The sequence below is a fragment of the Shewanella mytili genome (genome assembly GCF_046765975.1).
Taxonomy (GTDB): Bacteria; Pseudomonadota; Gammaproteobacteria; order Enterobacterales; family Shewanellaceae; genus Shewanella; species Shewanella mytili.
Map to the genome: position 1 here is coordinate 1 of NZ_JBKOUD010000012.1, position 57671 is coordinate 57671.

General features: G+C 51.2%; 54 protein-coding genes and 1 tRNA gene (1 of these 55 running past the window's edge). 27 read left to right on the forward strand and 28 right to left on the reverse strand.

Annotated elements, in window-relative coordinates:
• Window positions 1–299: 299 nt before the first annotated feature.
• The gene (locus ACIDEJ_RS11890; RefSeq protein ID WP_411988285.1) at window positions 300–719 is read right to left on the reverse strand and encodes a hypothetical protein; all 420 of its coding nucleotides are present in this window, start codon (window positions 717–719) and stop codon (window positions 300–302) included.
• A 376-nt stretch (window positions 720–1095) separates the two neighbouring features.
• Between ACIDEJ_RS11890 and ACIDEJ_RS11895 the strand changes: the two genes are divergently transcribed.
• Window positions 1096–3792 (forward strand): bifunctional acetate--CoA ligase family protein/GNAT family N-acetyltransferase, encoded by a 2697-nt coding sequence (locus tag ACIDEJ_RS11895; RefSeq protein WP_411988286.1) that lies wholly within the window; start codon window positions 1096–1098, stop codon window positions 3790–3792.
• Window positions 3793–3840: 48 nt separating this feature from the next.
• Here the strand turns inward: ACIDEJ_RS11895 and ACIDEJ_RS11900 are convergent, their stop codons facing one another.
• The 3 genes from ACIDEJ_RS11900 to dmeF form a co-directional block, all read right to left on the reverse strand.
• Window positions 3841–5478, reverse strand: coding sequence for a phosphoethanolamine transferase (locus ACIDEJ_RS11900; RefSeq protein WP_411988287.1), 1638 nt, complete (start codon window positions 5476–5478; stop codon window positions 3841–3843).
• 133 nt (window positions 5479–5611) lie between these two features.
• The gene (locus ACIDEJ_RS11905) at window positions 5612–6040 is read right to left on the reverse strand and encodes a MarR family winged helix-turn-helix transcriptional regulator (protein ID WP_411988288.1); all 429 of its coding nucleotides are present in this window, start codon (window positions 6038–6040) and stop codon (window positions 5612–5614) included.
• A 12-nt stretch (window positions 6041–6052) separates the two neighbouring features.
• Window positions 6053–7063 (reverse strand): CDF family Co(II)/Ni(II) efflux transporter DmeF, encoded by a 1011-nt coding sequence (dmeF, locus tag ACIDEJ_RS11910; protein WP_411988289.1) that lies wholly within the window; start codon window positions 7061–7063, stop codon window positions 6053–6055.
• Between the two features lie 195 nt (window positions 7064–7258).
• Between dmeF and ACIDEJ_RS11915 the strand changes: the two genes are divergently transcribed.
• Entirely contained in the window at window positions 7259–7957 is a 699-nt protein-coding gene (locus tag ACIDEJ_RS11915) for a tRNA/rRNA methyltransferase (protein ID WP_411988290.1), read from the forward strand.
• A gap of 70 nt (window positions 7958–8027) precedes the next feature.
• Here the strand turns inward: ACIDEJ_RS11915 and ACIDEJ_RS11920 are convergent, their stop codons facing one another.
• Window positions 8028–8810 carry a tRNA-uridine aminocarboxypropyltransferase gene (locus ACIDEJ_RS11920; protein WP_411988291.1) on the reverse strand — a complete coding sequence of 261 codons (783 nt, stop codon included), beginning with the start codon at window positions 8808–8810 and terminating at the stop codon, window positions 8028–8030.
• The gene (gene pssA / locus ACIDEJ_RS11925; protein WP_411988292.1) at window positions 8807–10114 is read right to left on the reverse strand and encodes a CDP-diacylglycerol--serine O-phosphatidyltransferase; all 1308 of its coding nucleotides are present in this window, start codon (window positions 10112–10114) and stop codon (window positions 8807–8809) included. The genes ACIDEJ_RS11920 and pssA overlap by 4 nt, the downstream gene beginning before the upstream one ends.
• A 318-nt stretch (window positions 10115–10432) precedes the next feature.
• Here pssA and ACIDEJ_RS11930 point away from each other — a divergent pair, with 318 nt between their 5' ends.
• Window positions 10433–10597, forward strand: coding sequence for a hypothetical protein (locus tag ACIDEJ_RS11930; RefSeq protein ID WP_411988293.1), 165 nt, complete (start codon window positions 10433–10435; stop codon window positions 10595–10597).
• Window positions 10587–12044: a D-alanyl-D-alanine carboxypeptidase/D-alanyl-D-alanine endopeptidase gene (dacB, locus tag ACIDEJ_RS11935; RefSeq protein ID WP_411988294.1), complete on the forward strand. Its 1458-nt coding sequence runs from the start codon at window positions 10587–10589 to the stop codon at window positions 12042–12044. Before ACIDEJ_RS11930 ends, dacB begins: the two co-directional genes overlap by 11 nt.
• A 111-nt stretch (window positions 12045–12155) precedes the next feature.
• Here the strand turns inward: dacB and ACIDEJ_RS11940 are convergent, their stop codons facing one another.
• From ACIDEJ_RS11940 to dapA, 5 genes are all read right to left on the reverse strand, one after another.
• Window positions 12156–13922 (reverse strand): acyl-CoA dehydrogenase, encoded by a 1767-nt coding sequence (locus ACIDEJ_RS11940; RefSeq protein WP_411988295.1) that lies wholly within the window; start codon window positions 13920–13922, stop codon window positions 12156–12158.
• 164 nt (window positions 13923–14086) lie between these two features.
• Window positions 14087–16288, reverse strand: a complete 2202-nt coding sequence (gene mdoH, locus ACIDEJ_RS11945; protein ID WP_411988296.1) for a glucans biosynthesis glucosyltransferase MdoH — start codon at window positions 16286–16288, stop codon at window positions 14087–14089.
• A gap of 20 nt (window positions 16289–16308) precedes the next feature.
• The gene (locus ACIDEJ_RS11950) at window positions 16309–17967 is read right to left on the reverse strand and encodes a glucan biosynthesis protein G (RefSeq protein WP_411988297.1); all 1659 of its coding nucleotides are present in this window, start codon (window positions 17965–17967) and stop codon (window positions 16309–16311) included.
• Window positions 17968–18428: 461 nt separating this feature from the next.
• The gene (bamC, locus tag ACIDEJ_RS11955; protein ID WP_411988298.1) at window positions 18429–19544 is read right to left on the reverse strand and encodes an outer membrane protein assembly factor BamC; all 1116 of its coding nucleotides are present in this window, start codon (window positions 19542–19544) and stop codon (window positions 18429–18431) included.
• 4 nt (window positions 19545–19548) lie between these two features.
• Window positions 19549–20433 (reverse strand): 4-hydroxy-tetrahydrodipicolinate synthase, encoded by an 885-nt coding sequence (gene dapA, locus ACIDEJ_RS11960; protein ID WP_411988299.1) that lies wholly within the window; start codon window positions 20431–20433, stop codon window positions 19549–19551.
• Between the two features lie 171 nt (window positions 20434–20604).
• Here dapA and ACIDEJ_RS11965 point away from each other — a divergent pair, with 171 nt between their 5' ends.
• Window positions 20605–21153 carry a glycine cleavage system transcriptional repressor gene (locus tag ACIDEJ_RS11965; RefSeq protein WP_411988300.1) on the forward strand — a complete coding sequence of 183 codons (549 nt, stop codon included), beginning with the start codon at window positions 20605–20607 and terminating at the stop codon, window positions 21151–21153.
• A 20-nt stretch (window positions 21154–21173) separates the two neighbouring features.
• Window positions 21174–21644, forward strand: coding sequence for a thioredoxin-dependent thiol peroxidase (gene bcp / locus ACIDEJ_RS11970; RefSeq protein ID WP_411988301.1), 471 nt, complete (start codon window positions 21174–21176; stop codon window positions 21642–21644).
• A 180-nt stretch (window positions 21645–21824) separates the two neighbouring features.
• On the opposite strand, the gene ACIDEJ_RS11975 is transcribed toward bcp, so the two are convergent.
• The gene (locus ACIDEJ_RS11975; RefSeq protein ID WP_411988302.1) at window positions 21825–22904 is read right to left on the reverse strand and encodes an AI-2E family transporter; all 1080 of its coding nucleotides are present in this window, start codon (window positions 22902–22904) and stop codon (window positions 21825–21827) included.
• A 311-nt stretch (window positions 22905–23215) separates the two neighbouring features.
• On the opposite strand from ACIDEJ_RS11975, the gene bepA reads away from it, so the two are divergent.
• The 3 genes from bepA to ACIDEJ_RS11990 all read left to right on the forward strand — a co-directional run bounded on the left by bepA (window position 23216) and on the right by ACIDEJ_RS11990 (window position 27244).
• Complete coding sequence (gene bepA / locus ACIDEJ_RS11980) at window positions 23216–24676, forward strand: beta-barrel assembly-enhancing protease (RefSeq protein WP_411988368.1); 1461 nt, start codon at window positions 23216–23218, stop codon at window positions 24674–24676.
• An 88-nt stretch (window positions 24677–24764) separates the two neighbouring features.
• On the forward strand, window positions 24765–25115 hold the full coding sequence (gene arsC, locus ACIDEJ_RS11985; RefSeq protein WP_411988303.1) for an arsenate reductase (glutaredoxin): 351 nt from the start codon (window positions 24765–24767) through the stop codon (window positions 25113–25115).
• Between the two features lie 206 nt (window positions 25116–25321).
• Complete coding sequence (locus ACIDEJ_RS11990; protein WP_411988304.1) at window positions 25322–27244, forward strand: PKD domain-containing protein; 1923 nt, start codon at window positions 25322–25324, stop codon at window positions 27242–27244.
• A gap of 192 nt (window positions 27245–27436) precedes the next feature.
• On the opposite strand, the gene hda is transcribed toward ACIDEJ_RS11990, so the two are convergent.
• On the reverse strand, window positions 27437–28147 hold the full coding sequence (hda, locus tag ACIDEJ_RS11995) for a DnaA inactivator Hda (RefSeq protein ID WP_411988305.1): 711 nt from the start codon (window positions 28145–28147) through the stop codon (window positions 27437–27439).
• A gap of 45 nt (window positions 28148–28192) precedes the next feature.
• Window positions 28193–29266 (reverse strand): DUF2066 domain-containing protein, encoded by a 1074-nt coding sequence (locus ACIDEJ_RS12000; RefSeq protein ID WP_411988306.1) that lies wholly within the window; start codon window positions 29264–29266, stop codon window positions 28193–28195.
• A gap of 231 nt (window positions 29267–29497) precedes the next feature.
• Between ACIDEJ_RS12000 and ACIDEJ_RS12005 the strand changes: the two genes are divergently transcribed.
• A complete protein-coding gene (locus tag ACIDEJ_RS12005) occupies window positions 29498–30724 on the forward strand; it encodes a uracil-xanthine permease family protein (RefSeq protein WP_411988307.1) in 1227 nt (408 codons plus the stop codon).
• A 61-nt stretch (window positions 30725–30785) separates the two neighbouring features.
• On the opposite strand, the gene ruvB is transcribed toward ACIDEJ_RS12005, so the two are convergent.
• The 5 genes from ruvB to aspS all read right to left on the reverse strand — a co-directional run bounded on the left by ruvB (window position 30786) and on the right by aspS (window position 35575).
• On the reverse strand, window positions 30786–31796 hold the full coding sequence (gene ruvB / locus ACIDEJ_RS12010; protein WP_411988308.1) for a Holliday junction branch migration DNA helicase RuvB: 1011 nt from the start codon (window positions 31794–31796) through the stop codon (window positions 30786–30788).
• A gap of 16 nt (window positions 31797–31812) precedes the next feature.
• Window positions 31813–32424 carry a Holliday junction branch migration protein RuvA gene (ruvA, locus tag ACIDEJ_RS12015; RefSeq protein ID WP_411988309.1) on the reverse strand — a complete coding sequence of 204 codons (612 nt, stop codon included), beginning with the start codon at window positions 32422–32424 and terminating at the stop codon, window positions 31813–31815.
• Window positions 32421–32942 (reverse strand): crossover junction endodeoxyribonuclease RuvC, encoded by a 522-nt coding sequence (ruvC, locus tag ACIDEJ_RS12020; protein WP_411988310.1) that lies wholly within the window; start codon window positions 32940–32942, stop codon window positions 32421–32423. The genes ruvA and ruvC overlap by 4 nt, the downstream gene beginning before the upstream one ends.
• Window positions 32943–32955: 13 nt before the next feature.
• Window positions 32956–33702: a YebC/PmpR family DNA-binding transcriptional regulator gene (locus ACIDEJ_RS12025; RefSeq protein ID WP_411988311.1), complete on the reverse strand. Its 747-nt coding sequence runs from the start codon at window positions 33700–33702 to the stop codon at window positions 32956–32958.
• A 94-nt stretch (window positions 33703–33796) separates the two neighbouring features.
• The gene (gene aspS, locus ACIDEJ_RS12030) at window positions 33797–35575 is read right to left on the reverse strand and encodes an aspartate--tRNA ligase (RefSeq protein ID WP_411988312.1); all 1779 of its coding nucleotides are present in this window, start codon (window positions 35573–35575) and stop codon (window positions 33797–33799) included.
• Between the two features lie 306 nt (window positions 35576–35881).
• Between aspS and cmoA the strand changes: the two genes are divergently transcribed.
• From cmoA to ACIDEJ_RS12050, 4 genes are all read left to right on the forward strand, one after another.
• Entirely contained in the window at window positions 35882–36613 is a 732-nt protein-coding gene (gene cmoA, locus ACIDEJ_RS12035) for a carboxy-S-adenosyl-L-methionine synthase CmoA (RefSeq protein WP_411988313.1), read from the forward strand.
• Entirely contained in the window at window positions 36610–37578 is a 969-nt protein-coding gene (cmoB, locus tag ACIDEJ_RS12040; protein ID WP_411988314.1) for a tRNA 5-methoxyuridine(34)/uridine 5-oxyacetic acid(34) synthase CmoB, read from the forward strand. Before cmoA ends, cmoB begins: the two co-directional genes overlap by 4 nt.
• 81 nt (window positions 37579–37659) lie before the next feature.
• On the forward strand, window positions 37660–39396 hold the full coding sequence (locus ACIDEJ_RS12045) for a M3 family metallopeptidase (RefSeq protein ID WP_411988315.1): 1737 nt from the start codon (window positions 37660–37662) through the stop codon (window positions 39394–39396).
• A 107-nt stretch (window positions 39397–39503) separates the two neighbouring features.
• Window positions 39504–40409: a LysR family transcriptional regulator gene (locus tag ACIDEJ_RS12050; protein WP_411988316.1), complete on the forward strand. Its 906-nt coding sequence runs from the start codon at window positions 39504–39506 to the stop codon at window positions 40407–40409.
• A gap of 88 nt (window positions 40410–40497) precedes the next feature.
• Here ACIDEJ_RS12050 and ACIDEJ_RS12055 read toward each other — a convergent pair whose 3' ends face one another.
• The gene (locus ACIDEJ_RS12055) at window positions 40498–40740 is read right to left on the reverse strand and encodes a chemotaxis protein (protein WP_411988317.1); all 243 of its coding nucleotides are present in this window, start codon (window positions 40738–40740) and stop codon (window positions 40498–40500) included.
• Window positions 40741–40975: 235 nt separating this feature from the next.
• Between ACIDEJ_RS12055 and trhA the strand changes: the two genes are divergently transcribed.
• From trhA to ACIDEJ_RS12070, 3 genes are all read left to right on the forward strand, one after another.
• Window positions 40976–41641 (forward strand): PAQR family membrane homeostasis protein TrhA, encoded by a 666-nt coding sequence (trhA, locus tag ACIDEJ_RS12060; RefSeq protein WP_411988318.1) that lies wholly within the window; start codon window positions 40976–40978, stop codon window positions 41639–41641.
• 95 nt (window positions 41642–41736) lie between these two features.
• The gene (locus ACIDEJ_RS12065) at window positions 41737–42099 is read left to right on the forward strand and encodes an MGMT family protein (protein WP_411988319.1); all 363 of its coding nucleotides are present in this window, start codon (window positions 41737–41739) and stop codon (window positions 42097–42099) included.
• A 24-nt stretch (window positions 42100–42123) separates the two neighbouring features.
• Window positions 42124–42858 carry a DUF3108 domain-containing protein gene (locus tag ACIDEJ_RS12070; RefSeq protein WP_411988320.1) on the forward strand — a complete coding sequence of 245 codons (735 nt, stop codon included), beginning with the start codon at window positions 42124–42126 and terminating at the stop codon, window positions 42856–42858.
• Here the strand turns inward: ACIDEJ_RS12070 and ACIDEJ_RS12075 are convergent.
• Complete coding sequence (locus ACIDEJ_RS12075) at window positions 42793–43602, reverse strand: class II glutamine amidotransferase (protein ID WP_411988321.1); 810 nt, start codon at window positions 43600–43602, stop codon at window positions 42793–42795. The genes ACIDEJ_RS12070 and ACIDEJ_RS12075 overlap by 66 nt on opposite strands.
• Before the next feature lie 227 nt (window positions 43603–43829).
• On the opposite strand from ACIDEJ_RS12075, the gene fadE reads away from it, so the two are divergent.
• Complete coding sequence (gene fadE / locus ACIDEJ_RS12080) at window positions 43830–46280, forward strand: acyl-CoA dehydrogenase FadE (protein WP_411988322.1); 2451 nt, start codon at window positions 43830–43832, stop codon at window positions 46278–46280.
• Window positions 46281–46391: 111 nt separating this feature from the next.
• On the opposite strand, the gene ACIDEJ_RS12085 is transcribed toward fadE, so the two are convergent.
• From ACIDEJ_RS12085 to ACIDEJ_RS12115, 7 genes are all read right to left on the reverse strand, one after another.
• A complete protein-coding gene (locus ACIDEJ_RS12085) occupies window positions 46392–48137 on the reverse strand; it encodes a lysophospholipid acyltransferase family protein (RefSeq protein WP_411988323.1) in 1746 nt (581 codons plus the stop codon).
• Window positions 48138–48140: 3 nt separating this feature from the next.
• Window positions 48141–48593, reverse strand: a complete 453-nt coding sequence (locus ACIDEJ_RS12090) for a hypothetical protein (protein ID WP_411988324.1) — start codon at window positions 48591–48593, stop codon at window positions 48141–48143.
• Between the two features lie 11 nt (window positions 48594–48604).
• Complete coding sequence (locus ACIDEJ_RS12095) at window positions 48605–49051, reverse strand: YHS domain-containing (seleno)protein (RefSeq protein ID WP_411988325.1); 447 nt, start codon at window positions 49049–49051, stop codon at window positions 48605–48607.
• 65 nt (window positions 49052–49116) lie between these two features.
• Window positions 49117–49668: a hypothetical protein gene (locus ACIDEJ_RS12100; RefSeq protein ID WP_411988326.1), complete on the reverse strand. Its 552-nt coding sequence runs from the start codon at window positions 49666–49668 to the stop codon at window positions 49117–49119.
• A 22-nt stretch (window positions 49669–49690) separates the two neighbouring features.
• Window positions 49691–50821, reverse strand: a complete 1131-nt coding sequence (locus tag ACIDEJ_RS12105; protein ID WP_411988327.1) for a D-alanine--D-alanine ligase — start codon at window positions 50819–50821, stop codon at window positions 49691–49693.
• The gene (locus ACIDEJ_RS12110) at window positions 50805–51356 is read right to left on the reverse strand and encodes a DedA family protein (protein ID WP_411988328.1); all 552 of its coding nucleotides are present in this window, start codon (window positions 51354–51356) and stop codon (window positions 50805–50807) included. Before ACIDEJ_RS12110 ends, ACIDEJ_RS12105 begins: the two co-directional genes overlap by 17 nt.
• A 539-nt stretch (window positions 51357–51895) precedes the next feature.
• Window positions 51896–51986, reverse strand: a tRNA-Ser gene (locus ACIDEJ_RS12115).
• 198 nt (window positions 51987–52184) lie between these two features.
• Between ACIDEJ_RS12115 and punR the strand changes: the two genes are divergently transcribed.
• The 9 genes from punR to ttcA form a co-directional block, all read left to right on the forward strand.
• Entirely contained in the window at window positions 52185–53087 is a 903-nt protein-coding gene (gene punR / locus ACIDEJ_RS12120; protein ID WP_411988329.1) for a DNA-binding transcriptional activator PunR, read from the forward strand.
• A 122-nt stretch (window positions 53088–53209) separates the two neighbouring features.
• Window positions 53210–53869 carry a Bax inhibitor-1/YccA family protein gene (locus ACIDEJ_RS12125; RefSeq protein WP_411988330.1) on the forward strand — a complete coding sequence of 220 codons (660 nt, stop codon included), beginning with the start codon at window positions 53210–53212 and terminating at the stop codon, window positions 53867–53869.
• Between the two features lie 62 nt (window positions 53870–53931).
• Window positions 53932–54321 carry a sulfurtransferase complex subunit TusD gene (tusD, locus tag ACIDEJ_RS12130; protein WP_411988331.1) on the forward strand — a complete coding sequence of 130 codons (390 nt, stop codon included), beginning with the start codon at window positions 53932–53934 and terminating at the stop codon, window positions 54319–54321.
• Window positions 54321–54677, forward strand: a complete 357-nt coding sequence (gene tusC, locus ACIDEJ_RS12135) for a sulfurtransferase complex subunit TusC (RefSeq protein ID WP_411988332.1) — start codon at window positions 54321–54323, stop codon at window positions 54675–54677. The genes tusD and tusC overlap by 1 nt, the downstream gene beginning before the upstream one ends.
• Complete coding sequence (gene tusB / locus ACIDEJ_RS12140; protein WP_411988333.1) at window positions 54674–54958, forward strand: sulfurtransferase complex subunit TusB; 285 nt, start codon at window positions 54674–54676, stop codon at window positions 54956–54958. Before tusC ends, tusB begins: the two co-directional genes overlap by 4 nt.
• Window positions 54952–55290, forward strand: a complete 339-nt coding sequence (locus tag ACIDEJ_RS12145; protein ID WP_411988334.1) for a TusE/DsrC/DsvC family sulfur relay protein — start codon at window positions 54952–54954, stop codon at window positions 55288–55290. The genes tusB and ACIDEJ_RS12145 overlap by 7 nt, the downstream gene beginning before the upstream one ends.
• A gap of 258 nt (window positions 55291–55548) precedes the next feature.
• Window positions 55549–56292, forward strand: a complete 744-nt coding sequence (gene etrA / locus ACIDEJ_RS12150) for an electron transport transcriptional regulator EtrA (protein ID WP_411988335.1) — start codon at window positions 55549–55551, stop codon at window positions 56290–56292.
• Between the two features lie 99 nt (window positions 56293–56391).
• Window positions 56392–57318 (forward strand): universal stress protein UspE, encoded by a 927-nt coding sequence (gene uspE, locus ACIDEJ_RS12155; RefSeq protein WP_411988336.1) that lies wholly within the window; start codon window positions 56392–56394, stop codon window positions 57316–57318.
• 70 nt (window positions 57319–57388) lie between these two features.
• On the forward strand, window positions 57389–57671 hold the beginning of the coding sequence (gene ttcA / locus ACIDEJ_RS12160; protein ID WP_411988337.1) for a tRNA 2-thiocytidine(32) synthetase TtcA. The gene runs 665 nt beyond the window's last position; the window shows 283 of its 948 coding nt (coding positions 1–283); the start codon lies at window positions 57389–57391; its stop codon lies beyond the right edge, outside the window.

Genomic DNA, 57671 nt, shown 5'->3' on the forward strand with positions numbered 1-57671 from the left:
CTGTTTCCAGTCTGAATTCAGGGCTGAAATTCGGGCCTTGTTTCTTTGTCATTTTGTCACCTAACTTTCTAATGCCGCCATCATAGCAGCTCTAATTAGATGGCCAAATTCAGTATGCCACTACAGTGTTTGATGATCGGATTGTTAGTATGCAGCATGAGAGTTACCTTTTGGTTTGTTTAATAAAGATTCGACACCTTTATCAAACTGGGTAACTCTCACTTTTTCAAGTAGATGTGTCAGATCTAGTCTGAACTAATACAACTTAGGCTTCCCCCTGCTGTTGCATCATTCTGATTTTATCGTCTGACAATGGTTTTTTTCGGCATCTTTACCGTGTTGACTTGGGCGTCAATCAGATTACCGTTGGCGGCGCGATACTCAGTGATATACACCACCAGAATGTTGTTTGCCGTTTCATAAGTGGCTGCAGTGGCACTCAACCCGGAATCCGAGGCCCAGCCAACATACCCGTCATTGGCATCAAACGGACGTTTTTTGGCACTTTTAGGCAAATCAATGGGCATGACTTTGGCGATGTCTCCATTGGCGTTTTTGGTGACCACGTGCCAGCCAGAGGCGAATTTGACGATTTCAGCGCATTCGCTCAGGCATTGATGGGTTTGCTTGTTAATGGCAAGTGTTGCCTCTGAGGTTGCAAAGGCTGAAGGGGCGAGTAGGAGCGAAACGATGGTTAATGGGGGAAATGTTAATTTCATAGTACGTTCCTTTAATTGTTTGAATTATGCTCAAATATCAATCTATGAACGATATCCAAATCTGTCAAGGTAAGCCCCTCCCCTCAATGGCGGGAGATCCCCACACAACACAAAACGCGTCAATAACAGATAAATTGATTGAATAACAAATGGTTATTTTTCTTTGGATGGATGAGCAAGATGCTAACTTCCATTATTTTATTCACCCTGCTCCCGTTTTATTTCCCCCGCCTATTCTCTGCCTGATTTATACTATGACCATACATTATTGCGCTAAGCCTTAGTTTTTCTGGTGATTTTGACCTTTGGTGTATTGTTGGAATGCAATCGCTATGAAATTATACGCTTGGACCCTTTAGATCACAGAGTTGACACTATGAGCCAGCGAAGTATCCGCCGTCTGTTTACCCCAAAATCCATTGCGGTTATTGGTGCCTCCAACAACCCCACCCGGGTGGGCTGCATCCTGATGAAAAATCTCCTTAGCAGCGCTTTTGACGGCCCCATCATGCCGGTGACACCCAATGCCACGTCGGTAATGGGGGTGTTGGCCTATCCCAATATTGAATCCTTGCCGGTAAAGCCCGATTTGGCCATCATTTGTACCAATGCCGAGCGGGTACCGGCACTTGCACAAACCCTGGCACAGTTTGGTTGTAAAACCGCCATTATCATCGCTTCTGGCATGAGCCAGTGTCCCATTGATGAAAACCAAACCCTGGCAGCAAAAGTAAAAGACAATGCAAAACGCTATGGCATGCGCATTCTGGGGCCCAACAGTTTGGGGATGATCCTGCCAAACCTTGGGCTTAACGCCAGCTTGGCTCACACCAATGCCCAACCTGGAAAAATCGCCTTTGTTTCCCAATCCGCAGCCGTGTGTACCACGGTGCTGGACTGGGCCAATAACAAGGGGATTGGCTTTTCTTCGTTTGTCTCGCTTGGCGATACCTGCGATATCGACTTTGCTGAGCTCCTTGATTACCTGGGCCGCGACACGCAAACCGCCGCCATCATGCTGTACATCGACTCCATTAATGACCGATTGCGTTTTTTGTCTGCCGCCAGAGCCGCCTCCCGCCATAAACCCATACTGGTGATAAAATCAGGGCGTAGCCAGGAAGGCAGTCATGCGGCCAAACATCATACCGGCGCCCTTTTTGGCAATGATGCGGTATATGAAGCCGCCTTCAGGCGGGCCGGCATGTTGCGGGTAACAGGCTTGGTGGAACTGTTTGCCGCGCTGGAAAGTCTGGCGCATCTCAACCCCCTGCATGGTGAGCGCTTGTGCATCCTCAGTAACGGCGGTGGCCCTGCAGTGTTATCGGTGGATGAGTTGATGCTCAATGGCGGCAAACTGGCCACGCTTTCAGAGGAAACCAAAAACAAACTGGCCGCGGTACTGCCGGGGACATGGTCGCAGCAAAATCCGGTGGACATCATTGGCGATGCCGACAGTAACCGTTATGCCAGAGCGCTGGATATCCTGATGGGCAGTGACGAATTGGACGCGGTGCTGGTGTTGCACTCGCCATCTGCCGTTGCCAACGGCGATACCATTGCCGATGCCATTATCCAGTGTGTCAGTCAGCATCCCCGCAAACACCGGGTGAACGTGCTCACCAACTGGAGCGGTGAAGACTCCGCCTATGAAGCCCGGCGGCGATTTTCCAAGGCCGGCCTTCCTACTTACCGCACCCCGGAGGGCGCGGTGCGTGCATTCATGCACATGGTGGAATTTCGCCGGAATCAAAAACTGTTGCAGCAAGTGCCTCAGTCCATTGTGAACACCTCCGATACGGCAACTGCCCGCCGCCTGCTGCAACAAGCATTGGAAAAAGGCCAAAAGTTACTGGAAACCCATGATGCCAGAGCCATATTCAATGCCTATGGCCTGAAAACCATTGATACCTGGTTTGCCAATACGGCAGATGAAGCCGTAAGCATTGCCGAGAAAGCGGGCTATCCCGTGGCATTGAAAATCCAGTCACCGGATATTTTGCATAAATCCGATGTGCACGGCGTCATGCTGAATCTGGCCAATGCCGAGGAGGTGCGACATGCCGCCGCCGCCATCTCCAGTCGGGTAAGAAGCGCCAATCCCGCCGCCAGGATTGAGGGCATGATAGTGCAAAAAATGGCGTTAACGGCAGGCACCCAGGAGCTGCGGGTAGCGGTACTCAATGACCCCATATTCGGCCCAGCCATCATGCTGGGCGAAGGCGGCTCGGAGTGGGAGCCCACAAGGGATGCGGCCGTGGCCCTGCCCCCCCTTAATATGGCGTTATCCCGTTACATGGTCATTCAGGCGCTGAAAACCGGCAAGATTCATGACCGCCACCTGCCAAACGGCATGGATATGGCGGCGTTATGCCGCATGCTGACCCAGATATCCAACCTGATTATTGATTGCCCGCAAATTGACAGCCTTGATTTAAACCCGGTACTGGCCTCCGGCGACAACATTACCCTGCTGGACATTAACCTGCGCCTGACCGATGACGTGAAGGATAATGCCGCCCGCCTGGCCATTTTGCCCTATCCCAAAGAGCTGGAAGAAAACACTACCTTGCGCAACGGTTTGCAGGTCATGTTGCGCCCCATATTGCCTGAAGATGAACCCAAGCATCTGGCCTTTGATAACTCGTTATCCGATGAAGACCGTTATAAGCGCTATTTTGGCATGCGCTCGCCCATGACCCATGAGGAAATGGCGGTACTGACCCAGATTGATTACGCCCGGGAAATGGCGTTTATTGCCACCATCAAGGACGAATCGGGAGATGATATTACCCTGGGCGCGATACGGGCATCCATTGACCCAGACAATACCGAAGCCGAGTTTGCCATGGCGGTGCGCAGCTCCCATCAAGGCATAGGAATTGGCAAGTTGTTGCTGGAAAAACTCATCCGCTATTTCCGCGATGCCGGCACCCAGGTATTAACCGGCTACACCATGTTTGAAAACCGCAACATGGCAAGCCTGGCCAAGAGTTTGGGATTTAGCGTGACCTTTGATATGGAAGAGCGGCTTATCCACATGCAGATGCAACTCAGCGCTCCCCAGGAATAACTTGGCTTGATACCGCTCCGGGGACATCCCCGAAGCGGTGTTGCACCGTTAACTACGACACTGGCGGAAAATGTCCTTTTGGGACTGGTAAACGCTGCTGTTGACATTAAACAGGCCCAGCAAGGTGTCAAACAGGTTATCTTGCGAATAGCCCCGGCGTAGCTGCAAGCCATCAAGGCAGTGGGACTGCAAGCCATTACTGGCGGCATAACTGTCAGACATCCAGGTCAGCCAAGGCACTGTGGTTTGTTCCGCCGGCGCAATACTGTAAGGGGTGCCGTGCAGATACAGCCCTTTTTCCCCTAAAGACTCACCATGATCAGACAGATACATCATGGCCGGGGCATAACGTTGCTGTTGTTGCAAACGTTTCACCACTTCCGACAGCACGTAATCGGTATATAAAATGGTGTTGTCGTAGGTGTTCACCAGCTCATCATGGCTGCAGTTCTGAATGTCACTGCGCGGGCAATCCGGCGTAAACTTGCGGTGCTGCTCCGGATAGCGCCGGTAATAGGTTGGGCCATGGCTGCCCACAATATGCAGCACAATCAGGCGGTCTTGCAGGGGTAAATCTTTTGCCGATAAAACCTCATCCAGCTTGTCCACCATTACCTGATCCTGGCAAAACTCACCATCACACAAGGCGCTATCCATATCCACATTAATGGTATAGCTTGGCACCCTGTCGCACACCCCTTTGCAGCCACTGTCATTTTCCACCCACAACACATTGACCCCGGCATGATGCAATACATCCACGGCAGTATCCTGGGCCTTGGCTCGGCGGCCATTGTAATTTTTCCTGTCCATGCGTGAGAACATGCAGGGTAAGGATACAGCCGTGGCAGTGCCGCAAGAGCGCACTTTATCAAAGGCTATCAATCCCAAATCTTTGGTATAGGCATTGGTTGGCCGTTGATAACCGTAATACTCATAGTTCATGGCCCTGGCGGTTTCCCCCACGACCAGCACCAGCAATTTGGGTTTTTCAGATGCGGCTGCAGCGGATTTCACCACGGTGGCATCAGTGCCCAACTGCTGATACGTGATGGGGGTTTGCAGATAATTCTGATAAACGTATTTGGATGCGGAGCCAATGAAATAAGTAGGCACAATGTAATGTTTAATCTGATCATTATTGCGTACAAACGAGGCGTAGTTTTGCATGAAGCCAAAAGCAATCAGCAGTACCACGGCCAGATTCGCCACCATGAAGATAACCTTGTGCAGCAGCTCTTTAGTCAGAGGCTGATAGACAATATCGGCCTTGTACAACAACCAGGCAGGCAATAACCCAGTGAGTAAAAAGTTGCCTATGGATGCCCAGTTCACATAGGTGAAGGCTTCGGCGCTGTTGGTCTGGAAGGTGTTTTCTATCATGCCGGTGTCAAACACCACGCCATATTTATAGGCGGCAAAGAACACGCTGGAAGACAATAAGATGAGCACAATGAAAAAGGGTTTCAGCAGATATTTAATGCTGAACACCGAAAACAGAAAACCCAGTGCCGCCACCATGAATACGGGAATGGTCGCCACAAAGAACGGATCAACATGTGATTGATTTTCAAGACCATGCTTAACAATGGAAAAAAAGGGAATATTAAAAACGGTCACAAAAAACAGTGCCAGAATAAACGTGACACGGTTTGTGGATAAAGATTTCAGCACACAAACTCCCATACTGAGGCAAGGTTAACCATTTCCGGTATCTGGAAAGCGGTAAATTTGATAAAAATATGAAAATTTTATAACAAAAATGACTTAAGATTTGCTTAAGTCATTATTCAGATATCGGCAGTGGATACGGTACCGTTTAAAATGTACCGTTGATGCGGGTTAAAAACCCTAACAGCTGTTCACGTTCACTGTCATCAAAATGTGCTGTCATCTCCCGGGTCAGTTGCAAGTGCAGTTCATCGTGCTCTGCAAACATCTGTTGCCCTTTTGGGGTTAACAATACCTCCACCGCGCGCCGATCATAACTGGATGGCTGGCGGATCACCAAACCGTTTTTCACCAGCCTATCGATTTGTACCGTTAATGTGCCGGTGGTGATCCCCAGTTTATCGGCCAGCGCTTTCATGCGCATGGCGCCATTGGCGCCAAGGATCTCTACCGTGTGGATTTGTGCCAGCGATACCCCCTGCCCGCGCACCACACTTTGCTCCCAGGATGACAGCCGTTCATAAAATTCAATGATGGCATGATTGATTTGCTGCGCTAACGGCAATTCATTACACATGTTCCGGCCGCCTTAATGGTGATGGTGGTGTTCGGACTGATGCTCATGGTAATGGGCACAACCATGGCAACTGTTACGCGGACAATGGGCCTTGTCACAGTCAGCGCAGCGATTGACCTCCACGGTCAGATGATCGATTTGCTCGAAATCCGACAACAGATCATGATAGTAATCCGTGTCCTTGGGGTTATGGCTTACCAGTGAGATCATCGCGGCGCAGTGATCGGCACTGACCTGCCAAACATGGACATCCGTCACTTTGTGATCGTTTTCAGCTTCAATGCGCGCCACCAATTGCTGTTTATAATCCGCCGCCACACTGGCATCGAGCAGTATGGGGCTGGTTTGCCGTATCAACCCCCAGGCCCAGCGGCCGATAATTACCGCGCCCACAATCCCCATCATGGGGTCAAGCCAACTGGCTCCCATGTATTTGCCGGCCAGCAATGCCCCGATGGCCAACAGGGATGTCAGGGCATCGGCCATCACATGAAAATAAGCCGCTTTAAGGTTATGGTCATCGTGGTGATGATCATGATGTTCATGGCCGTGATGATGCCCATGATGATCCTTGAGCAACAACATGCTGGCCAGGTTCACGGTCAGCCCGATAATCGCCACCAGAATGGCCTGATTGAAATGAATTTGCTCCGGGGACAAAAGCCGTACAATAGATTCAACAATCATCACCAGCGCCACAAGACCCAGCGCCACCGCACTGGTAAAGCCGCCAAGCACGCTCACCTTGCCGGTACCAAATGTAAATCTTTGGTTATGGGCATTTTTTCTGGCATATGAATAAGCAAACAGGGTCAACATGAATGCCGCAGCATGGGTGCCCATATGCCAGCCATCAGCCAGCAATGCCATGGAACCATAGAGGGTTCCGGCAATAATCTCAGCCAACATGGTAATGACGGTCAATGCCAGTACCCATTTGGTATTGCGTTCACCTTCGGTATTTTCTTTATTGAAATTATGAGGTTGTTGCCAACGAGCAATACTATGAAATTCTGCAGCCATGCGTTGTTACCTAAATCATTTGATAATCAAAATACTTGATGGACAAAATATCCATTTTCCTGACCATTATTGCAAGCGATTCTTGTTTGCAATTTTAAATTTACGGACTACAGCACACTTTAACCAAGGGCTTGGCAGATGTTGGCGAGATAAGAAAGCGTATAATCACTGAATTGATGTTTCTTGGAATTTGCTATGGATATCAGCTTTATTTTGGTTTCCCCCGCCCGTGCGGCCAATATCGGCGCAGCGGCAAGGGCCATAAAAACACAGGGATTTGAAGATCTTGTTGTTGTGAACTCCATCGCCCATCGGGAAGATGAAGCCGGCTGGGTTGCCTGCGGCGCAATGGATGTGCTGGAAAATATTCGGATGGCGCCATCACTGGAAGCCATTGCCGGGGAGTTTGATTTGTTGATTGCCACCACCGCCCGGGAACGGGGTAATCCCAGACAGTACCTGACGCCCACGGAGGTTGTGGAGAACCTGAAGGCGCAGCAGCAATCATTGCAAAAAATCGCCATTGTATTTGGTTGCGAAGCCAGTGGCCTGAGCAATGGTGATGTGGCCCGGTGCGACTTGCTCAGTTACATTCCGTTGGCACAAACCTATCCGTCACTTAATCTGGCCCAGGCCGTGATGGTATATGCCTATAGCCTGGGACAAGCCTTTAACATGACAGCCCCCATCAGGCCCGGCCCTGCCTCACTCCCGGCAGAAGCCTCCCAACTGCGGGCTTTGCTGGACAAATCAGACAGGCTTTTGCAAAAGCTGCAGGTGCAAGATGATCATAAACTTGGCCGCTGGTTACAAGAGACCTTCAGCCAATTTGATGACAGGGACGTGAAAATGGCGCACCAGCTGTTGAATGACATGATGAAAAAACTGCCCTAGGGGGAATGCTTGAGATGTATTCAGGCCAAAGCGGCCAAAATGTGCCACGGCCTGATGCATCGCAATGCCTTCATGACGCAGTCATTTGATTGAATTCAGCCAGCAAGGTTTGCATCCGCATCAAGCATTCCGGTGCCCGGGCACTGCGGCTCCACAAAGAGGCTTGCACAAAAACCTGGAACCACAACTGCAACGCTTGGGCATTTTCCCTTTCGCCCCAAGCATCAAGCACCAATGCCGCCACCTCGGCGGTGCCCAACTGAAACTCCCGTTGTCCCTTGCGCAGCTGATAACGTGCCAGGGTGTCTGGATGGAATGACAGCATGGGCAACGATTGCAAGTAAGGACTTTTGCGGAACATTTTCACCGCTTCACGCCAGCAGCCATCCAGCAGGATGAACAGCGGTTTTTTGCCGGTGGCATATTGCCGGGCCAATGGTGGCATGTCCGGCAATACTTCTATTACCTGCTGGGATGGCAAGGCATAGTCACCGGGAAACACCAAAAAGGGTTGATAGTCGGGATTTGCCAGTAATGCCAGCAACTGTGGGTCAGGGTTGGTGCGTGACCATAAAAACGCATGGGTATCCGGTATGAGGTCGGCAATCAGGCGGCCACTATTGCTGGGTTTCAGCACCTCGGTGTCATACATGACCAAGGCGAACGCCGTTGCCGAGGCAAGCCTGCGGCAACTTGGGCAGGTGCATACCTGCAGCGGTAACAAACAGCGGTCACAACGGCGCACCTTCATGCCTCTGGCGGCATAAGGACGCGTGGCAATGGATTTTCGATAGGCGTGCAACCTGTGTACCGCATGGAGCGGCAACGCCTGGGGGAGATTGTTTGTGGTCATAAAATCCGGCGCAAAAAGAAATCCGCTTTCAACCGCTGAATGCGCTTGAGGATTTTTTTAACGGGCGCAGGGTAATTCTGCAACGTCTCCAGCTGGCGATAATGGCTGATGAGCTGCGTGCTTTGTAAAAGCTGCTGTTGTTCATCCTCAAAACGGGCGGCCAGCTGTTGTTGATCGTCATGCAGCAAGATGCCGTTTTCCAAATCCAGTGCCCAGGCTCGGGGATTCAGGTTACTGCCGGTCAGCAGGTGCTTTCGCCCATCCATGCTCACCCCTTTCAGGTGAAAACTGTTGCGCTGGTTGCGCCAGACATAAATTTTCAACAAACCCTTGTCAATGGCCCATTGCTGGCGTTTGGCAAATTTCCGCAGCAGCTGCTCATAGAGGTAAGGAACCGCACCAATGGTGGAAAAAGGCTGATCAGCGGGAATGAAAAAGTCATTGGCGGTCTTGTCCCCCACCACAATTTCCAGCTGTTTGCCATTTCGCAGATGCTTGGTCAACGCCCGCATCAACTGGTATGGGGGATTGAAATAGGGCGTGCAGATAAACAGTGACGCCCGAGACTCCTTCACCAGTTGCAAAATGGCGTTGTTCAGCAGGTTCTTTTTGCGTCCCAAGCCCACAATGGGGGTCAGCCGTAACGGGGCATGCCCGGGGGCAAACTGGTAACGGGCACCACACAGCTGTTGCTTAAGGGTGCGAATTTCATTGCGATCCGGCACGTTATCGCGATGGTCACTCAAACTTACCACCGCGGAGTGGGACAAGATAAATTCGTCAATCATCTGTCGCATGCTGGCAGCCAGTTCGGCGGAGCGGATAAGGTAGTAGCGATCCAGCCGATAGCGCTGTTGCTGCTGCAAATACACATTGTTAATGCTGGCGCCGCTATAAATCACGGCATCATCAATGATGTAGCCTTTAAGGTGCAATACCCCCAGCACTTCCCGGGATTTTACCGGTACACCATAAACGGTAAACGGTGTTTCGGCCGTAGCCATTAATTGACGGTACAACCGGTAATTACCACTGTCACCTTTATGGCCTATCAGGCCGCGTCTGGCCCGGTGAAAATCTACCAGCACTTTAATGTCCAGCGCCGGATTACGTTGTTTTGCCTGTAACAGTGCCGCCAAAATTTCGCGCCCGGCCTCGTCATCTTCCAGATACAACGCGGCAATATAAATCACCCGCTGGGCGTTATTAATATGATCAATCAGGGTGTTTTTGAAATTTTTTGGGGTCAACAACCACTGTATTGCATCAGGGCCTATTGCTATACCACCTAGCTGATCCAGCAAGGCATCCTCCTACAACTCTCTGTCCCAAGCCGTATAATCCCGGCAGTATTTCGGAATACACAAAAAACTGAGCCGCGATTATCTTAGCGGCAGATTTAAGGCCATAGAACTTACTCACTTGTGCACGGCGGAGCAAGCGTTTTCTCCGGTCAACCGCTACGGCTGCATTCAAATTATGCCTGTTCCGTATAATTAATGTGCGGTCATGCGTCCCTTTGCCGTAAAATTATTGCAATGCTGCCTGAACCTACCAAAATCAGGCATCATCGGGATAGATTATATCCCTCCCTTATTGCTTGCTGTACAACAGGAACAAATATGAAGCGTAACATCTGGATCCCGCTCTTACTCACGCTCGTGGCCGCCTGGGGCATTTTCCATTTCAAAGACTGGCTGGGGCCGTTGGTATTGCCTTTGTTTATCGCCCTGGTGGTGTTTGTCACCCTGAAATTCTATCGTCTGATGGAAAAGGATGACCTTTAAGCTATCCCTGCGCCATTATCCCTGGATATTGGCAGCGCTCCTGGCAATGCCCTGGTGCCACAGCACGGCGGCGGCCCCCCTGCCCTCATGGCTGCAAGTGTTATTGCCCCCGGCCTCGCAAGTGGCATTGTGGGTGCAAGATACCCGCACCCAACAAGTGTTATTGAGCCACAATCCGGATGTGCAGATGTTGCCTGCCAGCACCCAGAAACTGCTCACGGCCGTTACCGCCTGGGAGGTGTTGGGGGCGGATTACCGCTTCCATACCCGAATATTGACAACCGGCACGATCATCCAGGGCGTATTGCAGGGCAACCTGTATTTGCAATTTAGCGGTGATCCCCGCCTTAGTCGCCAGCAACTGTCTCAAATGGCGCAAACCTTACGGCAACAGGGGCTTGAGAAAATCAACGGCCAGTTATTCCTGGTGGGGAACAACAGCCGCCAATGGCGGGCACCGGGCTGGGTCTGGGACGACTTGGGCATTTGTTACGCCGCGCCGATTTCCAGTTTTGTCATCGACGGCAATTGCATCAAAGCCCGCTTGCAGCAAACCAAAACCCGTACCCGGGTTACCCTGTTAACGCCAGCACCGGTGAGTGTTACCAGCAGCGCGTTTTTTGATCCGCAGCAGCAACATGATTTTTGCCAATTAACACTGCATAGGCAAGACGACAACCATTATCAGCTGAGCGGTTGTTATGGCAAGCGGCCGCCATTGCCACTGGCCATTGCGGTGAGCAACCCGCAACAGTATGCCGCTGATGTCATAGCAGCGTTGTATCGGCCGCAATTTCATTTTGAAGGCCCCGTACAGTTTGCCTCAACCGTGCCTGATGATGCCACGTTGTTGCTTGATCACCCCTCTTTGCCACTTAGCACCTTGATTGGCGAGATGCTGCTTGACTCTGACAACCTGATTGCCGATACCTTGTTAAAACAGCTGGGTTCACAAAGGCTGGGGCCCCGGGAGCAGGATGCGGTGTTCCTGGCCGGCGGCCAGCAGATAAAAGATACCCTTGCCGGCATGGGCATTGAGCTTGAAAACAGCCACATCATTGATGGCTCGGGGCTGTCCCGTTACAACCTGCTCAGCGCCCGCCAGTTGGGGCAGTTGCTGGCGCAAATTCAGCAGCGCCCCACCCTGCGCTGGTTGCTGGATGCTTTGCCCAAATCTGGACTCAGCGGCACATTGCACCATAAAGCGCCATTCAATCAAAAAGCCTTACGGGGACGGATAACAGCCAAAACCGGCAGCATGCAGGGAGTGCAAAATCTGGCAGGGTTTTTATCGGGCGATGCGCCTGACGATAAATACCGCTATCTTTTTGTCATCATGGAAAATGGCCATGTCACCACGGACATGCCTGATAGCGGTTTCATTGGGCAAGTTCTCCTGCAACTGCAGCAACGCTTAGGAAATGCGCCCGGAATGCAAAAGCCGTAGCACAGGGCGCACCATCATCACACACTGTTTTTACCCGCCAAACGCCCACAAAAAAGCCCGAGGCAACGGGCTTTTACAACATGCAACATTTGATACTGCTTAACCAATGACTCAGAACCAGTCTGTCGATGGTGCCATAACGGCCTCGTCCCCGGCGGCCACCGCAGCCAGATGGAGCGATACCCGCGGCAGCAGTTTGGCAAAATAGAACTGCAACAGTTGTTGTTTGCCGGCAACGAATTGAGCCGGTAAATCATCCGCTGTTAATGCCTTATCGGCCATCAGCAACCAACAGTGGCCATATAACAGGTAACCAAAAGCGTCCAGCGCATCCACCGCCACCGCATTAATCAGGGCCGGTTTGTCATGCTTTTGCTCATTCACCGTAGCCATGACCGTTAAAAACTGCTCTTGCAATGACTGCAGTTGTTGCCGCTCTTTGGCAAACACCCCGTCACAGGCTTGCTGCTGTTGCTGCAAAGTGGCAAAAAATTCGGTCACGGTTGCCAGATTGTCCCCTGCCAGTTTACGCCCGAGAAAATCAATGGCCTGAATGCCGTTGGTGCCTTCATAAATCTGGGCGATGCGCGTATCACGCACCAATTGCTCAATGCCGGTTTCGCAAATATAACCGTGACCGCCAAATACCTGCTGAGCGCTGACACAGGCATCCAGGCCCCTATCGCTTAAAAATGCTTTGGCAACCGGTGTCAACAGGGCGGCAAAACGGCTGCTTTGCTGTTTTTCTTCATCGGTGGCGGCATATTTTGCCTTGTCCAGCTCCATGGCGGTCAGCACGGCCATGGCCCGACCGGCTTCGGTCAATGCCCGGATATTCAACAACATGCGCCTGACATCGCCATGGACAATAATGGCATCGGCCTTGGCCCCGGTAGGCGAGCCGCCGGCAGCCAGCCCCTGCACTCGCTCTTTGGCATATTCGGCCGCCATCTGGTAAGCGCACTGGGCACTGCCCAGCCCCTGAATGCCGATGGACAAGCGTTCATAATTCATCATGGTGAACATGCACACCAGCCCGCGATTGGCGCGGCCAATGAGATAGCCTTCTGCATTATCGTAATTCATCACGCAGGTGGCCGAGCCTTTAAGCCCCATTTTGTGCTCCACCGCGCCCACACTCACCCCGTTGGCCGCGCCGATATCGCCAGCATCATTGACCTTGAATTTAGGCACCAGGAATAACGAGATACCGTCACATCCCTGGATTTTGGCCAGCACCAGATGAATGACGTTACTGGTCAAATCATGATCGCCGCCGGTAATGAACATTTTGCTGCCGTTGATAAGGTAACTGCCATCATCCTGAGGCGTGGCCCTGGTGGCAATATTGCGAAGATCGGAGCCTGCCTGGGGCTCGGTCATGTCCATGGCCCCGGCCCATTCGCCGGAATACAGTTTGGGCAGGTACAACGCCTTTAACTCGTCACTGGCGTGGGCATGAATGCACAATGCCGCACCAGCGGTCAGCGCCCCGTACAGGGTAAACGCGTTACTGGCGCTGTAGCCCATCTCGTCCAGCAGCACCCCCAGCATTTTGGGCATGCCCATGCCGCCAAATTCAGGTTCACCACACAACCCAACCCAACCGCCTTCGGCGTACTGACGGAATGTGTCCGCATAACCGTCTGGCGTTATCACCGTGGTACCATCAAAGCTCACACCTTGCTCGTCGCCTGCCCGATTGAGTGGCTGAATTTGCTCACTGCAAAAGCGGGCGCCTTCTTCAAGAATGGCTGATGCGGTTTCCACGTCCAGTAGTTCGGCAATGGCCGGTAGTTTCTGCCATACGTTACCGGCATCAAAAACCTGTTGAAGCAAAAAGTTCATCTCTTGAGTCGGGGCTTGGATTGAGTTCATCAGTCAACTGCCTTGTATAATTAAAACGAGTGTTTCAATTTATCCTGATGGACGGCATTTGGCAAACATCACAAGCAAAAACAGTGAAATAATGTGGTCTGTCCACTTAAAGCACGCCATGAAAAAGCCGGCACCAAGGCCGGCTGCTTACAATGCCACTGCACTCAGCAAACGCTCAAAAGATCATTCTCGGTATAGGATTTTGGCAATTGCTGCATGGTTTCCAGCAACAGCGGATTGCCCAGAATGTACCCCAGCTCTTTATCATTCAGGTTAGCCAGTAAGGTTTCCTGGGTTTGGGCTTCTTGCACTTTTACCCTGGCGATGGCATCCATGGCTTCAATTTTCCCGCCGGGAATGTGGGTGGGCAGTTTATCCATGATTTGCATGTGCAGCGCCATCAGCGCCGGGTTATCCAACAAGGCCGGAACATCCCAAACCTGTTGCAGCGCCGTTTCATACTCGGTTCTGGCCGCTGCTGCGGCCAACAGGATATGCGGTGGCTCAACCTCTTCAGGCGTAGCCAACAACCGTTTTGTCTGAAACCATCGCCCCACTTTTTGCGATGCGGTAAACGCCGACAGCGGCATGGCAATCCATAACCCTATCAGGGCCGGAGACATCCACGCTAGCAACGTCCATGAATCAAGATAGGCGGCATAGCCCAGCAGAATGCCCGCCAGCATGTGGTAACGGTGGCGATAAATCACATCAGACCAGGGCAAGCTGCCATCATCCCGCCGCTGCGGTGCCCAGCCACTGTCCTTGCCGGAAATGATGGAAAATACCGCGCCACAATGAATGAACATCATGATGGGCGCAATCAGGGCCGATACCAGCACTTCAAGCAGCACGCTTAGGGTGATCCGCAAACGTCCGCCCAGCACCTTCACATAGTGGCGGTCGCTAAGCAGCAATAGTGAACCGAAAATTTTGGGACCAAACAGAATGCCCATGGTGATGTAAAACAACCTCAAGGCCCTGTCTGAGTCCATCACCGGCCATTTGGGAAACAAGGAAAACTGATCGGTAAAATACTCCGGCCGGATGTAATGAGCCTGCAATGCCAGTAACAACCCGGAAAGGATCAGCAATAACCAAAACGGCGATGACAGATAGGACATGATGCCGGTGACCAGATGCAACCGGCTAATCCAGTGAAGGCCTTTGGCTGGCAGCACTCGGCTGTGCTGCAAATTGCCCTGACACCAGCGTCTGTCCCGCACCGCCATATCAATCATGGAGGGCGGACACTCTTCAAACGAACCGGGAAGATCCGCGGCAATTTGCACGCTCCAGCCCGCCCGGCGAATAAGCGCCGCTTCCACAAAGTCATGGCTCATGATGTGGCCGCCAAAAGGCGGCTTGCCTTTCAGCATTGGCAAACCGGCAGCCTGCATGAACGCCTGGGTACGGATAATGGCATTATGTCCCCAGAAATTGCCCTCTTTTTGCACCCACCATGCCAGGCCGGTACCGATGACCGGCCCGTAAAAGCGGGCGGCAAACTGTTGCAAGCGGGCCAGTAAAGTGACGCCTTTGACCAGATAGGGAATGGTCTGGATAAGCCCGGCATCGGGATCCGCCTGCATCCTGCGGCCCAGCGTTACAATGCACTGGCTTTGCATGATGCTGTCGGCATCCAGTACCAGCAGGCTGTCGTAAGCGCTGCCCCAACGGGTGCAAAAATCTTCCACATTGCCGGATTTGCGGGCGGTATTCTTGCGCCGCCGCCGATAATAAACCCGTGCCCGGCCATCAAGCCTTTGCCGCAATAACCAAAACGCCTGTTCCTCTGCCAAGGCGATGGCCGGATCCGTGGTGTCTGACAAAATGAACCAGGAAAAACATTTATCTTCCTGGGTCTTTTGACAATACTGCACCAAATCCAGCGCCATGGTTTCCACCGCCGAAAAGACCCGTTCAGGCTGTTCGTTGTAGGTGGGCATCAATATGGCAACGTTATCGGTCAACACTTCAACCGCGCGGGTTTTGGGGTGCACAAACCGATTTTTCATCAAGGTGATGCAGCCGGCCACGCCGCTGCAAAAGGCCAAGGCAATCCAGCAAAAGTTCACGGCAAAAAGCACCAGCACCAGATATTCCAGCGGCGTGACCCCGGCCACGCTGAAAACCTGCAGCATTTCATAAATGGCAAAGCCTGACAGCACCAGTGCAGAGCCCACCACCATGATCCTTGGCGCCACCTTGGAGCGCACGCCGTCAGGATTACTGCTGGCCCTTGGAAAGCCTGCGGATAACGCCTTGAGCTGCTGTGCCGGCATGGGCATGGGACGCTCATGAGGCATGGCACTGTCCCCCGCCAGTACGGGTTGGGCCTGCATCAGCAAATTATCCTGTTGCATTTGCGCCTCCTCGCGATTCATTAACGTGACCAACGGTATAACCAGGTTTCCACTTTGCCGGGAGCCGGCGCCATATTGCCTGTAGCGGTGTCGAACAGCAGTTCAGCGCGCAACTCCGCCACTGCTGCATCCTCGGGATCAAACTGGAAGGTCAGCCGGTAACCGCCGTTATGCGCGTTTTGCTGAAGTGACACTTTACTGATGCTGCCACCGGAGCTTTGCACTTTGGGCACTGGCATCGCTTTGGGGCGTTTGCCGTCATTCAGCTGATAATCAATCACAAACAGCCGTTTGGCGGTGGGTTTGGTAATGTCCGCCCGGCCACTGGCAGTGCGGGATACGGTAATGGTGCCCTGCTTGACGGCGGGTTCTTCCCCCCAGCTCAGGCGATAGGCAAACCGGTAATGGGAACCGGCCTTAAGGGTTTCCTGTGGGCGCCAGAACACCATGATGTTGTCGTGTATTTCTGACTGGGTGGGAATTTCCGTCAGGATCACCGAACCCTGGCCCCAGTTACCGATGGGCTCTACCCACAAACTGGGGTGCGTCTGGTAAGGGGTTTGCAAATCTTCATAGGCATAATAATTGCGCTGACGCTGAATGAGCCCGAATCCTTGAGGGGCATTATCCATAAAGGCGCTTACCTGTAATGTTTTCGGGTTTGCCAGCGGTCGCCACAAGCGCTCGCTGCGGCCATTGAGCATCAGCAAACCGTCAGAGTCATGTACTTCCGGGCGGGCATCATCAATGTGCTGCCGGCCATTAAGCGCGTGCATGTACATGCTGGTACCGGGAGCCAACCCCACTTTATCCAAATCCACTCGCGGAAACAGCACCGCATCCACGTCCATATGAGTGTTATCCCCCGGGCGCACCGAAAAGCGATATGCCCCTGTGACGCTGGGGCTGTCCAGCAAGGCGTGGATCACCAGCAAATTGGCATCTTTATGGGGTTCTTCTATCCAGAAAGCTTTGAAGAACGGGAACTCTTCACCCATGGGATCAGCCGTTTTCAGGGCCAGTCCCCGGGCCGATACCCCGTAGTTGTTGCCTTTGCCCAGTGCCCGGAAATAGGTGGCGCCTTGAAACACCAGCAATTCGTCAAAATAATCATGGCGGTTAAGGGGATAATGCAGGCGGAAGCCCGAATAGCCTATATCCCTTTTGGGTAGAGGCTGAGTAAGCGATTTACCGGTTTCAAAATAATCCGGGTTATAGGCCAAATGGGAGACTTGATTGCCCCGCACCAGGGCAAGCTCCACCATCTGTTTGAAATAGAACCCCCGGTGAAACAGCTGCAGCTGATAAGGCAGGGACGGGTTTTTCCAGATGGCCTTATCGCTGCGAAAACGGATGTCTTGATACTGTTCCTGGGTGAGGTTTTGCAAGCTTTCGGGTAACGCCTCTTCCGGGGCCACATACGGTTTGGCTGCTAGCGCTTTGGCCAGTTTTATCACGGTATCCTGATCGAATATGCCGTTTTTGGTGAATTTGGTGTTACCGCTGGTGGCCGCCTCTACGCTATTGGCCACCGGTGTGGGGGTTTCTGCCAGTATGGCATCAACACTGTTTTCTGGTGTCAGTGGCGTATTGGGCTCGGCAAGTGATACCGGAATTTGAGAAAATACCACTCCTAACAACACAGTCAGGCTAAGCAATGTTCTGAATCGACTGGGCATGTAGAAACAACCTTTTTATCATGTAAGACAGGAAAACGGATTTATCATAAATGTCGGGCGCTGCCAGCATATGAACGTCACGTAAAGACAAGCTAATCGCGGATGATGAGGGCAATAAACTACTACTAAACCCTACACAAAGAAAGCCATCAGCCAATTGTTTTTACAGCCTTTGTTGTGAATGCTGCCGGCAGATGTCGTACCCGCGGCTTGTGGCCCGTGCAACATGGCGAAATGGTGGCATTGCCCTGCGGGATAACACCGCTCTCGCCTTGTCATCATGCGCATTTTCGCATCCGCAACGTGCAATGCCACTCTAATGAATAGAACCTTAATGAAACTTTAACAAGGCGGCGCCTTTGCCACTCATTGGCCATAAGGCCCTTTGGCCAAAGAAAAAGCCCGATGCGAGTAACATCAGGCTTTTGTTATCACAAGCAGCGATACCTCAATGCGGCGAGTTAACGGATTTTCCGGTCTTCAGCCATCACTTCAGCAACCGCCTGATAAACGCTTTGCACCTGCGCTTGGGTCAAGGGCTTATCTTCATTGTCCCGAATGCGGATTTCCGTTTTCTGGTTATCCGCTTTGTGTGCGGTGACCAACAGGCGGTAATTTTCCTGATCATCCAGTTCAATGTTGTTGTCGCTGAACAGGGAATTCCAAAAGCCGCTGTCGTTGTTGAAACGGATGTAATAAAGCCCCTTGGCGGAATCCATGTCCACCACCTCGAAGCCGACTTCAGGCAACACGATGCTCAACCTGTCCCATGTCCGCTTAAGCGGCGCTTCAGACAACCAGTAGCCTTCATCGTTGGCATCGGAGGGTGCCACGTAAGCAATGGCAATCCCCTTGCTTTGCTGGCGCTTCATCTGCTGTTGCAGTTGGGCACGTTCTTTGGCCATGAAGCCAACGGCGCTGTTAAGCATGTCGATGGCGTAACGTTTCTTGTCTTCGTTTTTCAACACTACGGGAGTGTTGTCATCCCCATGGCTTTCCTGATGATCCAGCAAGCTGATAATCAGGTTACCGGAGCGGCCATGAGGGCGGATGTCGGTTTTGAACTGGTAGCGCTGACGCACCTTGTATACGCTGTCGGCGCCGAACCATGAGGTGTCCAGCAGCTCCTCGTGTTCAATCCAGTCAGTGTCGATTACGCCGTTGGTGTAATCTTCTTTGGCAATGGCATAACCCTTGTGTTTGAGAAAGCCCTTCACCACTGAAAACATCTCTTGTTTCAAGTCGGTATTTTGATCAATGGCTTCCACCACCACCTTGATGTTATCGCTGCCCTCTTCCACATGGGTGCCGTCTGCCATTGGCAGGATCTGCAACGGCGGACGAATGTCCAGCACATCGCCCACCAAGCTGCTATCGGCTTTGGCACTCAACGGCGGGACGTTGTACTCCTTGGTATATTGGGGCGCATGCAAACCTTCAGGGATTTTCAAAGGTTCTGTCGTTTTGGCATTCACATAATCAAAGCCGCCATCTGCCTGACGTCTTTCTATCGGGGTGGTACAAGCCGTTACCATCAATGCAGCAACAACCAGAGAAATTTCCTTCAGTTTTAACATCAAGTTATTGAACCTCTATATGGGCTTTTTTCATTGCATGCAGCAACAGACCATGAAACTCTTCAGAAAGTTCAGTCAACGGCAAACGAATTGTGCCGTGGCTAATCAATCCCATGCGATGAACAGCCCATTTTACCGGGATGGGGTTGGCTTCGCAGAACAAGGCTTTATACAGCGCTTGTATGTCCTGTTCGGCGGCCATGGCCGCGGCATCATCCCCTTTTAGGGCGGCATCGCACATTGCCTTGAACTGGGCTGGCACAATATTGTTGGCCACGGAAATCACACCGTTACCGCCCAATTCCAGGAACTCCCGGGCAGTGGCGTCATCACCGCTGAACAACAGAAAATCCTGGCCACACAGCTCACGCAGTTTGCGCACGCGGCTAAGATCTCCAGTGGCTTCTTTCAACGCAATGATGTTTGGCACATCGGCTAGCTGTGCCACGGTTTCAGGCTTCATGTCCACCGAGGTGCGACCTGGCACGTTGTAAAGGATTTGCGGCACGTCGGTTGCGGCGGCAACCGCTTTGTAATGGGCAATCAAGCCATGTTGTGGCGGCTTGTTGTAATAGGGTGTCACCCCCAGCATGGCCACCACATCCAGCTTGGACATGGCGTGGGTCAGTTCTATCGCTTCAGCGGTAGCATTGGCGCCATTGCCGGCAATCACGGGGATGCGGCCGGCAGCAAATTTAATGGTGTGCGCCACCACATCCACATGTTCCTGCAGTGGCAGTGTGGCTGATTCTCCGGTTGTCCCCACGGAAACAATGGCGTCAGTGCCATTGTCAATATGAAACTCCACCAGGCGCTCTAGGCTGGCATAATCCACTGAGCCGTCCCGGCTCATGGGGGTAATTAAGGCTACGATGCTTCCGCTAATCATGAGATTTCCCCAAATGTTCAGGATTCGCTATGGTACTGAGCCTAGGAAATGATGACAAGGGGCTGGGGCTAACAATTACAATAAGTTGTGGTAGCATTAACCGAAGCGTAAAAATCTCTCCCGTAGCGCTGAAACAGCGTAACGGAACGCCTAAGAACACGAGGAAAATTCATGACCAATTATCTGGTCGTTACCGCCATGGGCACCGACCGCCCAGGGCTGGTTGCTAAACTCGCCCGTCTGGCAACAGACTGCGATTGTGACATTGTAGATAGCCGCATGGCGCAATTCGGTAATGAATTCACCATGATCATGATGATGGCCGGCTCTTGGCCCGCCATTACCAAGTTAGAAACCTCCCTTCCCAGCCTGTGTGTTGAGCTGGAACTGCTGATGGTGATGAAACGCACCTCCAAACACGTGCCACTGACTTATATTTCCCGCCTTGAAGTGACCTTCAATGGCCAGGATCAGCGCGGTACCATGCGCAATATCACCCAATTTCTGGCTGAACGCTCTCTGGATTTGGCCATGGTGCGCTCCTTTGCGGAAGAACTCAGCGACGGCCAGCAAACCCAGCATTTGATGTTCACCATCAATGTGCCGGAGAAGGTTGATGTAGAACAACTGGAAAAAAGCCTGCATGCGCTGGCAACAGAGCTGTCGCTCAGCTGCACCATCCGTTGCATGCAAGGCGTTCCGGTGGCTGAATTGGATTAATCCCATCAAGGACATGAATCATGAATACCCTGAAAGCCGGCGACCAAGCGCCGTTGTTTACCCTGCAAAACCAGCATGGGGATGACATTTCACTGCTACAAACCCTGCAGCAACATAAAGTGCTGGTGTATTTTTATCCCAGAGCCATGACCCCTGGCTGCACCACCCAGGCCTGCGGACTGCGAGACAGTCATGATGCCCTTGCCGCACTGGGCGTGACAGTGCTGGGGATAAGCCCGGATCCCGTTGCCAAATTGCAACGGTTTATCGACAAGTATCAACTGAATTTTGATCTGCTCAGCGATGAAGACCATAGCGTTGCCGACGCCTTTGGTGTCTGGGGTGAGAAAAAATTCATGGGCAAGGTGAAAGACGGCGTCCATCGCATCAGTTTCCTGATAGATCAAAGCGGCCATATTGAACATGTGTTTAATAAATTCAAAACCAAAGATCATCACGAGGTTGTATTGGATTACCTAAACGGTAAGTAAGTTAAGTCATTGCTATCACTTTGGGGTCGGAAATAGACTGGCAATAGAACAGGAATCCGCGACCAAGATAAACCTCAGTGATAGACAAACCAGCCACCTTGTGCCGTAAACGCCCACCGATAAAAAATGCCAGTCCGTAAAGACTGGCATTTTTATCAATAATATTGGCAGGTAACCGGGTTATTTTTCCAAGGACTCTATCAAGGGGTCATCACTGCTGGGCCATACATTAATCACCGCTTTTACCAACGATGCCAGTGGAATGGCAAAAAATACGCCCCATACGCCCCATAAACCACCGAAAATCAACACAGCGGCAATAATGACCACAGGGTGCAGATTCACGGCGCCGGAAAACAATAACGGCACCAGCAAATTGCCATCCAGCCCCTGGATCACCCCGTATCCCAGCATCAGGTAACCAAATTCAGCGGTAAATCCCCACTGAAAAAAAGCGACCAGCACAATGGGTAAGGTGACCAGCGTTGCCCCCACATAAGGGATCAACACGGACAACCCGGTGGCCACCCCCAGCAATGCGGCGTAATTAAGGCCCATCAATGCAAAAAAGATGTAAGTGGCAATGCCCACGATAAAGATTTCAATCACCTTGCCGCGAATATAATTGAAAATCTGCAGCTCCATTTCAAACCATACCTTGCGGGCCAACTGGCGATTACTGGGGAAAAAGCGCTTGCTGCCTGCAATTAGCTGCTCTTTATCCTTCAGGAAGAAAAACACCAAAAGGGGCACCAAAATGGCATAGACCATCAGCACCAACAGTGAGGCGGAGTAACCCAGCAACTGCTTGCCAATGCCCAGCAGGTGTTGGGTATCCAGCAGTTTTTTCAGCTCGGCCAGCATGGTGTTAAGCTGCTCGGCACTGATAAACTGCGGATGCTGCTGCGACAGCTCCTGCAACATGATAATGCCCTTATCCAGCATGGCGGGCAGTTCGGTAAGCAACGCCACCCCCTGACGCCAGATACTGGGCATCAACCCGAATGAAATCAGCAACATCAAACCGATAAACAGCACCAATACCAACGATGCGGCAGTGGTGCGGTTAATGCCAATCCGGGCCATTTGTGCCACCGGCCACTCCAGCAAGAACGCCAGCACCAAGGCCACCAATAACGGCATTAACAGATTGCCGGCGAAATAGAGGATCAAGGTGATCCCCAAAAGGATAAACAACAGCGTTAGCGCCTGTGGATCGCTAAAACGCGCACGATACCAGCGGTTCAGGTAGTCGAACATGCAGATTTTCCTGTTTGAAACAAGGGTTGGACATACACACCGCCATCATTAAAAATGACAGCACTTTCCCAGTGAGCGATTAATTTATACCACGTTACGGGAACATACACTCCACCGGGATTGTCTGATTGCACAGAAGACAGGCGCAACCGGATAATGACATGAAAGATGGGCTGACAGTAGCAACAATTCACCGTATATGCTTGCTAAACATAAACTTGCCCTATTATCCTAAGTTGCACAGCAAACCACAAGCCGTAGTGGTCATGCCATAACGGCTATTTTTTCGAAGGTTGAGTTTGACTAGATTGATGCTTCCCCGTTTTAAGCAACTGCTGTTGGCCGGTGCGGTAGCCATGGGCCTGAGTACCTGTGTTCACAGTTTTGCAGTGGCCGATGACTTGCCGGATTTGGGCACCGCTGCCGTGCAATCACTGAGTATTGATAAAGAGATCATTTACGGTGATGCCTACATGCGCATTATCCGGGCGCAGGCCCCCATGCTGTACGATCCCTTGCTGGCGCAATACATCACCGAGCTTGGTAACCGCCTGGTAGCCCACGCCAACGATGTTCGCACGCCCTTTTACTTTTTCATGCTGCAAGATGACGAAATTAACGCCTTTGCCTTTTTCGGCGGTCATGTGGCGGTGCATACCGGTTTGTTTCTGTATGCCGACAATGAAAGCGAAATTGCCTCCGTACTGGCTCACGAAATTGCCCACGTTACCCAGCGGCATCTGGCCCGCGCCATTGAAGCCCAGCAAAAAAGCGGCCCGGTAACCCTGGCGGGCATGTTAGGCGCCATTTTGCTGACCATTGCAGCGCCCCAGGCCGGTATGGCGGCCCTTGCCAGCACCCAGGCCCTGACAGCCCAGGCACGCATCAACTACACCCGGCAAAATGAACAGGAGGCCGACCGCTTTGGCATGCGCACGCTGGTGGCCGCAGGATTTGATCCCACCGCCGTAGGCTCATTTTTTGGCAAACTGGCCGCCAAATACCGCTATACCAGCAAACCGCCGCAAATGCTGCTAACCCACCCGCTACCGGAGTCACGGGTATCAGAAGCCCGGGACCGGGCCGCCCAATATCCCAAAGTGCAGGTAAAACCCCATTTGAATTTCCATCTGGCAAAAGCCAGGGTGATGGTGCGTTTTTCCAGTTACGGCGATAATGCGGTGCTGGCCCTGTTTCAGCAGCAGCTGGACAAAAAGGACTATGTGTTCAAGGAAGCCAGTTTGTACGGCAAGGCATTGGCATTATTCCGCCTGCAAAACTATAAGGCGGCGGCCAGCATCATTGACGAGTTGTTGCAAAAAGACCCTGACAACCTGTTTTACCTGGACACCAAAACCGATTTGCTCACCCAGGCAAAACAGTATGACGATGCCATAAAATTGCTGGAATCCCAGCGCCGCTTACGGCCATCATCACTGGTGATTAATACCAACTTGGCCAACGCCTACCTTGAAAACAAGCAATCAGGCAAAGCCATTGCCCTACTGGAGCAGATGACCTTTGATGACAAAAACAACCTGCTGCCTTTCCAGATGTTAATCACCGCCTATCAGCAAACCGGCAACAAGGCGATGGAACACTATGAAAGAGCCGAGGTCATGGCGCTGCGCGCCAATTACAAAGGCGCCATCGATCAGCTCAATTTTGCCTATCGCGAATCAGATAACCAACCGTTGCAGATTGCCCGCATTGAAGCCAAACTGCGCCAGTTCAAGGATGCTGAAGAGCGCATCAAAAAACTGCAGCTGTAATGCCAATGGTAATGATTAACGCCACTCATACATGTGGCGTTATTTTTTGGTATGCTGTCCGCCTGATGTTCATTTAAAAGAGTTTGCCATGCCAAACGTAACGTTATTCCATAATCCCCGCTGCTCCAAAAGCCGTGAAGCATTGGCCCTGCTGCAAGATGCCGGATGCCAGATAGATATCATTGAATACCTGAAAACACCGCCGGATGCGGCCACGCTAAAGCAACTGTTATCGCAACTTCAGCTGACTCCCAGGGAATTGATGCGCACCAAAGAAAGCGAGTATAAAGCGCAAGGCCTTGATAACCCGGCCCTGAGTGATGATGAACTGATTGCCGCCATGGTGGCCACGCCAAAATTGATTGAGCGCCCCATTGCCATTGTCAATGATGAGGCCGTTATCGGGCGTCCGCCTGAAAAAGTACTGACATTGCTCTGATAGCACATGCCGCCATTGCTACGGCGGCGAAGGTGCATTTTGCACATTATCATCTTGAAAGTCCGGAAAATGCCGGACTTTTTCATGGGCGTTACGTTTTCCCCTCCCCCTGTTTTCCCGGCATTGGGGCTTTAAAAAAAGCTGTGTTATATTCCATCAATCACAATGATTTAATATTTGCGTAACAGACACTGCCGGAGGTGGTCATGGGACGGATAACACCCGTATTGATTGCATTATTGTTAGCAGGCTGTGGTGGCAGCGGCTCGAATGATGACAGCGCTGACAATAATCCCGTCATTGACAGCACCGCCCTGGCTCGCTGCAGTGCAGTTACCCCCTTGCAAACCGTCAGCCAGGGGGCGCTGGTGTTTTATCTGCAGCCCCAATATATTACCGGGCAACAAAGCAGCATTGTGGCCGGTTTGAGTAGCCAGCAAAGCCATGGTTACCATTTTTCCTGGCAACAGACCTCAGGTACGCCATTACCCCTGAGTGTAACGGACCAACCGGTATTGCCATTTGAAACCGCCGTCGCCGGTGATTATGGTTTTTCGGTCACGGTCAGTGGCAATAACCAGCACTACCAGGCGGATATTGCCATCACGGTGAGTCAGGATAGCGGCCTCTCACTCAGGCTGGATCATGCCCTGGTTGAAGGGGCTGATGCCAGTTTGCGACTGGATCGCCCCAATGGCAATCTTGCCCAAAACGTTAGCTGGTGCGTGGCCCAAGGGCCGGATATTCACATCAGCAGCGATAGCGATGAGCAATTGCTGTTCAGCGCACCGCAAGTCACACAAGACACCTTGTTGGTGGTGCGGGCCACGGGCTTGGTGGATGGGGTGAGCCAAAGTGATGACGTGAACTTGTTGATCACCAATGAGGCGACCATCAACTCTGCCTATTTTGACACGCCAGTGGCCAGAACCCACAGTTACCGTCAAGACTCTCCCTGGGCTGATGTTCTGCAACCGTGCGTGTACTCCAATCAGCTGCGCAGCAGTTGTACCCTCAGCGCACTGCCATTGATTGGCCAGGAAACCGCTGATAACCATATCGACAAAGCGGCCATCATGAATCGGGTGCTGGTGTCCCATGACTGGATGGGCCAAAACTTTGAGGCTTTTCTTGATACGCTGGACACCCACAGTGACTTTGCCAAACTGCTGCAGTCTGTTACCGCCATTGTGATCAGCTACGATGTACGTCCCTCTTTTTACTGGGTGGTTACCGGTGCCATTTATCTGGACCCGGAAGACTTATGGCTCAGCGCCTCAGAGCGTGACACCATTAATGAAGCGCCGGACTATCGCTCCGCCTATGGTGAAGACCTGCAGTTTCTGGTGCCCTGGCGTTATGTGAAAAACAACGATTACGCCTCGGTTTACCGCAATCCCGTGCTGCGCCAATCCCGCACGCTCACGGAGCTGGCGCCGGATCTGGCCTCCTTGCTTTACCACGAGCTGGCCCATGCCAACGACTATTTCCCCCGCAGCATCCATGGCAGCCTTAGCGGCCCCACGTTGTTGGATGACTACTCTCGCCGCTCCAGTGCTAAAGCCTTGGGTTCTGATCAGCTCAGCAACCAACTGCCATTGCAATCCGCCGAAATGCAAGCACTGGCCAGTGTGCGATTTCACGGGAGCAGTGCCAGTGCAGTCCAAAAGGCTTATTTGCCTGATGATGTGGCCGGTTTTTTCAGCCCTGACAGTGCCAATGATTTTTACAACTACAGCACCTCCCGGGAAGATGCCGCCATGTTGTTTGAAGAAGCCATGATGAGTTATCGCTTAGGAATCCAGCGCGATGTGGCCATCACCGACAAACCGGCACAAGTCAGCGCCAGCACGGTTACCGTCAGTTGGGGACAACGGGGGCGAATCGCCAAAGACAGCATTCAGCCCCGGGCCGCCATGATAATTGATTACATCATGCCGGAAATAAACGGCGCCGCGCTGGAAGCCTCGCTGCCTACTCCGCTGCCCATGCGCAGCGGTGAAAGCTGGTTGGCCAATTTGAACCTGACCGACAATGCCAAGCCTGCCACCCAACGCATTCTGCCGTTAAGCTCAGCCACGCCGCCATTACGGTTAAGTGGTGAGCGCCACGTCGCCCCCCAGCACTAATTGCCCCAAATGGCGGATGCGCGCGCATCCGCCTTATCTGAAAAAACGGCATCATGCCAGTAGCAAAATAGCAGGAAACGCAATGGAGAGAGGGATTTTCGCTTATTTGTCATCCATCAAGCGGGAACTGAGTTAGGCGCGAAACTTAGTACCACGCTTGCCGTATGCTCATCATTGCCGGAGGATGCTTCCCTACAGACGCAACATCTCTTTAATGAAGGGAATGGTCAATTTGCGTTGATGCACCATGGAGGCTTTATCCAGTTTATCCAGCACGTCAAACAGCGTCCGTAAATCCCGGGCAAGACGGTTAAGCAGAAACTTGCCCACATCTTCCGGCAACTGCAATCCACGCATGGCTGCCCGGCGCTGCAATGCCGCCAGTTTTTCTTCATCCGCCATGGGATGCAGTTGATAATTGAGCCCCCATTGCATGCGAGACACCAAATCAGGCAAGGTAAAACCGCATTCGGTGGCGGCATGACGGCCACTGACCACCAGGGAGCAATCCTGCCGTTCCCCTACCCGGTTATACAAATCAAACAGGGCTTCTTCCCATAATGGATGGCCGGCAATGGCGTCTACATCGTCAATACACACCAAATCCATCATTTCCAGCCCTTCCAATAAGGCGGTGGAAATGCTGGCGTGGATCCCCAATGGTACATAAAAACTGGAGCGCCCCCGTTCGTTGGCATGGGCACAGGCGGCATGGATGAGATGGGTGCGTCCGGATTTTTCCGGCCCCCACAAAAACAATGCCTTGGGACCAAGGCCCGCCGCGCAGGCTCTCAGTGTCTGGATGAGTTGATCATTACCCGCTGCCGGGTAATAACTTTCAAAGGTTTCATCGTCCGGCAAATGTACCGGCAACGATAGTTGAAGTGGAGCGTGTTGAGTCAATCGGAGTTATCCCATGTGCCCGTCAACGTTCGGGAAATCCCTCGGTTAACGGCTATGCCATTCATAAGTGTCTGCATTATTGTCTGTTAATGCGCCGGTGGCAGCTGGAGGCAGCAAGCTGATGCGTGATTCAAGTCCCAGCAGGTTTTTCAATTCAGCCACTGATCCGAAGAGCTGCAGCTGGTAACTCACCCGATTACCCTGCAATTGGCGAATGGCAAAGGATTTGACGGCAGTGAGTTGTTTAAGAAACCCTTCGATTTCCACCAGTTGTTGCTGATTGACACCGGCAAAATTCACCACGGTTTGCTGAGACGCCCCCGAGTCGGCCACGGCATAACGGGAGACGAAATATTCGGACAATGCCAGCATCATGGCGGCCACGGCGTCATGCTGGCTGGCAACGGTATTTTGTTCTGAGAGCAGCGGCCGCATGAATGCCTGTTCCGGTACGGTGCTACTGTTATAAAGCGCTATTTGATAATAAATGCCGTCCGCTGAGCTTTGCATGGAGGCCAGCGCAAAATAATCGGCTTGATAGCGGGCAGAAGCCTGCGCCACCGGCGAGGCAAACTGGCCACGGACGTCATTGACGTTTACGGTTTGCAAATCGTCCAGATCCATCAGCGGGAATAACAACGGCATGCCCCGCTGTTCGGAAATGTGGCTAAATAACTGCCGGATATCGCTAGTCACGCTGTCGGCCACGATTTGGGGCTGGTTGTCTATGTCGGCGGCCAGCCAGAATACGGTCAACGGGCGTTGCCGTCCCCAAACCGGTTCACCGGCAGCGCGCAGTAAGCGCACGATTTTATCGTGATCGAATTGGGCCCGGAGTTTCAGCTGTCCTTGTTCGCTGAAATAACCGAACTGGGACACCATGGCGGATGCCTGTGACAAGCACTCGGCAATCATGGCGTTATTCAATACGCTGCGGGCGCCGGAGTTTTTAAGCAACACGCTTGTTAGCGCTTCCCTGATGGCGGCATCACGCTGTGCATCTGTGCGGGAATCCACATTGACCACGGCCTGATCAAGCTGCGCCACCTCCACCCCATTGGCGGCAGATGCCGTTAACAACCCGAATCCCATCATCAGTTGCAATAAAATTTTGCGCATAAATAAATTGTTAATCTTCGCTGGCGCTGAAAGCGCAAGTGTAACATAAATCCCGCCACACGGAATCGCCTAATGGACGCCCTCAAGCTGGCTGCTTATCCTGCAGGCGGTTGAATGGAGATTTTCATCAGCAGATGCTAAAAACTTGAGCGGCGTCGCTTAAAAAATTTAAAACATGTAATTCGGTTACTGGTAGCATATAGCGGTTTTACAACTCCACGGATAATAACGATGAAAAACCTCTCCCTTCCACTGCAAGGCGCGCAAATGCTGTTTGTGGCCTTCGGTGCGCTGGTGCTCGTGCCTTTGCTCACGGGTCTGGATGCCAGTGTTGCACTCTTTACTGCCGGGATTGGTACCTTGATGTTTCAGTTTATCACTAAGCGCCAAGTACCGATTTTTCTGGCTTCCTCTTTTGCCTTTATTGCGCCCATCACCTATGGCGTGGCTCACTGGGGCATTCCTGCCACCATGGGCGGATTGATTGCCGCCGGCGGCGTTTATCTGGTGCTGTCAGCGCTGGTAAAACTGCGCGGGCCGGAAGTGATCACCCGCCTGTTGCCACCGGTGGTTGTAGGACCTGTGATCATGATCATCGGTTTGGGGCTGGCACCTACCGCCGTGAACATGGCGCTGGGGAAAACCGGTGATGGCAGCGCGGTGCTGGTACCCCAGCAGGCGGCGTTAATCATTTCGATTGCATCGCTGTTCACCACCATTTTGGTGGCCATTTACGCCAAGGGCTTGTTGAAGCTCATGCCAATCCTGGCCGGGATTGTGGTGGGCTACAGCCTCAGTTTGTTCCTCGGCGTGGTGGATTTCAGTGCGGTTGCCAACGCCGCCTGGTTCTCGGTGCCCAATTTTGTCACACCGGAATTCCACTGGCAGGCCGTGGCCTTCATGATCCCGGTGGCCATTGCACCGGCGGTTGAACATATCGGTGACATTGTGGCGATTTCAAATGTGACAGGTAAGGATTTTCTTAAAAAACCCGGACTGCACCGCACCTTGGCAGGCGACGGTCTGGCAACCATGGCCGCGGTATCATTGGGTGGCCCGCCAAACACCACTTACTCTGAAGTCACCGGCGCGGTAACACTGACCCGCAACTTCAACCCGGTCACCATGACCTGGGCTGCCGTTACCGCCATTATCCTGGCCTTTGTGGGCAAGCTGGGCGCTACACTGCAAACCATTCCGGTACCGGTCATGGGCGGCATTATGTGCCTGCTCTTTGGCTCGATTGCAGCAGTGGGCCTTAACTCCATGATCAAGGCACAGGTGGACATGGCCAATCCCCGTAATCTGGCGATTGTGGGCGTTACCCTGGTGTTTGGCATCGGTGGCATGGCCTTTGGTGTGGGTGATTTCAGCCTGACAGGCATCAGCTTGTGCGGTATTGTGGCCATTTTGATGAACCTGTTACTGCCTCACCCTCGGGAACATCACGCATCCTGATGAGATTAGGGTAAAAAAAACCGCTCATATGAGCGGTTTTTTTATGTGAAAACAGCAATACTCATGAGCCGGGCTTGTTCATCTCGAAGTGCTGATATGCCCGGTCCGTGGCAATGCGTCCTCTCGGAGTGCGCTGAATGAACCCTTGCTGGATCAAAAACGGTTCCAGCACGTCTTCAATGGTTTCGCGCTCTTCACCAATGGCGGCGGCCAGGTTATCCAGCCCCACCGGGCCACCGGTGAATTTGTCAATGATGGCCAGCAGCAGTTTGCGGTCCATGTAATCAAAGCCTTCACCGTCCACATCCAGCATGTCCAGTGCCTGCTGTGCCACCACGCGGGTAATGCGGCCATCGTGTTTCACTTCGGCAAAATCCCGCACACGACGCAATAAACGGTTGGCAATGCGGGGGGTTCCCCGAGAGCGGCAGGCAATTTCCCGGGCGCCTTCGCTGTCCAATGGCAATTTCAGCATGCTGGCCGAACGGGCCACAATGGTGCTCAAATCATCCACATTATAAAATTCCAGCCGCAATGGGATGCCAAAACGTGCCCGCAGTGGCGATGTCAGCGCCCCGGCGCGAGTGGTGGCACCAATGAGGGTAAAGGGCGGAATATCCAGTTTGATGGAGCGGGCAGCTGGCCCTTCGCCTATCATGATGTCCAGCTGGTAATCTTCCATCGCGGGATAGAGAATCTCTTCCACCACCGGGCTTAAGCGGTGGATTTCATCGATGAACAATACATCACCGGCTTCCAGGTTGGTCAGCAGCGCCGCCAAGTCACCGGCTTTTTCCAGCACGGGGCCGGAGGTGGATTTGATGTTCACTTCCATCTCGTTGGCCACAATCATGGCCAGCGTGGTTTTTCCCAATCCGGGGGGGCCGTAAATCAGCATGTGATCCAGGGCCTCATTGCGGTTTTTGGCTGCCTGAATAAACACCTGCAACTGCGCCCGCGCTTCGTTTTGTCCGGTGTATTCTTCAAGCAGTTTGGGACGCATGGCCCGGTCTATCAACTCCTCCTGGGGAGTATGGGGATGGGGCTGGATCAGTCTGTCCGCTTCAATCATTACTGAGCCTCATGGGTTATAACATGGATTTTAGCGCTGCTTTGATCAGGGCTTCTGAGTCCATTCCCTCTTCAAAGGCGGAAGATACGGCCTTGCTGGCCTGTGCCGGTTTGTAACCCAATGTCAGCAATGCCGCAATGGCATCTTCTTCAGCGCTGTTGCTCACCGGCGCATAATTGGATTTCAATACAAATTCCCGCTCGTTGCCGCTGGCGGTTGCCATCAGGCTTTTCAGTTTGTCGCGCATCTCAACCAGCAGCCGCTCTGCGGTTTTTTTGCCCACGCCCGGCAATTTTACCAAGGTGGCAATATCATCGCGCTCCACACAGCTGACAAACTCATCGGCGGTCATGCCCGAAAGAATGGTTAATGCCAGTTTTGGCCCCACGCCGTTGGCGCGGATCAGTAAACGAAACAGGGAACGCTCCTGCTTGGTGATAAATCCGTATAACAGCTGCGCATCTTCTCGCACCACAAAGTGGGTGTAGAGTGTGGCAGGCTGGTTCAACTCTGGTAACTGGTAAAAACTTGTCAGTGGCATTTGCAGTTCATAGCCCACGCCATGCACATCCAACAATACATCAGGTGCCTGTTTTTCCAGTAAAATACCCTGTAACCGTCCAATCATTTATATCTTCCGTAAGTTCTGCTGCTGGCTTTGCCGCCCAGCGCTACCAAGCTCTGACAGGTATGATAATGACACAGTGCCACGCTGAGCGCATCTGCCGCATCCGCCTGGGGTTTGGCTGAGAGTTTCAGCAGGTGCTGGATCATGTGTTGCATCTGTGCCTTTTGTGCCCGGCCGTTGCCCACAATGGCGCTTTTAATCTGCGTTGCGGTATATTCCGACACCGGCAGGCCTGCCACGGTAGCTGCCACAATGGCCGCGCCGCGGGCTTGCCCAAGTTTCAGGGCGGAATCGGCATTTTTTGCCATGAACACCCGCTCAATTGCCAGCTGTTCAGGCTGGTATTGGCGGATGATTTCAGAAATGCCGTCAAAGATTTGCTTCAGGCGGGAAGGAAGATCTTCTGAAGAGGTGCGGATACAGCCACTTCCCAGATATAACTGGTGTCTTCCCTGACACTGGATAACACCGTAACCGGTAATCCGAGAGCCCGGGTCCACACCCAGAATAATGGCCATAGTCCGCCTTTTGTTAGCCTAGTTTTTCCATGATTTCATCAGAGATCTCACCATTGTGGTAAACCTCTTGCACGTCATCATGATCTTCCAGCATGTCAATCAGGCGCAGGAATTTGGCAGCGGTTTCTTCATCCATATCCGCCTTGGTTGACGGCACCATGGTCACTTCAGCGTTTACCGATTCAAAACCGGCGGCATCCAAAGCATCCTTGACCGCACCAAATGCGCTTGGTTCGGTGTATACATCAATGGAAGTGTCATCGTTGACCACCACGTCATCAGCACCGGCTTCCAGGGCCGCATCCATGATGGCGTCTTCATCCACCCCTTCGGCGTAGGAGATAACCCCTTGCTTGGTGAACAGGTACGCCACGGAGCCGTCGGTGCCCAGATTACCACCTGATTTGTTAAAGGCGTTACGCACACCAGTCACCGTGCGGTTGCGGTTATCGGTCATGCATTCCACCATCACGGCGGTGCCGCCTGGGCCGTAACCTTCGTAGACCACGGTTTCCAGATTTTCGCCATCCAGCTCACCGGCGCCACGCTTGATAGCACGATCCACCGTATCGCGGGTCATGTTATTGGATAATGCTTTATCCATTGCTGCACGCAAACGAGGGTTGGAATCGGGGTCAGGGCCACCTTCACGGGCACTGACGGTCAGTTCCCGGATGAATTTGGTGAAAAGTTTACCGCGCTTGGCATCCTGACGACCCTTGCGGTGCTTGATGTTGGCCCATTTACTATGACCTGCCATAAATCACTCCTCATGCTATCAGGCAAATTGACGCCTGATATAAACAGACCGAGGCGGTTTCAGCCCCGGTTTGACTGCGGGTTAAACACTATAATTATTCAGTTTTATCGCTCTTTTTTTCCACCACGTTAATCCCCAAATCCTGCAGTTGTTGCGGATTTGCCGGACTTGGTGCATTGGTCAGCGGACACGCTGCCGTGGTGGTTTTCGGAAACGCCATCACATCACGAATGGAGCTGGCGCCCGTCATCAGCATTACCATGCGGTCAAGACCAAAGGCCAAACCTGCATGTGGCGGAGTGCCATAACGCAATGCTTCCAGCAAGAAACCGAATTTTTCCTGGGCTTCCTGTTCTTCAATCCCCAGGATGTTGAATACGGCTGCCTGCATGTCCTGTTTGTGGATACGCACGGAACCGCCACCCAGTTCCACCCCGTTGAGCACCATGTCGTAGGCATCGGATACGGCAGCACCGGGATTGGCGGCCAGTTCTTCTGCGTTCACATCGCTGGGTGCGGTAAACGGATGATGCACGGCGTGCCAGCGGCCATCGGCTTTTTCAAACATCGGGAAGTCAACCACCCACAGTGGACGCCAGTCGCCCTGCAGCAGGTTGAAGTCCTGCCCCAGTTTCAAGCGCAAGGCGCCCATGGCTTCTGCCACCACGGTAGCGTTGTCGGCCCCGAACAGCAGGATATCGCCACTTTGGGCATTGGTGCGGGCCAGCAGTGCCTTGACCACATCTTCATTCAGGAATTTCAGGATTGGCGACTGAATGCCATCCATGCCGGCATCCAGATCATTGACCTTCATCCATGCCAGCCCTTTGGCACCAAAGACACTGATGTATTTACCGTAATCATCAATCTGCTTGCGGGACAGCGCTGCACCACCGGGAACCCGAATGGTCACAACCCGACCTTCTGCATCGTTGGCAGGGCCTTTGAACACCACAAAGTCAACGTCTTTTACCAGATCCGCAATGTCTTGCAATTCCAGCGGGTTACGCAGGTCTGGCTTGTCAGAGCCAAAACGGCGCATGGCTTCTTGCCAGGTCATGACCGGGAATGCGCCCAAATCCACATTCAGCAATTCCTGGAACAGACCGCGTACCATGTCTTCAGTAATGGCGCGCACCTGTGCGGAATTCAAAAAAGAGGTTTCGATATCAATCTGGGTGAATTCAGGCTGGCGATCCGCCCGCAGGTCTTCATCGCGGAAACATTTCACAATCTGGTAGTAGCGATCAAAACCGGACATCATCAGCAGCTGCTTGAACAGCTGTGGTGACTGGGGCAATGCAAAAAACTCCCCTTTATAGGTACGGCTGGGCACCAGATAGTCACGGGCACCTTCCGGGGTGGCTTTGGTCAGGATGGGGGTTTCAATATCCAGAAAACCATGGGTGTCCATGTAACGGCGCACCGCGCTGGTTACTTTGGCACGGAACATCAGCCGCTGGGTCATTTCCGGGCGACGCAAGTCCAGGTAACGGTACTTCAGGCGCTGCTCTTCACTGTTGTTCTGGTAGTTGTCCATGCTCAGCGGCAAAGGGTCTGCAGCATTGATGATGGTAAGCTCACTGCCCAGCACTTCAATTTCGCCGGTGCGCATGTGGCTGTTCACCTGGCTGTCAGGGCGGGCGCGCACGGTGCCTTTTACCTGAACACAAAATTCGGCGCGCAGACTACTGGCAACTTTGAAAACCTCTGGCATGTCGGGGTCGTATACCACCTGGATCACCCCTTCACGGTCGCGGAGATCCAAAAAAATCACGCCGCCGAGATCTCGGCTGCGATTAACCCAACCCGCGAGGGTTACTTCTTGTCCAACGTGGGACTTGTTCACGTCCCCACAATAATGGCTGCGCATCTTTTTATCCTTTGTTGCTGCCGGATGGCGCCGGAATGAATTACACAATAGGGACGGCATTATATGAAAAAAACCATCATTTACCAAAGCCCTTCTGTTTCAGACGGTGAAGTATCAAACACTTTCACGGCTTTGGCTATAGCCGCCGCAGGAGCGATTTATTAACCGTTTAAAAATCCAGCGCCCAACAACTTTTTTGCCATTGACCACAAATGGAGCGAGTTTTGCCGGGGATTGCACCGGCAAACTTGCTGCCACATGGCCGCTTTCGGTAAAATGCGCCGGTTTCCCCTATCAGACAAATTCATGAACAGTTCTCAAGACACGATATATGCAACCCCTCATGATCAGGTTGCGGATTTTGCTTTTGATGACCGGGTAGCCGGTGTCTTTAGCGACATGATCAAACGTTCTGTCCCCGGTTACGGGCAGATCATCTCGATTATTGGTGACTATGCCAAACGCCTGGTGACGCCAGACTCCCAGGTGTACGACCTGGGATGCTCCTTGGGGGCCGCCACCTTGAGCATTCGTCGGCACATTGAAGATCGCCGCTGCACCATCATTGCCGTGGATAACTCGGCGGCCATGATAGAGCGCTGTCGTGAAAATCTGGCGGCGTATGTCAGTACGGTGCCGGTCACGCTGACCTGCGCCGACATCCGTGAGGTCAAGATTGAGAATGCCTCATTGGTGGTGCTGAATTTCACCCTGCAATTCCTGCCCCCTGAAGAGCGTGACATCCTGCTGCGCCGCATTTATCAGGGATTAAATCCGGGAGGCGCCCTGATCCTGTCTGAAAAACTGCGCTTTGCCGATGGCACCATCCAGCAGTTACTGGATGCCCAGCATTTGGATTTCAAACGGGCCAACGGTTACAGCGAGCTGGAAATCAGCCAAAAACGCAGTGCGCTGGAAAACGTAATGAAAACCGACACCCTTGAGCAGCATTACCAGCGTTTTGCCCGCGCCGGTTTCACCCATGCCAATGTGTGGTTTCAATGTTTTAACTTTGCCTCAATGGTGGCTGTAAAGTGATAAATTTTAGCCGTTTTTATCAAGATATCGCAGACTCCCAACTCAGCGCCCTGCTGGAAAGCCTACCGGCAAAACTGGGCAACTGGCAGCGGGAGAATAATCATGGTGCCCTGCCCAAATGGGAAAAAGTGCTGGCCAAACTCAATTATCCAGCGCCGGACATCCTGGATTTCAGTCACGGCGTTCATGTGGGTTCCGGGCAGCAATTGGCAGCCGGCCCCCGGGAAAAACTGGAAAACCTGCTGCAGCTGCTGCATCCTTGGCGCAAGGGGCCTTATGACATTCATGGCATTCATATTGACACCGAGTGGCGCTCAGACTGGAAATGGCAACGGGTGGCGCCCCACCTTAGCCCACTGGATAACCGCACCGTGCTGGATGTGGGCTGTGGCAGCGGTTATCACATGTGGCGCATGCATGGCGCTGGGGCCAAAATGGTGGTAGGCATCGATCCGTCCTCCCTGTTTTTATGCCAGTTCGAAGCGGTGAAAAAAATTGCCGGCGGCAACTTTCCGGTGCACCTGTTGCCTTTGGGCATTGAGGAGATGCCGGCCTGTGAAGCATTTGACACGGTTTTTTCCATGGGGGTACTGTACCACCGTAAATCACCCATAGAGCATTTGCTGCAACTGCGGGATCAATTGCGTGACGGCGGCGAGCTGGTACTGGAAACCCTGGTGATTGACGGCGATGAACAGGCGGTATTGGTGCCACAAGATCGCTACGGGAAAATGAACAACGTGTGGTTCATCCCCTCGGTAGCGGCCTTGATGCTATGGCTTAAACGGTGTGATTTTCGGGACATCCGCTGTGTGAATCTGGATGTCACCTCAATTGATGAGCAACGTGCCACCCCCTGGATGCGCAATGAATCCCTGGTGGATTATCTACAACCTGACAACATGCAACTGACGGTAGAGGGATACCCGGCGCCCAAAAGGGCCACCATAATTGCCACCAAGTAAGCCTTAACGGGTTTTGGGTGCCATGCCGCCTCATTCGGGGATGAATGGCTGTAGGCTGCTCACAAAAAGGATATTTTGCCTATGTTGAAACGCCGCTGGCTAGTGGCACTGTCGCTCGCCGCTGCCGGATTACTGCCCATGCCGCTTATGGCACTTCAGGCAGTGCCGTTGCTGGTGGAGCAGTGCTTGCAGTACAGCACGGATTTTCAACCGGATTTCAGTTCGATCACGGCACTTGAGCGGCAAACTCTCGGCCTGCAGAATCTTGCGGATCAAATCCACTATTATCGCGGTTTTGCCCTCTCGCGGGATGAAAGGGAAGATCTGCTGGAATGCCAGCTCACCCTGGCCGATGCCATGTTCAAGGTATTGTCCAGCCCGGCGTTGCCCCCCTTACTCACCACCATTGAACATGGGGATGTGCCCGGCGCGCAATCATTGGCGCAACGGTATCAATATCTGCGACAACATCAGTTGTCACAAACACAAAAAGCCCGCTTAAGCACCACTCAGGCCAGCATTCGACAGCACCTTAAAAGTAACCGTTTTCATTTGAGCCTGGGGCGCTGCAGCTTGCCCGCCGACGCCACGGTGGTGTTAGGTGCCAAGTCATCAACTGCCAATGGTGACACAAGCGCCACGCCAGCTGCTGACAGCACGCTGGCTCAAAGCATCGCGGGCTATTTGCTGCAACAACCGGATGCCGAATGCCGCCGACAGGTGTGGCAACAGTACCAAGCCAGGGCCAAGCGCCACAATCAGCCACTGCTCAAAAGCTTGCTGCAACTGCGGCAACGGCAGGCACAAGCGGCAGGCTACGATAACTATGCAGAGTATCGCCTGCAGCAGCAGTTAATGGGTTCAACCAAAAACCTTTCAAATTTTTTAACAGCAATGACCCATCAACTTCCCTTTCCGCCATGGGATCTGGGAAGAGCCTTAACATCCAGCAAATCAACGCCTGTTCCACCAATGAGCCAGCACCGCTTCATACAACAAATACTCACACGATTAACCACGTTGGGTATAAGCCATGAATTTATTGATAAGCAACAACTGCGCCTTTGGCATCATCAGCGGTTGTTAGGGGAGATATGGCTCACCAATGACACGCAGAATCAGGCCCGGCTCATCAGGCACAGCGTGGTGGGACAACAATTTGGCCAGAGCCAGTTGGGATTAAAACCCCAGCTTACATCCCTGCGGGATTATCAAAGTGCCATCCGTGCCGTTAGCCGTAGTCTCAGCCAACTGGCTGCGGGCGGGCGTTACTACCTGAATAACGCACTGCCCCTGCCCCAGGATGCGGGAAATATCGGCACACTCTGGCTGCAACAGTGGTTAAGCCACGGATTTACCCCGTCATTATTGCCCGCACCCCATAGTCGGGAGCAACTGATTGAGGATTATCAGCAAAATCTGGCACTGTTTCACGCCAGCGTGACATTGCAGCTTTATCAGCAGCCTCATCACCTGCCAACAGCCACCACTTATAGCGCGTTATTCCCCGGCCAATGGCCCCAGACTGATGACTATGCCTATTCATTTAGCGGCATTGCTGATCCCGGCCCACTGCTCTATGGCGACATTTGGCAACCCCTTGTTGCCGATGCCATTTACCAGCACACAGCGACATGCTCCCCAACAACACTTTTTGAGCAACTGCTTATCAACGAAGATGGCCATGGGATAACCCGGTTATTGCAGCGGATATGGGGCGGGCAGCCAGTACGCCAGATCATTGCCCGCATCCATGAAGGCCGATATAGGGCCCCCGCCGCCAGCCAATGCCCGTTATCCACGCCGAGCCCGCATTAGCCCCAGTGCCGTAACAATCATCAACCCGGCGCCGGCAAAGAATAGTGTTTGAATCTTGCCAAAGAAATTTGCATGATTGCCCTTAACATTCGCCACCGTGAACCATGATGCACAGACCCAAATCCACACTGGAACAATGGCGTATCCTACAAGCCGTGGTTGACTTTGGCGGCTATGCCCAAGCTGCCGAGAAACTCAATAAAAGCCAGTCATCGCTGAATCATGCCGTAGCCAAATTGCAGGCACAGCTGGGAATACAGCTTTTGGAAGTCAAGGGGCGCAAAGCCTACCTCACCCCACAAGGGGAAGTGTTGCTGCGCCGCTCCCGCCATGTGACTCAATCCGTTCATGAACTGGAGCAGTTGGCCAATAATCTGGAACAGGGCTGGGAACCCACACTAACCATTGCCAGGGAGTTGGTTTACCCCATGGCAACCCTCACCGATGCACTGGTCGCCTTTTTGCCTGATAGCCGCGGAACGCGAATTACCATTGTGGATACGGTAATGCACGGCACCAGTGAACTTATCCAGAATCACCAGGTGGATATGGCAATTTGCGCCACACCACCCACAGGTTATATTGCCCAGCCCCTGTGCAATCTCGACTTTTACCTGGTGTGCCATCCCGGCCATGCCCTTGCCCAAATCCCGGACGCCTTAGATGATCAGTTGCTGGCTCGTTACCTGCAAATCGTGATTAAAGATACCGGTGTCAATGTCACCCAGGAAAGCGGCTGGCTCAAGGCTGAGCAGCGTTGGACGGTGAGTAATTTTCACGAAGCCAAGGTGATCCTCAGCAAGGGCATCGGCTTTTGTTGGGTGCCGTCCCACATGGTGCAGCAGGAGCTGCAACGGGGCGAGTTGGTGCGCCTGACACTGACAGGCTCCCGTTGCCGCCGCATTGGGCTTACGTTGGTCGTTCCCCAACGGGATACACAAGGGCCGGCCTGTAAATTGCTGGAATCACTACTGCTGGCTCAGCATGCCGTGACGGGAGATAACGGCCATTAAGGGCGTAAATGGATGCAAGATTGCCAAACCCGCTATGGTGATGTATCGCGGGGTTTGCACGACGATAAGGCATCCACCTGCCCGCCTGCTATACCTCGATGTCAATAATGCTGCCGAGCGTCTCAAAAGTTTGCTGCACCACCTTGGCCGCCGCTTCACCCTGCTGCCCGGCGGCCATAACATCCACCATGGCTTCTGAAGCGGAACCCTCCTTTGGGGTGTTGGCAACGGGCAATGTTGACTGTGCCACATCAACGGTGGCCTGAGTCAGACCGGTTTGGGCCGCATATAACCCTTGGGTAGCGAGCGAAAGTGCGCTGGATATGGTCATAATGTTTCCGCCTGTCATTAAAGGGTAAGCACCCTGTGATTATGGTACTGACAGAGCGGAAATGTACAGTAAAAAACCCGCCACATCCCCGGCTATCCGTTTTACCAAGGGGCTCAACCACACATATTGGCAGAAAATTTTAAGCTAACATGTGTACACTTATTTATGGCAATTCTAAGTTGCTGTTGATACACTCGGTTTTCAGCTTCCGGTCAATCGGTCGTCATTATTGATTATGCTTTTAAAAACTGCCAAACCCCATATAGATAGCGGATACTCCCATAATGAAGAGCTGGCCAACAGCATCAGCCATGGGCTTGGGATTGTCCTTGGCGTTATTGCACTGGCAATGATGTTAAGCAAAGGCTGGCATACGCTTTCTGATATTCAGTTAACAGGCGTAATTGTTTATGGCGCGAGCTTCATTCTGCTGTTTCTCTGCTCCACCCTGTATCACAGCATTAGTGCCGCCCATTGGAAGCATCGTTTGAAAGTGCTGGATCACTGCGCCATTTACCTGTTGATTGCCGGAACTTACACCCCCATGATGCTGATTTCCATGCAGGGGACCGGTACCCAATGGGTGTTAATCGCCATCTGGTCTCTGGCAGCAGGCGGGGTGCTGTTCAAAAGCTTCTTCGTGCACCGCTTCAAGGCGTTGAGCCTGACGTTATACCTGTTGATGGGCTGGTTATGCGTGGCCATTTTGCCGCAACTTATCACCCAGATGTCTGACAGCGGCTTTTGGTTGCTGGTGGCCGGCGGTTTGAGTTACAGCCTAGGGGTGCCTTTTTACGCCATTAAGGCCATTCCGTTCAACCATGCCATTTGGCACCTTTTTGTGCTGGGTGGCGCCGTGTGCCATTTCCTGTGCATTTACCTCAGCGTTATTCCCCGCTGATCGCCGCCATCCGCCGTGATGGACAAGCATAAAAGGCTTTTGTAATCCCACTGATTTTTCTACAATCCGTTAAAATCACAACGGATAAACAGTCCATGCCAGATACAACCGGATCACCGCCGTTGTCTCCCAAAATGCGGATATGGCAAGTGGTGGCACTGATCCCCCACGGAAAAGTTTGCAGTTACGGCCAGATAGCTGACTATGCGGGCTTGCCCCGATACGCCCGTTATGTCTCCACGGCATTGAAACAAGCCCCGCAATCCCTGCAATTGCCCTGGCACCGGGTGATTAATGCCCAAGGGAAAATTGCCTTTCCTCCCCATTCTGCGGCATTTCGTGAGCAGTGCTCACGCCTTCGCAACGAAGGCATTACGGTGAACCAAGGGCGAATAGCCTTGTCTGAATGTCAGTGGCATCCTGATCTGGCCACGTTAGTATTGTCGCTACCGTTTTAGCGGGATTGCGCAAGGAGAGATGCTTTGAAACACCACTTTTTACTGCCCCTGCTTTGTTTATTGCCGTTGGCCCTACAGGCCGCTCCCAACCCGTTAACCCCCCAGGTGGTGGAATATCAGGTGAAATATGGCAGCTTCAGCCTTGGCGAGGCGCGCTTTACGCTGGAAACACCAAAAGATCACACTTACCGCTATGACATGGACAGTGATTTAAGCCTGCTCATGCTCTCTGACAAACGCAAAATCACCAGTGTGTTTACCGACGTGGACGGACAGTTGCAACCGTTGCGGTTTATTCACGAGCGCACCGGCACTGGCAAGGATTTCAATGAGCAAATTGCCTTTGCCCGGGATCAAGGCAAGGTGTTCAGCGTGTATAAAGGTGAAAAAACCAAGCTGGATTATGATGATGCCCTCTACGACACCATGATGGTGCAGCTGCAATTCAGGCTTGATTTACTGCGCGGCAAGCAGGAGTACCATTACAAGATGGTCAAGGATAATGAGATAGACGATTACCGTTTCCGCAATCTGGGTACCGACACCGTTACCGTTCCGGCGGGCACTTATCAGGCAGTGCGGCTGGAAGTGGCCCGTGAAAGCACCAAGCGCCACACCGAGGTGTGGATGGCACCGGAACTTGGTTATCTGCCGGTGCGTTTCATTCACAAAGAGAAAGGCAGCACCATGGAGCTAGTTTTGCGCCAGGCCCGCTTCAGCAGTGATGCCCCCGCAAAGCAACTCGCCCAGACGGAATAATTTCCACTCCCCCGGCTGCAATACTTGCCAGTGTTCATTGCCCGTGAGCGGCCGGGTGGCCACTATGGTTACCACATCATCGGGAGTGGTTTCCTGATGAAAATCAATCACCACATCCGTATCAATCAGCTGCGCCGTTCCAAACGGTGCCCTACGGGTGATGTAGCACAGGTTGTTGCTGCAAAAATTCATCAGGTAACGGCCGTCACTGAGGATCATGTTAAATACCCCCAAGCGACGGATTTTGGCTGCTAGCAGCGCAATATGTTCAAACACGGGGATCATGTCCTTTGGTGCCTGCTCCCCAAATTTATTGACCAGGGATTCCAGCAACCAGCAAAAAGCCTGCTCGCTGTCGGTTTCACCCACGCGTTGATAGCGCTTGGTGTGTAACGGCTGTTGATAGTTGCTCAGCTGCCCGTTATGGGCATAACTCCAGTAACGCCCCCATAATTCCCGGGTAAAGGGATGGGTGTTTTCCAACCGCACGGCCCCCCGGTTTGCCTGACGGATATGGCTTATCACCACTTCACTCTTGATGGGATAGGATTTGATCAGCCGCGCCACCTGTGAGCTGCAACTGGGGGCCGCATCCTTGAATGTACGGTTACCTTTCCCTTCATAAAAGGTGATGCCCCAACCATCCACATGGGGGCCGGTAACACCGCCCCGCTCGGCTAACCCGGTAAAACTGAAGACAATATCCGTGGGTACATTGGCACTCATTGCCAGCAATTCGCACATAGCATGCTCGTTTGTCACTTACTTTTTTGCATTGTATCTGTCTGTTGGCAGCGTGTGAAATGGCGCAGGCAGAAAATATTCAAACAATTGTTTGAAAAATGCTTGAGTTCGATCACGAACCCGTTTACTTTTAATGCAACACAGGTCTGACCACGTCATGATTCTGTGACATGGATCGGCTCATTGACCGAACCCCCCCTCAAGATTCGATAAAAAGGAGAATCACAGTGACTACCCTATTTTGGATCATCGCATTATTGTTGATTTTGGGGGCAGCCGCCTACCTAAGGGTTTCGTTGGTGACTGCCACACTGGTTACCGCCGCCACACTCATCATTGGTAATCTGATTGGGGTGGTAGGGGTATGGGCTTGGGTCGTGTTTTTCATTATCGCACTGCCACTTAACATGACGCCCTTTCGGCAAAACTTCATCACCCGGCCGTTGTTGAAACTGTACCGGGGCATCATGCCGGAGATGTCCAGTACCGAAAAAGATGCCATTGAAGCCGGCACCACCTGGTGGGAAGCCGATTTGTTTGCCGGCAGTCCCAACTGGCACAAACTGCACAATTACCCCAAAGCGCGTCTGAGTGCCGAAGAACAGGCATTTCTGGATGGGCCGGTTGAAGAAGTCTGCGCCATGGTGAACCAGCATCAAATCTCCCATGAACGGGCCGATTTGCCGCCTGAAATCTGGAACTACCTAAAAGACAAAGGCTTTTTTGCCATGATCATCAAAAAGAAATTTGGTGGCATGGAGTTTTCGGCGTATGCCCAATCCCGGGTATTGCAAAAACTGGCGGGAATAAGCAGTGAACTGGCGTCCACCGTTGGCGTGCCCAACTCTCTTGGCCCCGGCGAATTGCTGCAGCATTACGGTACCGAAGAGCAACAAGATTACTATCTGCCACGGCTGGCCTGTGGTGAAGAGATCCCCTGTTTTGCCTTGACCAGCCCGGAAGCCGGCTCGGATGCTGGATCCATTCCCGATTACGGGATTGTCTGTAAAGGCCACTGGGAAGGGGAAACCGTACTGGGGATGAAACTCACCTGGAACAAGCGCTACATCACCCTGGCACCGGTGGCGACAGTATTGGGACTGGCGTTTAAACTGCGGGATCCTGAGCATTTACTGGGTGAACAAGAAGAGATCGGCATCACCTGTGCACTGATCCCCACCGACGTGCCCGGTGTGGAAACCGGACGGCGCCATTTCCCGTTAAACTGCATGTTCCAAAATGGTCCAACCCGCGGCAAAGATGTCTTTGTACCGTTAAGCTTCATCATTGGCGGCCCAGACATGGCAGGACAAGGCTGGCGCATGCTGGTGGAATGCCTGTCAGTGGGGCGCGGCATCACCCTGCCCTCCAACTCTGCCGGCGGGGTTAAAACCCTGGCAATGGCCACTGGTGCCTACGCCCGCATTCGGCGGCAATTCAAGTTGCCCATCGGCAAACTGGAAGGCATTGAAGAACCCATGGCCCGCATTGGCGGTAACGCCTACCTGATGGATGCCGTCACCGCATTGACCACCACCGGGATTGATTTGGGCGAAAAACCGTCGGTGATCTCCGCCATCGTGAAATATCATCTGACCGATCGCATGCAAAAATGCCTGATAGACAGCATGGACATTCATGGCGGCAAGGGCATTTGCCTTGGGCCCAACAACTATCTTGGGCGGGCCTATCAAGCTGCCCCCATTGCCATCACCGTGGAAGGCGCCAACATCCTTACCCGCTCCATGATCATCTACGGGCAAGGCGCCATTCGCTGCCATCCGTATATTCTGGCTGAAATGGAAGCCGCTTTTGATGAAAACCATCACCGTGGATTGCGCCAGTTTGATGCGGCACTGTTCGGGCACATCGGCTTTAGCTTGAGCAACTTCGTACGCAGCCTGTGGCTGGGCTTAACCAGCAGCCGTTTTTCCAATGCACCTTATGGCGACAGTACCAAGCGTTACTACCAGCAAATGAACCGCTTCAGCGCCAACCTGGCATTATTGTCAGACTTGGCCATGGCAACCCTTGGGGGAGGCTTAAAACGCAAAGAGCGCATTTCTGCCCGCTTGGGGGATATGCTGAGCCAGTTGTACCTGGCATCCGCCACACTGAAACGCTATCAGGATGACGGACGCTTGACCGAAGATTTGCCCCTGGTGCAATGGGCTGTGGAAGATGCGTTATACAAACTGCAAAGCTCGCTGGATGAACTGCTGGACAACTTTCCCGCAGGGCTGGGCGGCGTATTGCGGGTTATTCTGTTCCCCTTTGGCAGACCACTGAAACGCCCCAGCGACAAACTGGATCACAAAATTGCGCGAATACTGCAAACCCCTTGTGCCAGCCGTGAACGTTTGGGCAAAGGCCAGTTCCTGCGCGCCAGTGTAAACAACCCTGTCGGCATTCAGGAGCAAACCTTACGCGACATCATCAGTGCCGAACCCCTTTACGATAAAGTATGCAAAGCCGCTGGCAAGCGCTTCCCCTTCATGTATCTGGATAAACTGGCCGCAGAAGGCAAAGCCCTTGGCGTATTGTCTGATGATGAAGTGGCCTTACTGGAAAAAGCCGAGCAAGGGCGTCTCAAATCCATCAATGTAGATGATTTTGCACCACAGGAACTCGTCGCTCAAACCATCAATACTGATGACAAAAGTGAACAGGCGGCCTGAAATCCGCCAATAACGTAAAACGTCCATACATGCACCTGCCTATCTTAAGCAGGTGCATTTTTTATGGCTGTCTTCTGTTGTAGTACGTCGTGAACGTTTCTAGTGGGCGTGTTATGAATGAAGATCCAGGTAAGTTTGCGCTTGCGCTTTACCCATGTATTTCCCTAAAGTTCGAACGGGGACAGTGGTCAGGTCAACCACGATTAAGCCATCCAACGCAAAATTAAATGCTGGATCGATGTTGAAGCAAACAAGTTTGCCATTCATTGCCAAATAATGCTTTAACAGCACAGGTAAGCCCATCCCCCGCTCTAGACGGCCAAGCACCTTCGACAACAATGGTAAACGGGATAACGAACTCAACATATCTGGCTGCCAGAATTCTCGACCACTTTTTTCTAACGGGGTTGTCGGTGCCACCAGTTTCGCCTTTTCATCGTCGTAATAATGCACGGACATCACTGAAGCAATCAATTGTCTTGCAACCGGGCTGTAATCATTACTGATACTTACAGGGCCAAAAAGATGGGTATATTGGGGATTGCGCTGTACAAAACCTGCAATTCCTTTCCACAATAGCAGCAATGAGTGCATATTACGCTGGTACTGTTTTGCCACTACTGAGCGCCCCAATTCAATCGAGTGGCCCAAGCTTTCAAGAAAAGCGTTGTCGTATTGAAATAGGCCTCTTGAGTAAAGTGCATTAATTCCACCTCTTGCCAGCAACTCATCCGTCAATCCCAAACGATAGGCACCCACTAAATCACGGTTGGCTTTATTCCATACAAATAGTTGATAATAATAAGGATCGAACTGGTCAATATCACAACAATTCCCACTTCCTTCACCAACGTCTCTGAAACTCTCTTCCCGCACACGACCAATCTCTTGCATCATTCTTGGCATTTCGGGTGTCGGGACGCAATAAACCTCAAAGTCGCCTTGGGCGAACAGTTTGTAAGAGCCCAGCGTTGCAAGCTCGCGCTCCAATATCGCCACAGGTAACGGCGCGATAATGGACTTGGCATTCTCACTGTGTGGCGTTAGGCATTGCCCGTCACTCATACTGCCCATCAAATACGTGTTTAAGCGAAAATATTGGGTAATATCCTCCTCATTATCAAAATCTTTGATTTCACTGTAAGGAATGGGTTGACCTATTGAGACCGAAATAGTCTCACCAGACTTATTAAGCAACTCCCGGCCCAGCAAGGCTGTTCTAAACAATGGATGAATACGCCCTACCTGATAGAACAATTTACTATTCATACCGTTAATAAATACCGGTACAGTGGTCGCATTAGCATTTTGAACAAATTTGGCTACCGATTTACTCCAGGTTTTATCTGTAACTTTTTTCTCACGAGCCTGCCATGAAGATACCTCACCAGCAGGGAATATAATCAGAATACCCCCTTCCTTTAAATGAAGATTGGCCTCTTTGATAGCACATCGATTGGTTGTACTGGCTTTTTCACCACCAAACACATTAACACCAATGAATAATTCATCCAGTTCAGTGATGCGTTTTAGTAATTCATTTGCAAGTACTTTTACATCTTTGCGTACTCTCGACACCAAAGCAGCCAGAATAATTCCTTCTATACCTCCAAATGGGTGATTGGCCACAATCAGAACCGAACCCTGACTTGGAATATTATTGAGGTTGCCATGAGCAATCCTGTACTGGGTCCCTAGCAGAGCTAGCGCTTCATCTATAAACTTAAAACAATCGTTAGACAAGACAGCTTGTTTATAGAGCGAGTCTAACGTAGCGAGCCCCGTGCCCCACTCTAGAATAGATTCACCAATACCAAATGGCGTTTTACGTGGTAATCGAAAAGGACTTTCAACCATATATCAAGCTCTTTTTGTTAACAGGTTATTGGTGAATGTTCCTGGCGTTCTAATATCACGAATGGACAGAAATAGACCACAGCTCCAAACAATACATGCCATGCCAAAAAGCAAGCCACCATCATTACCAATCACTTCACCAGCCATGTTGAACTCAGGCATTAGAATCCCTAGAGGGGTAAATAAATGAAAGGTAATCGCGCCAGTCATAATACCCACACTCAATACAGCACCAAGCCCGTGTAGACGGGAAAAAAGTAAAATGGAAGCGGTCAATTCTGCCAGTCCAATTAAATAGCTGCCATAGGTACTAAACCACTCCAAGCCTGACCATGTACCCAGAGTGCTAAAAATATATTCTGTTTCATAAGAGCCAGAAAACTTGAAAAAAAGTGATTGAATAAAAACAAATGCAATAAATGCCGATGGAATATGTTTTAGTGGTGTAAATTTCATGGCGTAGCTCCTTATTGCTGTTGAATGAGTGTCATCCAATTTTTGTCTGCTGTTAAAATATGCCTTTCCCTATCTTGATCCCACTTGGCTTTTATCTCTGCGTCATAGTTGAGATAAAGCTTACCATCAACAATAGCCCACTGCTTTGGGTCTCCTGATACAAGATCATTTTTAGCTGAAATGGCCCATGCACAATGGCCACCATATTGGGGAGCGAAGGCATCAGGTGCAGATTTGAATTTATTCAAGTTTTCTTCTGAAGAAAAATACCAATCTGCCCCTTTGTACTTAACATGCCATTTATTGTTTCCCTTCACAGCTTTTCCCTTGGTAAAATATGATACCGTATCATAGCCACTAACTGCTTTATTACTAAAAATGCCAGTATAAATTTCATTTGCAGCAGCAACAGAAGAAAAACCGAATAACATGATCAGCAGTATAATTAACCGTTTCATTGATGAACTCCTTGTTAAATAACGTTGCTATGTTCCACCACAAGTCCAAGATAATATGCACACGCTTATTGAGCCCTTTGATAGGTCACTGTTGTTGGCGCGACCCCGAAGTCACGACATGCATCCACACCACGCAAAGATGCAACCACCTTGGCCATCGCAAAATGATGAGTGGCATGCAAAGCGGCAAAGGTGAGCTCTCGACTAAGTGTGGAAGTTACTTCGGTGACATGCGTTTGTGATAACATCACTTCCGTTTCAACACTCACGGTTTGGTTTAGTTCGTTTGAAGGTAAATCAAATAACCATTCAACCAGTTCCCTAATTTCTTGCTTGGCAAGTTCTAAACTGCGCTCTACAGCATGCCCACGACGACGAACGTTATAATCGATTTTCAGCGGGTCGTGCTTGATAGCGTAGAATAAATCAAGCCAATGACGAAAATGCTCACCGATAGAGCTATCCACATGAGGCTGGGCAATCAGTACATAATCATCTTGGCTTAGTATTTTTAAAAATTCATATCCCTGATTCAGCACTTCAATGCATCCCACAATAGTTTCTGAAAGTGGTGCATGAGTACTTATGAATAAACCTGCCGTCATATCTTTCATCATTTATGTCCCTAAACAAATTGATTTAGTCCGTCATGGGATAAAATTTTACTAAACGTTTTTCTTCTCGCCAGGCTTGCAACAATGCACCAAAAGTAGGTGTTTTATGACCTTGCTTTTTTTGTTTAGCACCAATCTGGTAAAGAATGCGATATTGTTTTAGTAATGTTTTAAAAATATCGCGTATAGACGTATCGCTATCCCAAATATGGCCTGCCTCACTACTGGCACCGTTGATTTCCAATATATTGAAAAACTCACCTTTCATTAATGTTTGAATATCCTGAAATTTGATATCAATACGACCATAGTTGAAACCTTCAAAATCTTCTAAAATTTTATCTAATTTTTTCTCTAGTGCTTGCGTAACAAATTGGTTTCCATTCCTAAAAATTGCACCACGGGAGTGACTACCTGCGAATGCCAATTGAAACTCGTGCTTGTCTGGTACAACATAATCTAAACAATTACTATGACGAGGCAAGTAAAGATGTTTTAGCTTATTGGCTCTAGGACTTTTTTCAATCAACTCTTTAACAGTAGAGCGGCCATCACCAATGACCACCGGAGAATACTTTAAGGTGATTGAGAAAATTTTACCATGAGGCTCATCTGGCTGCCTGATATAAAAAATACCTGCTTCCGCATTATATACTGACTTTTTTTGAAGCAAGAAACGCCCTGAAACCGGAAATATTTCAATATAATTTTTTAATTGTTCATCTGAATTAATCAATTTTACGCCAGCGCCACGACATCCTAAATCAGGTTTAGCAACTAATGGATAGCACAGTCCTGATGTGACAAGTTGTTTTTTGACATTGCTTAATAGATCACCACTATCACATTGAACCTTTCTCACCGTAACAAAAGGGAGAATACATTCTTGGATTCGTTTCCCAACGATGGTGAAGATATCGTTTTTTGACTCTCCCACCATTCCGCTTAACTTGATGGCCGGATTCGTAATCAATGGTAATGCCCAATCCCGATAAAAGGCACTCAGCGCTATGCTTTGCAATACCACAGGCGTATAAAAAAACCAAGTAGGCCAGAATTCAAAAGGGGAAATCACTCTTTTAGGTTCATGGAGAATGGGCATTCCCGCATTCACTTTTCCCAAAGGGATCATTGCAACATTAACGTCTGGGATCATACTTCTCTCTTAGAAAAATTTGAGTGATAAACCTGTTGAGTAATAACATTAAACATAGACCTAATGGAATAAGTAGCCAACCATGATAGTTCTGAAACCATTGAGTATTTCCAAGCAGGATTAAGGAGCCAAAGACCAGTGTAGTCCATAGCGCCGTAGCAGCCAACACAGCAACAAAAAACTTAAATTTGGGCACATCCAAAAAACCACTCAATGTAAAACCAACGAGTCGCAACCCTGGAATAAAACGTATAATAAACAAGCTTATAAATGCTTTCTGGTGTAGTTTCCGTTGTATTCGTCTTGCTCGTAAATAACGAAATAATGGATATCGAAGAAATCGTACCTTTTTAGCCACTTTACCTATTAAATAAAGTCCGATGTCTCCTGTCGCGATGCCAATGAAAATCGCCAATAGTGCAACTAAAGTAGGGATTGATTGTTTCACCGATAATGTGGCAGCAACCACAATTGCCAAATCTTCCAATACATACGAAAGCAAGATAATTCCAAGGAATAATGCAATGATAGACATGTTGTCTTCAAGTAACCAACGCTCTAGGATTGTTGCTATATGGGACATAAACCATACCAAATTAAATTTAGGCTCAAAGATAAAAATAAAAAACACGGTCAAATAGCTGAATAAAATTCATTATTCTCAAAACTTTAAAAAGATTCGCTAAAAAATGACGGACAACATTTTGATAGGACGAGCTCAATCCATACAGTTATAGTTATAGCGGTAGATTGAACATTTTTCCTCAATATGAAAAATGAGAAAAAAATGACACGAATGGACTTAGTCTCCCATATCAATATAGTTCAAAAGTGGCAGATGATTTGATCGATTCCCATGCAACCATGTCGAAACTGGTAATGCCTGAAGAATTGTCCAGTACGCTATAGGAAGAAGTAGATGCAGAATGCTTCACGTCGATTAGCTGATGATGCACCTAAAGGATTTGGTGAGGAGATAGATGAACGATGAACATAGCTGGGGGTAAAACTCCCCCACGTATTTCCAAAAAGCAAAACGGGGCTCAGTAAATTACTGAGCCCCGTTTCTAAATATGGCGGAGGAGCAGGGATTTGAACCCTGGATGGGCTATAAACCCATGCCGGTTTTCAAGACCGGTGCATTCAACCACTCTGCCACCCCTCCGGAATGGCAGGCATATTAGCGTTAACCCGGAACCATGTAAATAGCTTTTCTGTCATTTATGGCCTGTTTGATTAATCGCTGTGCAAACTGCCCGAACCCCATAAATACTGCGGGAAATAACATCATAAAGCTGTACCCCTTTGTCAGAATAATTTACCTTAAACAGCTATCAAACAGACGCAAAGGAAAGGTCTAAACATGCTCTCGGAACCATCGCTGGAACTGATCAATCTGGTAGCGCAATTAGGCAGTTTCACCGCGGCGGCAAACCACCTGAACAAGGTGCCCTCCGCCGTGAGTTATGCTGTCAAACAAATTGAAGATGAAATCAATGTCGTGCTGTTTGAACGCCATCACCGTAGCGTGTCTCTCACCCCGGCAGGGCAACATTTTGTCAAGGAAGCCCGGCTATTACTCAATGCCATGGCGGAACTGAAACAAAGCACGGTGAATGTGGCCCAAGGCTGGCAACCCAAGCTGTCTCTGGCGCTAGACAGCATTGTGCGCGCCGATCGCCTTGCTTACCTTATTCGCGATTTTTATCAGCAGTTTTCAGATACGGAACTGGTGATCCGTAAAGAGAATTTTAACGGCGTGTGGGAGTCCCTCAGCAGTGGTCGCTGTGATGTGGCGCTGGGTGCCAGTGCCTCGTTGCCGGTGGGTGGGCCGTTTGCCGCGCGGCATATGGGAAAAATGCAGTGGTGTCTGGTCATGTCGCCCCGTCACCCGTTGGCGGGCCATCACGAGCCGCTGACACCCGCCACCTTGATTCAATACCCGGCCGTTACCTTGAGCGACACCAGCTGGCAACAGGTGGGACACAATTTTACCGCCCTGCCCTTGCAACGCAGAATTCAGGTGCCGGACTGGATCCAGGCCTTCAATCTGCTGCATGCAGGCCTTGGAGTTGGCTGGGTACCCAGGCATCTGGTGCAGGGATTCATTGCCTCCAAAAGCCTGTGTGAAAAAACGGTCAGCCAACCACTGCCCGACAACAACTGTGCCTTGCTGTGGAATACCCGGCGACAATCACCGGCATTGCAATGGCTGCTGGCCTATTTAGGTGATGAAGCGCAACTTCGTCATCAATGGATTAACTAATATTCAGCATCGCTTCATAAAAGTATGTGATAAGATCACTGCAGCTTGTATGTCTGGCGGTCGTTTGTTGTCCCTAAAGGCAGATACAACCTCTTGACACTATTCAGAATTTGGAGATGTAAATGAATCAGGAAATTCTTTATTCCAACCGCGCATCCAGTCTTGTTGTCAACAAGATGCTGCGCAATACCTATATGCTGCTGGCCATGACGCTGGCGTTTTCCGCCGTGTGTGCTGGCATTGCCATGGCACTGCAAATCACGCCGCTGATGTCCCTCGGGTTATCCATCGGAGGTTTGGTTTTGCTGTTTGTCACCCTGCGTAAAGCCGACTCCGCCGCCGGATTGCTGTGGGTATTTGCCTTTACCGGTATGGAAGGCGCGTCTTTGGGCTATATCCTGAACCACTATGCCGGCATGGCTAACGGCCCGATGCTGATCATGCAGGCGCTGGGGTTAACCGCGGTGATTTTTGCAGCCTTGTCGGCATATGCGCTGACCACCAAAAAGGATTTTTCTTTTATGCGTGGTTTCCTGTTTGCCGGCTTGCTGGTAGTGCTTGTTGCCGGCGTGGTGAACATCTTTCTGGGTAATGGCGTGGTATTTATGGCGCTGAATGCCGGTGTGGCATTGTTGATGACAGGGTTCATCCTGTTTGATACCAGCCGTATCGTCAATGGCGGCGAAACCAATTACATTCGTGCCACTATTTCCTTGTATCTGGACTTTTTGAACCTTTTCATCAGCCTGTTGCACCTGATGGGCATTGGCAGCGACGATTAATGCGCGCCAACCGCTAGAAATTTCGGTAGAATGGCCCTGTTTATCAGGGCCATTTTTTCGTTATGAGCAAATTAATCATTCTGGTGACAGGGCAAGTATACGGGCCAGCCAGCGGCTGGCATGCCCTGCAATATACAAAAGCGGCACTTAGCGCAGGCCAGCAGGTGCATTGCGTGTTTTTTTACGGTGACGGCGTGACCCAGTCCAATGCCTTGGTGCATCCCGCATCTGATGAGTGCAATCTGTCCCATGCATGGCAGCAACTTGCATCCCAGTATCAAATTCCTTTGGTTAACTGTGTTTCCGCCGCCTGGCGCAGGGGCGTGATGTCATCAGCAGATGCACAGGAAAATGCCAAATCTGCCGCTAATCTGGCCGAAGGTTTTACCATGGGTGGATTGGGGGAACTCATTACCGGCATGGAAGGTGCCGAACGCGTGGTACGTTTCTGATGAAATCCATCGCCATTATATTCAAGCAAGCCCCTCATGGCAGCGCCGACGGACGTGAAGCGCTGGACTTGGCGCTGATGGGGGCCACCTATGAGCAACAGATACACCTTGTTTTCATTGATGAAGGGGTACTGCAGTTACTGCAAGGCCAACAACCGGAACTCATTGGTTGTAAAGACTATGTCGCCACGTTTAAGGCGCTGGATCTTTACGATGTGGCGTCGGTATCCGTGAGCCAATCCGCCATGGATGATTTTCAATTACACAACATGCCGCTGATCTACCCCGCAAACGTTGTTGATGACGCCCAAATTAGACAGCTGCTGGAACAGGTGGATGAGGTACTGGTATTTTGAGCATTTTACATCACATCACCACCTCCCCCAGCGACAGCAATGCCCTGGCCTGTGCCATCCGCTTTAGCCATAAAGCAGACACATTGCTGCTGGCAGGCAACGCCATCAACGCCTTGCTGTTGCCTCAATGGCGAGAAAAACTGCAAGGGCATCATGTGTGCGTCATGCAGCAAGATGTGGTTGCCCGCGGATTATCCTCCTTGTTGGACACTTATCAAACCATTGACTATGCAGCATTTGTTGCCTTGACCTTCACTCACAGCAAAGTAATTTCATGGTAAATATGATTGAATTTAACGGCAAACAGATTGCCACAGACCCCCAGGGCTATTTGACCAACATCAATGATTGGGAACCGGCACTGGCGCCCATCATTGCTGCAACAGAAGAGATCACGCTGACAGAGGCCCATTGGGAAGTCATCCATTTTGTAAGGGATTTCTATCTGGAATATAAAACCAGCCCGGCGATTCGGGTCCTGGTAAAAGCCATAGGGCAAAAACTGGGGCCGGAGAAAGGCAACTCCAAATATCTGTATACCCTGTTTCCGGTGGGGCCGGCCAAGCAGGCCACCAAAATTGCCGGTTTGCCGAAACCCGCCAAGTGCATTTAAGTCATGTGCATCAGGGGCTGTTTTCCATAACCGCGCCTGACGGCCAAAAAACGCCCTGACAACGCCACCGCCCTGATAAAAAATCCAAGAGGAAATTCCTCCTGACACAGGCAATTAGCCGCTCTTGGCTAACTATGCATCAGTTTGCGTGTGCCGCCGCCATCGTGTTCGTATTTTCATAAAGGATTTTATTACCCGACTGGCAGTACCGGAGGATTTTGGTTAACATGGCTAAGGCAGTTTCACATGAGAACGACTATGGCTATTGATAATAATAAACTCCGCCGTCCTGCAACTGGAGGCTGTGCAATTCATTGTCATGACTGCAGTATGGGTACGCTGTGTATTCCATTTACGCTTAACAACAATGAATTGGACCAGCTCGATAACATTATCGAGCGTAAAAAGCCCATTCAGAAAGGCGAGCAACTATTTAAATCCGGAGATACCTTAAAATCTCTGTATGCCATCCGTTCCGGAACTATCAAAAGTTACACCATCACTGAACAGGGTGATGAACAAATCACCGGCTTCCATCTGGCAGGTGACGTTATAGGATTCGATGGTATTCATTCACAACAGCACCAGAGCTTTGCCCAGGCGCTGGAAACCTCCATGGTATGTGAAATCCCCTTTAATACGCTGGATGAGCTGTCAGGTTCCATGCCCAAATTGCGCCAACAGATCATGCGCATGATGAGCAATGAGATCATGACGGATCAGAGCATGATCCTGTTGCTCAGCAAAAAAAATGCCGAGGAACGGCTGGCTGCATTTATCGGCAATCTGGCCGTTCGTTACGGTAACCGCGGGTTTTCGCCCCGGGAATTCCGTCTGAGCATGACCCGGGGGGATATCGGCAACTACCTGGGACTCACCGTCGAAACCATCAGTCGCCTGCTGGGCCGCTTCCAGAAATCCGGCCTGATTGAAGTCAATGGCAAGTACATCACCATCATTGACAGCGATGCCCTCTATGCTTTGGGTGGCGTATCGCGGTAACCCCACATCCAATATCATTTATTTGATCTCCAGCACGCAAAATTGCCAATGATCGCACATGATATAGTTACCGCATCTGAAAAAAGGAAATACACCGTTATGGACTATAAAAAGCTATTAGTTGTTGTTGATCCTACCTCTGATGTACAACCTGCTCTGGCCAGAGCAGCTGAGTTAGCAAGTCGCAATAACGCATCAGTGACCGCGTTCTTATCCATTTTTGATCTGTCTTACGAAATGACTTCCATCCTCTCCAATCAGGAGCGTGAAGCCATGCGTACCGGGGTTATCAACCAGCGTAAAGCCTGGCTGGCAGACATGATAAAGCCTTATCAGGAGCAAGGCACAGATGTGGCGTATGAAGTGGTATGGCACAACCGCCCGTTTGAAAGCATTATCAAATTTGCCATTGACGGCAAGTTTGATCTGATGGTGAAAAGCACTCATGAACACGACAAACTGAAAGCCGTGATTTTCACCCCCACCGACTGGCACTTGCTGCGCAAGGCTCCCTTGCCGGTGTTGCTGGTGAAAGAAAATGCCTGGCCTCAGGACGGCAAAATCCTGTGCGCCGTGAATGTGGCATCCGACGATGAAGATCATGTAGCCTTGAACGGCAAGATTATTCAGCATGCCAAAGCCTTGGCTGCCACCTTTAATGCCGAAGTGCATCTGGTGAACGGCTACCCAGGCACACCGGTTAACCTGGCCATTGAGCTGCCTGATTTTGATGCCCATACCTACAATGAAACCATTCGCATGCAGCATGAGCAGCGGGTTAACTATTTGGCCAACAATTATGGTATTGACTGCAAGAACTGTTATGTCAAAGAAGGGTTGCCTGAAGATGTGATCCCTGAAATTGCCGAACAAATCAATGCCAAACTGGTAGTGCTCGGCACCGTTGGCCGCACCGGTTTTTCTGCCGCATTAATCGGTAATACCGCAGAACATGTGATTGATTCCATCAACAGTGATTTGCTGGCCATCAAACCTGACGGCTATAAATCTCCGCTGGAAGATTAGCACTTTACGCTATAAACATTAGCTGGAATAATACGCGCCCTGACTTGAATAATGACAGGACGCGTTTTTTATGGCTGAAACAGCTGAACTCAATAAAAAGCAGATAACTCGTCTTAACAAATTACAAAAACGCCTGCGCCGGGAAATGGGCAGCGCCATTGCCGATTACAACATGATTGAGCAAGGTGACAGGATCATGTGTTGCCTTTCCGGTGGCAAAGACAGCTATGCCATGCTGGATATCCTGCTGAACTTGCAGCAACGCGCCCCCGTGCATTTTGACATTGTGGCGGTGAACCTGGATCAGAAACAACCCGGATTTCCACAAGAAACACTGCCGGCTTATCTGGAAA

Coding starts and splice junctions, on each gene's coding strand:
- ACIDEJ_RS11890 (WP_411988285.1), bottom strand. CDS start 719: ATGAAATTAACATTTCCCCCATTAACCATCGTTTCGCTCCTACTCGCC.
- ACIDEJ_RS11895 (WP_411988286.1), top strand. CDS start 1,096: ATGAGCCAGCGAAGTATCCGCCGTCTGTTTACCCCAAAATCCATTGCG.
- ACIDEJ_RS11900 (WP_411988287.1), bottom strand. CDS start 5,478: ATGGGAGTTTGTGTGCTGAAATCTTTATCCACAAACCGTGTCACGTTT.
- ACIDEJ_RS11905 (WP_411988288.1), bottom strand. CDS start 6,040: ATGTGTAATGAATTGCCGTTAGCGCAGCAAATCAATCATGCCATCATT.
- dmeF (WP_411988289.1), bottom strand. CDS start 7,063: ATGGCTGCAGAATTTCATAGTATTGCTCGTTGGCAACAACCTCATAAT.
- ACIDEJ_RS11915 (WP_411988290.1), top strand. CDS start 7,259: ATGGATATCAGCTTTATTTTGGTTTCCCCCGCCCGTGCGGCCAATATC.
- ACIDEJ_RS11920 (WP_411988291.1), bottom strand. CDS start 8,810: ATGACCACAAACAATCTCCCCCAGGCGTTGCCGCTCCATGCGGTACAC.
- ACIDEJ_RS11930 (WP_411988293.1), top strand. CDS start 10,433: ATGAAGCGTAACATCTGGATCCCGCTCTTACTCACGCTCGTGGCCGCC.
- dacB (WP_411988294.1), top strand. CDS start 10,587: ATGACCTTTAAGCTATCCCTGCGCCATTATCCCTGGATATTGGCAGCG.
- ACIDEJ_RS11940 (WP_411988295.1), bottom strand. CDS start 13,922: ATGAACTCAATCCAAGCCCCGACTCAAGAGATGAACTTTTTGCTTCAA.
- mdoH (WP_411988296.1), bottom strand. CDS start 16,288: ATGCAACAGGATAATTTGCTGATGCAGGCCCAACCCGTACTGGCGGGG.
- ACIDEJ_RS11950 (WP_411988297.1), bottom strand. CDS start 17,967: ATGCCCAGTCGATTCAGAACATTGCTTAGCCTGACTGTGTTGTTAGGA.
- bamC (WP_411988298.1), bottom strand. CDS start 19,544: ATGTTAAAACTGAAGGAAATTTCTCTGGTTGTTGCTGCATTGATGGTA.
- dapA (WP_411988299.1), bottom strand. CDS start 20,433: ATGATTAGCGGAAGCATCGTAGCCTTAATTACCCCCATGAGCCGGGAC.
- ACIDEJ_RS11965 (WP_411988300.1), top strand. CDS start 20,605: ATGACCAATTATCTGGTCGTTACCGCCATGGGCACCGACCGCCCAGGG.
- bcp (WP_411988301.1), top strand. CDS start 21,174: ATGAATACCCTGAAAGCCGGCGACCAAGCGCCGTTGTTTACCCTGCAA.
- ACIDEJ_RS11975 (WP_411988302.1), bottom strand. CDS start 22,904: ATGTTCGACTACCTGAACCGCTGGTATCGTGCGCGTTTTAGCGATCCA.
- bepA (WP_411988368.1), top strand. CDS start 23,216: ATGCTTCCCCGTTTTAAGCAACTGCTGTTGGCCGGTGCGGTAGCCATG.
- arsC (WP_411988303.1), top strand. CDS start 24,765: ATGCCAAACGTAACGTTATTCCATAATCCCCGCTGCTCCAAAAGCCGT.
- ACIDEJ_RS11990 (WP_411988304.1), top strand. CDS start 25,322: ATGGGACGGATAACACCCGTATTGATTGCATTATTGTTAGCAGGCTGT.
- ACIDEJ_RS12000 (WP_411988306.1), bottom strand. CDS start 29,266: ATGCGCAAAATTTTATTGCAACTGATGATGGGATTCGGGTTGTTAACG.
- ACIDEJ_RS12005 (WP_411988307.1), top strand. CDS start 29,498: ATGAAAAACCTCTCCCTTCCACTGCAAGGCGCGCAAATGCTGTTTGTG.
- ruvB (WP_411988308.1), bottom strand. CDS start 31,796: ATGATTGAAGCGGACAGACTGATCCAGCCCCATCCCCATACTCCCCAG.
- ruvA (WP_411988309.1), bottom strand. CDS start 32,424: ATGATTGGACGGTTACAGGGTATTTTACTGGAAAAACAGGCACCTGAT.
- ruvC (WP_411988310.1), bottom strand. CDS start 32,942: ATGGCCATTATTCTGGGTGTGGACCCGGGCTCTCGGATTACCGGTTAC.
- ACIDEJ_RS12025 (WP_411988311.1), bottom strand. CDS start 33,702: ATGGCAGGTCATAGTAAATGGGCCAACATCAAGCACCGCAAGGGTCGT.
- aspS (WP_411988312.1), bottom strand. CDS start 35,575: ATGCGCAGCCATTATTGTGGGGACGTGAACAAGTCCCACGTTGGACAA.
- cmoA (WP_411988313.1), top strand. CDS start 35,882: ATGAACAGTTCTCAAGACACGATATATGCAACCCCTCATGATCAGGTT.
- ACIDEJ_RS12045 (WP_411988315.1), top strand. CDS start 37,660: ATGTTGAAACGCCGCTGGCTAGTGGCACTGTCGCTCGCCGCTGCCGGA.
- ACIDEJ_RS12050 (WP_411988316.1), top strand. CDS start 39,504: ATGCACAGACCCAAATCCACACTGGAACAATGGCGTATCCTACAAGCC.
- ACIDEJ_RS12055 (WP_411988317.1), bottom strand. CDS start 40,740: ATGACCATATCCAGCGCACTTTCGCTCGCTACCCAAGGGTTATATGCG.
- trhA (WP_411988318.1), top strand. CDS start 40,976: ATGCTTTTAAAAACTGCCAAACCCCATATAGATAGCGGATACTCCCAT.
- ACIDEJ_RS12065 (WP_411988319.1), top strand. CDS start 41,737: ATGCCAGATACAACCGGATCACCGCCGTTGTCTCCCAAAATGCGGATA.
- ACIDEJ_RS12075 (WP_411988321.1), bottom strand. CDS start 43,602: ATGTGCGAATTGCTGGCAATGAGTGCCAATGTACCCACGGATATTGTC.
- ACIDEJ_RS12085 (WP_411988323.1), bottom strand. CDS start 48,137: ATGGTTGAAAGTCCTTTTCGATTACCACGTAAAACGCCATTTGGTATT.
- ACIDEJ_RS12090 (WP_411988324.1), bottom strand. CDS start 48,593: ATGAAATTTACACCACTAAAACATATTCCATCGGCATTTATTGCATTT.
- ACIDEJ_RS12095 (WP_411988325.1), bottom strand. CDS start 49,051: ATGAAACGGTTAATTATACTGCTGATCATGTTATTCGGTTTTTCTTCT.
- ACIDEJ_RS12100 (WP_411988326.1), bottom strand. CDS start 49,668: ATGATGAAAGATATGACGGCAGGTTTATTCATAAGTACTCATGCACCA.
- ACIDEJ_RS12105 (WP_411988327.1), bottom strand. CDS start 50,821: ATGATCCCAGACGTTAATGTTGCAATGATCCCTTTGGGAAAAGTGAAT.
- ACIDEJ_RS12110 (WP_411988328.1), bottom strand. CDS start 51,356: ATGTCTATCATTGCATTATTCCTTGGAATTATCTTGCTTTCGTATGTA.
- punR (WP_411988329.1), top strand. CDS start 52,185: ATGCTCTCGGAACCATCGCTGGAACTGATCAATCTGGTAGCGCAATTA.
- ACIDEJ_RS12125 (WP_411988330.1), top strand. CDS start 53,210: ATGAATCAGGAAATTCTTTATTCCAACCGCGCATCCAGTCTTGTTGTC.
- tusD (WP_411988331.1), top strand. CDS start 53,932: ATGAGCAAATTAATCATTCTGGTGACAGGGCAAGTATACGGGCCAGCC.
- tusC (WP_411988332.1), top strand. CDS start 54,321: ATGAAATCCATCGCCATTATATTCAAGCAAGCCCCTCATGGCAGCGCC.
- ACIDEJ_RS12145 (WP_411988334.1), top strand. CDS start 54,952: ATGGTAAATATGATTGAATTTAACGGCAAACAGATTGCCACAGACCCC.
- etrA (WP_411988335.1), top strand. CDS start 55,549: ATGGCTATTGATAATAATAAACTCCGCCGTCCTGCAACTGGAGGCTGT.
- uspE (WP_411988336.1), top strand. CDS start 56,392: ATGGACTATAAAAAGCTATTAGTTGTTGTTGATCCTACCTCTGATGTA.